Annotated in this window: 40 protein-coding genes and 6 pseudogenes; 8 read left to right on the top strand and 38 right to left on the bottom strand. The window is 35.5% G+C overall.

All coding sequences use genetic code 11. From position 1 onward, the window contains the following. Positions 1 to 190: 190 nt before the first annotated feature. The 3 genes from ABH959_RS28670 to ABH959_RS28660 all read right to left on the bottom strand — a co-directional run bounded on the left by ABH959_RS28670 (position 191) and on the right by ABH959_RS28660 (position 4351). Positions 191 to 403 (bottom strand): hypothetical protein, encoded by a 213-nt coding sequence (locus tag ABH959_RS28670; protein WP_231009705.1) that lies wholly within the window; start codon positions 401 to 403, stop codon positions 191 to 193. Positions 404 to 663: 260 nt separating this feature from the next. Next, a complete protein-coding gene (locus ABH959_RS28665; RefSeq protein WP_404493510.1) occupies positions 664 to 828 on the bottom strand; it encodes an aspartyl-phosphate phosphatase Spo0E family protein in 165 nt (54 codons plus the stop codon). A 568-nt stretch (positions 829 to 1396) separates the two neighbouring features. Beyond that, on the bottom strand, positions 1397 to 4351 hold the full coding sequence (locus ABH959_RS28660) for a Tn3 family transposase (RefSeq protein ID WP_404493508.1): 2955 nt from the start codon (positions 4349 to 4351) through the stop codon (positions 1397 to 1399). A gap of 191 nt (positions 4352 to 4542) precedes the next feature. Between ABH959_RS28660 and ABH959_RS28655 the strand changes: the two genes are divergently transcribed. The 5 genes from ABH959_RS28655 to ABH959_RS28635 all read left to right on the top strand — a co-directional run bounded on the left by ABH959_RS28655 (position 4543) and on the right by ABH959_RS28635 (position 9525). Then, positions 4543 to 4743 (top strand): hypothetical protein, encoded by a 201-nt coding sequence (locus ABH959_RS28655; protein WP_404493506.1) that lies wholly within the window; start codon positions 4543 to 4545, stop codon positions 4741 to 4743. A gap of 608 nt (positions 4744 to 5351) precedes the next feature. Next, positions 5352 to 5927, top strand: coding sequence for a recombinase family protein (locus ABH959_RS28650; protein ID WP_063219808.1), 576 nt, complete (start codon positions 5352 to 5354; stop codon positions 5925 to 5927). A 324-nt stretch (positions 5928 to 6251) separates the two neighbouring features. Further along, on the top strand, positions 6252 to 7052 hold the full coding sequence (locus ABH959_RS28645; RefSeq protein ID WP_404493504.1) for a CPBP family intramembrane glutamic endopeptidase: 801 nt from the start codon (positions 6252 to 6254) through the stop codon (positions 7050 to 7052). An 805-nt stretch (positions 7053 to 7857) separates the two neighbouring features. After that, the gene (locus ABH959_RS28640) at positions 7858 to 8340 is read left to right on the top strand and encodes a thioredoxin family protein (protein ID WP_404493502.1); all 483 of its coding nucleotides are present in this window, start codon (positions 7858 to 7860) and stop codon (positions 8338 to 8340) included. Between the two features lie 39 nt (positions 8341 to 8379). Further along, positions 8380 to 9525 (top strand): DUF418 domain-containing protein, encoded by a 1146-nt coding sequence (locus ABH959_RS28635; RefSeq protein ID WP_404493500.1) that lies wholly within the window; start codon positions 8380 to 8382, stop codon positions 9523 to 9525. A 202-nt stretch (positions 9526 to 9727) separates the two neighbouring features. On the opposite strand, the gene ABH959_RS28630 is transcribed toward ABH959_RS28635, so the two are convergent. Continuing rightward, positions 9728 to 10273, bottom strand: coding sequence for a GNAT family N-acetyltransferase (locus ABH959_RS28630; protein ID WP_404493498.1), 546 nt, complete (start codon positions 10271 to 10273; stop codon positions 9728 to 9730). Between the two features lie 498 nt (positions 10274 to 10771). Next, positions 10772 to 11455, bottom strand: coding sequence for a CPBP family intramembrane glutamic endopeptidase (locus tag ABH959_RS28625; protein ID WP_404493496.1), 684 nt, complete (start codon positions 11453 to 11455; stop codon positions 10772 to 10774). A gap of 149 nt (positions 11456 to 11604) precedes the next feature. On the opposite strand from ABH959_RS28625, the gene ABH959_RS28620 reads away from it, so the two are divergent. Further along, positions 11605 to 11997, top strand: coding sequence for a thiol-disulfide oxidoreductase DCC family protein (locus tag ABH959_RS28620; protein ID WP_404493494.1), 393 nt, complete (start codon positions 11605 to 11607; stop codon positions 11995 to 11997). 968 nt (positions 11998 to 12965) lie between these two features. Here ABH959_RS28620 and ABH959_RS28615 read toward each other — a convergent pair. The 19 genes and pseudogenes from ABH959_RS28615 to ABH959_RS28525 form a co-directional block, all read right to left on the bottom strand. Continuing rightward, positions 12966 to 13685 carry a hypothetical protein gene (locus ABH959_RS28615; protein ID WP_404493492.1) on the bottom strand — a complete coding sequence of 240 codons (720 nt, stop codon included), beginning with the start codon at positions 13683 to 13685 and terminating at the stop codon, positions 12966 to 12968. A 454-nt stretch (positions 13686 to 14139) separates the two neighbouring features. Continuing rightward, positions 14140 to 14439, bottom strand: coding sequence for a DUF2325 domain-containing protein (locus ABH959_RS28610; RefSeq protein WP_002169762.1), 300 nt, complete (start codon positions 14437 to 14439; stop codon positions 14140 to 14142). Next, positions 14436 to 14819: a hypothetical protein gene (locus ABH959_RS28605; RefSeq protein WP_404467918.1), complete on the bottom strand. Its 384-nt coding sequence runs from the start codon at positions 14817 to 14819 to the stop codon at positions 14436 to 14438. Before ABH959_RS28605 ends, ABH959_RS28610 begins: the two co-directional genes overlap by 4 nt. Positions 14820 to 14985: 166 nt before the next feature. Next, positions 14986 to 15561, bottom strand: coding sequence for a hypothetical protein (locus tag ABH959_RS28600; protein ID WP_404493490.1), 576 nt, complete (start codon positions 15559 to 15561; stop codon positions 14986 to 14988). 16 nt (positions 15562 to 15577) lie between these two features. After that, positions 15578 to 16654 (bottom strand): annotated as a pseudogene (locus tag ABH959_RS28595) (NlpC/P60 family protein); the annotation flags it as partial. A gap of 92 nt (positions 16655 to 16746) precedes the next feature. Next, on the bottom strand, positions 16747 to 18543 hold the full coding sequence (gene ltrA, locus ABH959_RS28590; protein ID WP_098344268.1) for a group II intron reverse transcriptase/maturase: 1797 nt from the start codon (positions 18541 to 18543) through the stop codon (positions 16747 to 16749). 790 nt (positions 18544 to 19333) lie between these two features. Continuing rightward, a pseudogene (locus ABH959_RS28585) lies at positions 19334 to 20467 on the bottom strand (lysozyme family protein); the annotation flags it as partial. Beyond that, complete coding sequence (locus ABH959_RS28580; RefSeq protein WP_404493488.1) at positions 20464 to 24498, bottom strand: TrbL/VirB6 family protein; 4035 nt, start codon at positions 24496 to 24498, stop codon at positions 20464 to 20466. The gene ABH959_RS28580 and the pseudogene ABH959_RS28585, both read right to left, overlap by 4 nt. A 30-nt stretch (positions 24499 to 24528) precedes the next feature. After that, on the bottom strand, positions 24529 to 26628 hold the full coding sequence (locus tag ABH959_RS28575; RefSeq protein ID WP_215586299.1) for a VirB4 family type IV secretion system protein: 2100 nt from the start codon (positions 26626 to 26628) through the stop codon (positions 24529 to 24531). Positions 26629 to 26630: 2 nt separating this feature from the next. Then, on the bottom strand, positions 26631 to 27545 hold the full coding sequence (locus ABH959_RS28570; protein WP_098342208.1) for a hypothetical protein: 915 nt from the start codon (positions 27543 to 27545) through the stop codon (positions 26631 to 26633). Next, entirely contained in the window at positions 27546 to 27896 is a 351-nt protein-coding gene (locus ABH959_RS28565) for a PrgI family protein (protein WP_098342207.1), read from the bottom strand. 66 nt (positions 27897 to 27962) lie between these two features. Next, entirely contained in the window at positions 27963 to 28379 is a 417-nt protein-coding gene (locus ABH959_RS28560; protein WP_002169754.1) for a hypothetical protein, read from the bottom strand. A 1356-nt stretch (positions 28380 to 29735) separates the two neighbouring features. After that, positions 29736 to 30362 (bottom strand): annotated as a pseudogene (locus ABH959_RS28555) (S-layer homology domain-containing protein); the annotation flags it as partial. Between the two features lie 323 nt (positions 30363 to 30685). Beyond that, positions 30686 to 31558, bottom strand: coding sequence for an Rpn family recombination-promoting nuclease/putative transposase (locus tag ABH959_RS28550; protein ID WP_340853113.1), 873 nt, complete (start codon positions 31556 to 31558; stop codon positions 30686 to 30688). A 110-nt stretch (positions 31559 to 31668) separates the two neighbouring features. Next, the gene (locus tag ABH959_RS28545) at positions 31669 to 31830 is read right to left on the bottom strand and encodes a hypothetical protein (RefSeq protein WP_340853115.1); all 162 of its coding nucleotides are present in this window, start codon (positions 31828 to 31830) and stop codon (positions 31669 to 31671) included. A 58-nt stretch (positions 31831 to 31888) separates the two neighbouring features. Beyond that, positions 31889 to 33202, bottom strand: coding sequence for a DUF3854 domain-containing protein (locus ABH959_RS28540; protein ID WP_404481547.1), 1314 nt, complete (start codon positions 33200 to 33202; stop codon positions 31889 to 31891). Continuing rightward, positions 33192 to 33374 (bottom strand): annotated as a pseudogene (locus tag ABH959_RS28535) (LPD1 domain-containing protein); the annotation flags it as partial. The gene ABH959_RS28540 and the pseudogene ABH959_RS28535, both read right to left, overlap by 11 nt. Before the next feature lie 123 nt (positions 33375 to 33497). Next, a pseudogene (locus tag ABH959_RS28530) lies at positions 33498 to 34048 on the bottom strand (hypothetical protein). A gap of 615 nt (positions 34049 to 34663) precedes the next feature. Next, positions 34664 to 35830: a DUF4046 domain-containing protein gene (locus ABH959_RS28525; RefSeq protein WP_404493486.1), complete on the bottom strand. Its 1167-nt coding sequence runs from the start codon at positions 35828 to 35830 to the stop codon at positions 34664 to 34666. A 286-nt stretch (positions 35831 to 36116) separates the two neighbouring features. Between ABH959_RS28525 and ABH959_RS28520 the strand changes: the two genes are divergently transcribed. Then, positions 36117 to 36299: a hypothetical protein gene (locus ABH959_RS28520; RefSeq protein WP_340853123.1), complete on the top strand. Its 183-nt coding sequence runs from the start codon at positions 36117 to 36119 to the stop codon at positions 36297 to 36299. Here the strand turns inward: ABH959_RS28520 and ABH959_RS28515 are convergent. The 11 genes from ABH959_RS28515 to cpaB all read right to left on the bottom strand — a co-directional run bounded on the left by ABH959_RS28515 (position 36292) and on the right by cpaB (position 44029). Continuing rightward, on the bottom strand, positions 36292 to 36357 hold the full coding sequence (locus ABH959_RS28515) for a hypothetical protein (protein ID WP_404481608.1): 66 nt from the start codon (positions 36355 to 36357) through the stop codon (positions 36292 to 36294). The two genes, ABH959_RS28520 and ABH959_RS28515, sit on opposite strands and share 8 nt — an antisense overlap. 677 nt (positions 36358 to 37034) lie before the next feature. Further along, positions 37035 to 37658 (bottom strand): hypothetical protein, encoded by a 624-nt coding sequence (locus ABH959_RS28510; RefSeq protein WP_404467932.1) that lies wholly within the window; start codon positions 37656 to 37658, stop codon positions 37035 to 37037. Further along, positions 37655 to 38200 (bottom strand): hypothetical protein, encoded by a 546-nt coding sequence (locus ABH959_RS28505; RefSeq protein ID WP_215561201.1) that lies wholly within the window; start codon positions 38198 to 38200, stop codon positions 37655 to 37657. The genes ABH959_RS28510 and ABH959_RS28505 overlap by 4 nt, the downstream gene beginning before the upstream one ends. An 85-nt stretch (positions 38201 to 38285) precedes the next feature. Then, on the bottom strand, positions 38286 to 38492 hold the full coding sequence (locus tag ABH959_RS28500; protein WP_000879954.1) for a hypothetical protein: 207 nt from the start codon (positions 38490 to 38492) through the stop codon (positions 38286 to 38288). 70 nt (positions 38493 to 38562) lie between these two features. Then, positions 38563 to 38769 carry a hypothetical protein gene (locus ABH959_RS28495; protein WP_215561200.1) on the bottom strand — a complete coding sequence of 69 codons (207 nt, stop codon included), beginning with the start codon at positions 38767 to 38769 and terminating at the stop codon, positions 38563 to 38565. 68 nt (positions 38770 to 38837) lie between these two features. Continuing rightward, complete coding sequence (locus ABH959_RS28490; RefSeq protein WP_215561199.1) at positions 38838 to 39044, bottom strand: hypothetical protein; 207 nt, start codon at positions 39042 to 39044, stop codon at positions 38838 to 38840. Between the two features lie 42 nt (positions 39045 to 39086). Beyond that, a complete protein-coding gene (locus ABH959_RS28485) occupies positions 39087 to 39953 on the bottom strand; it encodes a hypothetical protein (RefSeq protein WP_404493484.1) in 867 nt (288 codons plus the stop codon). Between the two features lies 1 nt (position 39954). Next, entirely contained in the window at positions 39955 to 40887 is a 933-nt protein-coding gene (locus ABH959_RS28480; protein ID WP_098342192.1) for a type II secretion system F family protein, read from the bottom strand. After that, on the bottom strand, positions 40880 to 42313 hold the full coding sequence (locus ABH959_RS28475; protein ID WP_098342191.1) for a TadA family conjugal transfer-associated ATPase: 1434 nt from the start codon (positions 42311 to 42313) through the stop codon (positions 40880 to 40882). Before ABH959_RS28475 ends, ABH959_RS28480 begins: the two co-directional genes overlap by 8 nt. A 17-nt stretch (positions 42314 to 42330) precedes the next feature. Continuing rightward, complete coding sequence (locus ABH959_RS28470; RefSeq protein WP_098342190.1) at positions 42331 to 43152, bottom strand: AAA family ATPase; 822 nt, start codon at positions 43150 to 43152, stop codon at positions 42331 to 42333. A gap of 16 nt (positions 43153 to 43168) precedes the next feature. After that, the gene (cpaB, locus tag ABH959_RS28465) at positions 43169 to 44029 is read right to left on the bottom strand and encodes a Flp pilus assembly protein CpaB (protein ID WP_113937410.1); all 861 of its coding nucleotides are present in this window, start codon (positions 44027 to 44029) and stop codon (positions 43169 to 43171) included. A gap of 375 nt (positions 44030 to 44404) precedes the next feature. Between cpaB and ABH959_RS28460 the strand changes: the two genes are divergently transcribed. Further along, on the top strand, positions 44405 to 44596 hold the full coding sequence (locus ABH959_RS28460) for a hypothetical protein (protein WP_098342189.1): 192 nt from the start codon (positions 44405 to 44407) through the stop codon (positions 44594 to 44596). A 184-nt stretch (positions 44597 to 44780) separates the two neighbouring features. Here ABH959_RS28460 and ABH959_RS28455 read toward each other — a convergent pair whose 3' ends face one another. The 3 genes and pseudogenes from ABH959_RS28455 to ABH959_RS28445 all read right to left on the bottom strand — a co-directional run. Beyond that, entirely contained in the window at positions 44781 to 44942 is a 162-nt protein-coding gene (locus ABH959_RS28455; RefSeq protein ID WP_176535837.1) for a hypothetical protein, read from the bottom strand. A gap of 120 nt (positions 44943 to 45062) precedes the next feature. Then, positions 45063 to 47405 (bottom strand): hypothetical protein, encoded by a 2343-nt coding sequence (locus ABH959_RS28450; RefSeq protein WP_404493480.1) that lies wholly within the window; start codon positions 47403 to 47405, stop codon positions 45063 to 45065. A gap of 139 nt (positions 47406 to 47544) precedes the next feature. Then, positions 47545 to 48135: pseudogene (locus ABH959_RS28445) on the bottom strand (S-layer homology domain-containing protein); the annotation flags it as partial.

Genomic DNA, 48135 nt, shown 5'->3' with positions numbered 1-48135 from the left:
ATTATTATTATATAACAATTAAACAGTTATAGGTAGAAAAAAAGACACCCTAAGGTGCCTTTCTCCGACTTGAACCACTTTAATTTTAATAATATTTGGACTTCCATCCAAATATTATTTTAGGGGTCACTATACATATCCATCAACTTAAGAACCGAAAACATCCTTAAACGATCGTTTTCGGTTCTTATTATACAATCATTGTTACATCGAAACCATAAAAATATAAATATATCCCCCCGATTAAAAGTGCCGCAGCAACGATTAATATTATTACTCCATCCGGACTATTAAGAATTTCTTTTATATGTTTTTTTGATATTTGCTTAGTTTCTCCACTTGAAAAGAGATAAACAATGGAATGGAGAATTAGTAAGAAAAATGCCGTAATTACCTCTAACATGGCTTATGTACCTCCCTAATATATGTGAACCATTAATTAACCAATAATTGCCTTATACATTATATCAGCTAGGGTACACGGAAGTATAACAAATTATTTATATAACTTATTTTATTAATTGATATATTAAAAAAAGACACCGAATAATTCCTTAGCGTACGAAATTCGCGTTATTTTGGAGGGCCCCCTATTTTAGGGGGCATTTCTTTTTATTAGCTTTAAGCGATGTGGTGCTTTCCCTATGTATGTAAACTGTAACTTCATCCACCTTTATTAATATTATTATATATACATTCATTAATTAATATATCGATGTCTTGACTTAAATACAAAACTTGCTTATGGGTAAACCCATACTTCTCTACAAGTTTAATTAGTTCTTGTTTTTTTGATTCAATTAGTTTTTGTAAATCTCTCATCTCCATATCTTTAAAAGCTCCTTTAATACTATTTATCAGTTAAATTATAGTATAAATATAAAAATAAGGAAACTGGTGATTTTGGCAATTTAGATTTAAGGTAGAATTATATATATATGTGATAATCTATATATGCAGAACTACATTTAAAATATTCTATATCTATGTTATACTAAGATTAATCGAGAAGCATCTGATTAATCACTACATTTTCTTAAATAGCATGTCAACGTATAAAAAGACACTTTATAAAGTGTCTTTTTATACGTTTTGACCCCTACTAGGGTAGAACTAACACATAGGGGGTATGTGTAGCAATGGAACAGGATAACGCAACAAGCATTAGCGGACATCATATGGTATAGCGACTCCATCAAGTTAACTTAGGGTAACTGGGTTAACCTAAGTTATAATAAGGGTTTTGTGTGCATTTAGGTTAACTTAAAAAGTCGATGTCATTTGAGCACAACTAGATAAATTTTATACTTAATGTCCTATAAGGGGTCCCGTCAGGAAAATGCGGATTTACAACGCTAAGCCCATTTTCAAGCCGATTCCCCCATTTTTAACAACGTTAAGAAAGTTTCAATGGTCTTAAAGAATCTAACGAGACCATTTTTTCTGAATTAAAATGGTATTCTCCAAGTAAATTAATATGTTCCCAACCTAGAGGTGACATATGGTGCAATAATTCTTCATTAAAACTATCTGACTGTTTTTGATATTCAACTGCTTTTGTTAGATGTAAGGTATTCCAAATACTGATGGCATTGATAATTATGTTTAAAGCACTGGCTCTTTGCAATTCATGCTGTATGGTTCGTTCCCTAAGCTCTCCTTGTTTTCCAAAGAAAATAGCTCTTGCCAGTCCATTCATGGCTTCTCCTTTATTCAATCCTCTTTGTATTTTTCTTCTTAGAGATTCATCCGAAATGTAATTAAGAATAAAGATTGTTTTTTCTATTCGCCCCATTTCACGTAAAGCTGTAGCTAAGCTGTTTTGTCTTGAATAAGAACCTAATTTCCCCATAATAAGGGATGCTGAGACTGTTCCTTCTCTTATTGAATGGGCTAATCGCAAAACATCTTCATAATTTTCTTCAATGACCTTTATATTTATTTGTCCACGTAAAATAGCTTCTAGTTTTGGATATTCACTTGCTTTATCTATTGTAAATAATTTTGAGTCCGATAGATCTCTTATCCTTGGAGCAAATTTAAATCCTAATAAATGGGTTAATCCGAAAATTTGGTCTGTGTAACCTGCTGTGTCTGTATAATGTTCTTCGATGTTTAGATCCGTCTCATGGTGTAATAAACCATCCAAAACATGAATTGCATCCCTTGAATTAGTATGAATAATTTTTGTGTAGTAAGAAGAGAATTGATCACTCGTAAATCGATAGATGGTGGCTCCTTTTCCAGTTCCGTAATGTGGGTTTGCATCTGCATGTAGTGATGAAACACCTAGCTGCATTCTCATTCCGTCTGACGAAGAAGTTGTACCGTCTCCCCAATAGGAAGACAATTGTAATTTGTGATGAAAATTTACTAATACGGCTTGGGCTTTATTCATTGCGTCTTCATACATGCGCCATTGAGACACATTGGCTAGTTGCTTATATGTAAGCCCTGGTGTGGCTTCAGCCATCTTACTCAATCCAATATTCATTCCCATTCCTAAAAGGGTAGCCATGATAATAATTGTTTCTTCTTTATCTGGTTTTCGATTATTAGAAGCATGAGTGAATTGCTCATGAAATCCTGTTATATATGCAACATCCATAAGTAAATCGGTTAATTTTATTCTTGGTAGCATTTGATAAAGACTTGCACTAAATTTCTTTGCTTCTTCTGGAGCATCCTTTTCTAAGCGTGAAATTGACAGTTTTCCTTTTTCAAGAGAAACCCCATCTAATTTATTAAAATTGGCAGACAACCACTTCAGTCTTTCATTAAGGCTGCTGGTTCTCTCTGTCAAATAGTCTTCGTATGATAAACTAACTGATAACCTCGTATTCTCTTTCGTTTGATTCCATGTATCTTCCGAAAACAAATATTCCTCAAAATCTCTATATTGTCTACTTCCCACAATGGATACATCACCAGCACGAACATGTTCCCTTAGTTCTGTTAAAACAGCCATTTCATAATAATGACGATTAATTGTACCGTCATCCCCATGTAAGTGTTTTTTCCAACGCTTCGAGATAAAGTCCACAGGTGATTCATCAGGTACTTTTCGCTTCCCAGATTCATTCATTCTTCGAATAATCTCCACAGCTTGTAAAAGTGGTTCATTTGCCTTTGTAGAATGAAATTCCAATACCCTTAATAGCGTTGGCGTATATTTTCTAAGTGTATAAAATCGTTTTTGTAGTAAGTCTAAATAATCATAGTCGACAGGACGTGCAAGCTCCTGAGCTTCTACCACCGAAGAGACGAAAGAATTCCATTCAATAACGGATTCTAAAACCTCAAAAACGTCTAATTTTTCCTCCTTTGCTTTGATTAAAGCTTGTCCGATGTTCGTAAAGTGTATAACTTTCTCATTCAGCTTTTTACCGTTTTGTTTTTGAATCTCCTCTTGAGCCTTGCGGCCTTTTGATAGGAGACTGAGTATTTGTCTATCATGAATTTCAAAAGCTTTATCCGTTAACTCCTGAGTAAGATGTAATAAATAGATGGTTAATATCGAATAACGTTTATTTTCTTGAAAGTCACGGAATGCATAAGGCTCATATCTTGAACCTAAGCGAGATAGCTGTAACAAGCGATTGCGATGCAAATGACTAATTTGTACCGTTTCTAATCCCATTCCCCGTATATATTCAAGTCGTTCTATTAATTTTAGAAATGTTTCGGGTGAAGGATGACCCGGTGGTTCCTTTAACCACCCCAATATAGTTTTATTAGATTCGGATGGATGAATGATCTCTTCAAGTTTTTCTTTTTGCGTATTTGACAGAGATTGACTAACCGTATTAAATAGCTTCTTTTCAGCCATTGCTCTTGCCTCCCACACCATTCTTTCAAGTGTAGTGATAGCAGGCATTATGATTTTGTTTTTTCTTAGAAAATCTATGCATTCATGTAGTAGATGAATGGCATCACCATTTTCCAAAGCTAATTGATGAAGGTGCTTAAATGTCATTCGATATTCTTTTAGAGTAAAAGTTACATAGTCGTATTCATTACGAATTTCTTTCAAATGATCCCAAAGTGTATTTTCTCTTTGAGGATAAAGACTAAGCGAAGATGGAGTAGAACCGATTTGTTTCGATATATAATGTATGACTGAATCTGGGATGCTTTTGATATGAGTGTACGGCCAACCGGGATACCGAAGAATGGCTAATTGAACGGCGAATCCTAAACGGTTTTCTTCTCTCCTTCGCTTATTTATAATTTCTAAATCTCGTTTGGAAAAAGTGTAGTAGGTTCCTAGCACCCACTCATCTTCAGGAATTTGCATAAAGACTTGTCGCTGTTCCGGTGTAAGCAATTCTCTACCTCTCGCCATTTTCATACAGGGGTAGCACCAACATTTCGCGAATTTCGTACGCTAAGGAATTATTCGGTGTCTTTTTTTAATATATCGATTAATAAAATAAGTTATATAAATAATTTGTTATACTTCCATGTACCCTAGCTGATATAATTTATAAGGCAATTATTGGTTAATTAATAACGCACATATATTAGGGAGGTATATAAGTCATGGAGTTAATAATTTCTTCATTTGTATTAGTGGTAATATTCTTTATTCTTTCGATAGTTTTAAGTGGTAAAGGTCAGCGAATAGCAAAAGAAGTTTTAAAAGAGCTTATTAATGGTCCTGAGGGGAAAATGTTGGTAGGTTTTTTGGGATCTGCAGCAGTTACAGGAGTAATTTTTGTCATTTGGCTTTTATTGAAATAAACATTCCAGTTACTCGGGCTGATATAATTTACAAGGTAATTATTGGTTAATTAATGGTTCACATATATTAGGGAGGCACATAAGCCATGTTAGAGGTAATTACGGCATTTTTCTTACTAATTTTCCATTCTATTGTTTATCTCTTTTCAAGTGGAGAAACTAAGCAAATAGCAAAAAATCATATAAAAGAAATCAATCACGGATTCTGTACGCTAAGGCTACAACTACTGATGTAACAATAATAAGAACCGAAAACGGTCGTTTAAGGAACTCCATTTAGTTCTAATATAACTGAAAGAAATATGGTCAAAACCAGTTCTAAAACTCATTATCAAAAACAAAGTACCATAACAAAAATTAAATGTCGTTTATGGTACTTTGTTAACGTACGATAAAACCAAGTTTTTCAACTTAGAAATTCCATAGCGTACGAAATTCGCGTTTAGTTGGCGAGACCCCATACAGTATCATCTCATTTCTGTAATTATTCAGTTAATTAGTTCAATTATATATCAATAGAGTGTACTCTATTGATACAAGTGTTGCAGACTGATAAAATCATAGTTAAGAGCGTCTCATAAGACTTGTCTCGAAAACGAGGTGATATTTTGCGGAAAATCGGTTATATACGTGTCAGTTCGACTAGCCAGAATCCTTCAAGGCAATTTCAGCAACTCAACGAAATAGGAATGAATATTATTTTTGAGGAAAAAGTTTCTGGAGCAACGAAGAATCGTGAGCAACTTCAAAAAATGTTAGAAGATTTAGGTGAAGGTGACATTATTTATGTTACAGACTTAACTCGGATCACTCGAAGTACGCAGGATTTATTTGAATTGATTGATTTAATACGAAGTAAAAAGGCAAGCTTAAAATCACTCAAGGATTCATGGCTAGATTTATCAGAAGATAATCCATACAGTCAATTCTTAATTACGGTAATGGCTGGTGTTAATCAATTAGAGCGAGATCTTATCCGTATGCGTCAACGTGAAGGGATTGAGCTGGCTAAGAAAGAAGGCAAGTTTAAAGGCCGGTTAAAGAAATATCATAAAAATCACGCAGGAATGAATTATGCAGTAAAGCTATATAAAGAAGGAGGTATGACTGTAAATCAAATTTGTGAAATTACAAATGTGTCTAGGGCTTCATTATATAGAAAGCTATCAGAAGGGAAACAATAATCATTCCTTATTCCGTTAAAGGGCCAGATTGTGGAATAACATTTTTATTTGTTTCGTGAAGATTGAGAAGAGATGTACTTAACGAACAGTCGTTTAGTTTAATAAGTTGGGAAGTAATGAAGTACCGAAAAAATAACTGTACCACGAAATAGTGCGATAATTGGGCTTAGAAACAAGTCGATAAATTAGAATTTGTAATGGAGATTATTTATATTTTGTGCGGAGCGCAACTTTGATAGCAGAAAGCAAACATTAGGTGATAAAAGTCAAAGCGTCAATCCGTTAAAATTTAATGTATACTTTAAAATGTGAGGTGAAGAAATTATGACAGACAAAAAAATCACAGTACAATTTACGATGCTGACATTTTGCATAGCCTATCTTGTGTCAGGTGCTTTGATTGCTCTTGGGCAATTCGGATATTGGGTTCACAATTGGGTTCATTCGTTACAGCAATTCGGGATGAATATCCCTTTTGCAATCTATATTTTGTCGCCCGCTATTGCTTCATATATCGTTCTAAAGAAAAATAACAAAATAGCAGGTTTCAAGGAATGGTTGAGAACTGTTTTTTATGTCAAAAATAGCATATCTCTCTATTTGTTCGTTGTTGCAGGACTTGCACTGTATTTTTTGATACATATTGCAGTTTCAGGCCGCACGGAAATGGTGCTTCCATTTTATACGTTCTTCCTTTCTCTGCTTGGTAATCTTTTTATCGGTGGCTTGGAGGAAGCTGGCTGGATGTACATATTGCAGCCTGAGCTTGACAAAAAATACGGTTTTGTTTTGTCTTCTGTTTTTGTTGGAATCATTTGGATTTTATGGCATATCCCTCTCTTCTTCATTCCGGGGACGAATCACGGAGAGGGACTCATTAACTTTTGGATGTTTGCAGTTCAACTCATTGCGTTTCGGTTTTTCAACGGGGCAATCTACAAAATATCAGGGAAAGGCCGTGTGTTTATGTGCGTATTATTCCACACCATGTTCAATGCGGCATCCCCCATCTTCGGCACCATGACTATGACTTGGGCGGGAACCATTGCCGCAAATGCTGTGATTGTTCTTGTTTCAATTGTAACCGTTGTGATATACAACAAAAAGAACAGGCGAATAGTATAAGCATAATCCGTGTTCGTCAAATTCCAGTTTGTTGAATAGCCGTTTACATAAACGAAACGTCTTTGCAGGAGTGGCCAAGCTACGACTACATGAATAGCCCCCATTATCTAACAGGGGTGCAAATTAACCTATAATTCCCCTTTCTGAAAGAAATGTGATTAACATCAATGTATAAGATTGTGAAATGTTGTACTTAAAGTAACGGGTAGCTTTTGTGGAAAATCTGGCTGCCATTTCGGCGGCTTTTCTTAAAACGGGTGCTATAGTTGAAAAAGAAGTGATTTTAGGATAGAGATCCTATTTTAGTTATTCCATTAAAGGGCGCTTTAATTGAGTAATGAAAAAAGCTTAATTTCTTCGCATTAAATTGAGAAATTAGGCTTTTTAATATTGAAATTTCCTTAACGTTGTAAATTCGCATTTTCCTGACGCTACCCCTATAAGTATTATTAGCGGACATTAAGTCAGTAAAAATAGTTATTTTATGTCCACTAATACTTATTGCGTGATTTGGTTCCATTGCTACACAAAGGCCCATAGTTATAAACTGTATAGAATCCCCTAATGTATGTTGTGTGCTTTTTTTATTATCATTTTGGTACGTGAAATTATAATAATTTCGTTTGTTCTTTTTGTCACTTGCGAAAATTAATATAGCATTCTATACGGATTATATGGTAATATATAAGTAGAAAATTTGTTATCAATTGTTTATACTCTATTGTACGTAGCGTGAAGGACAAACCTTACGCCCAGTTAACTCGGGCGAGGTTTGTCCTTTTTTTATTTTAAGGAGGAATTTACTATGAAAAAAATGTATAAAATCGGAGCAATTGTCACCACATTATGCGTTGCTTGTATCGCGATCTTTACTTTAACTAAGAATGAATCAGTCAAAACAGAAACTGTAACACCAGAAAAAGCAATTGTATCTGCTGCAGATGCAGAAAGAGCACCAAAAAATATAAAAGATATTTCAAAAGAAGAATTGAAGCAAAAAATAGAATCCCATGAAGAGTTTATTGCATATTACTATCAACCAACCTGTCATTATTGTAAAAAGGCTGCACCAGATATCGATAGTATGTCAAAAAAGCATGATAGAACCATCTATCGTATTGATATCTCTACGCCAGAAAATCAAAGTGCCTTTCAAGAGTTCGACATTCCTGGTACTCCAGTTGTTGTAGCTTATAACAGAGGCGAAGAAATGGAACGCCTAGAAGGGGCAGTGTCAGCTGCTACATATGATGGATTCTTTGCGAGACGTAATTCGAGCGCTAGTTAATATAGTGCTCGTTTTTCTTTGTAAGAAAGGAGAATTTACATGCAACAAAACGCCCGTATTTATTCTTTAGACATAATAAGGGGTATGGCCATACTGTGTATCCTATTTGCTAATCTACCTACTATGACGGGACTAGATCCCTTTAATCAAGCGGGTTACTCCGGTACAGATAAAGTAATTCGTTTTTTAATAGATTTGTTTATACAAGCAAAATTCTATACTATTTTTGCGTTCTTATTTGGAGTAGGATTTTATATCTTTATGAAAAATACAGAAGCAAGAGGATATCCTATATATAGGTTATTTAGCCGTAGATTGTGTATCTTACTACTCTTCGGTTTACTCCACTTCATCTTTCTATGGTATGGAGATATTCTACATGCGTATGCTATAGCAGGTTTTGTTCTATTGTTCTTTTATAAGCGGTCTACTAAGCTTATTTTTATAACAGGTTGTAGTTTTTTACTAGCTAGTTATACTCTACATGTTATTTTATTTTTACATGCAAGTCCTTCTATTCCTGAAGAGATACCAAAATACTATCAATATATGTTTACAGGCAACACTACTAATCACACAGTAAATCTATTTTCAAATTATTCACATCAAATAAAGGCTCGTTTGTTCTTTCTTATGACACAGGAATTTCAGCAACTTCTAATAGGGATTCCGGAATATATTGGGTTATTTTTAATAGGTTTATGGGCTGGAAAGAAGAATATTTTTAGACGCGTATTGGAACTCAGAGGGAAAATTCAAATTTTACAGTGGAGTTCGCTATTCCTATCATGTCTGCTCTCCCTCCCTATCATCTATTATTTTATTGAAACAGATGTCTATTACTCTAGCCATATCCAGCTATGGATTCTTTTTGGAGGAAAAACGCTAGCTATATTCTATATTTGTTCTCTACTTTTAATTTGTGAGAAAAAAAGATATATAAAGTGGCTATACCCCCTTATGAACGTAGGTAAATATGCTTTAACAAATTACATAGCCCAAAGCATACTAACACTTATCATTCTTTCTGGATGTTTTCAGGATATCTCACACTTATTTTACTGGCAGCTATGTATCTTTGGACTTCTTATTTGTATCGTACAATGTATATGCAGTACACTATGGAGTAAGTATTTCCGATATGGACCTATCGAATGGCTATGGAGAAAATGGATTTATAAATAAAAAGACATGCTGTTTTATCCTAAGTAGTTCAGATAATGTGGAGAAAATTTAAATTAGCACTACATTTTTCATTCTAAAAAACAATACAAGTAGCATTAGAATTAGCAGTATATTTAACACATAAAAAACGCTTGGAGATTTCCAAGCGTTTTTTATCGTATTATCTTATGTTTTTAAACCCAAGTTTCAGTTACTTAAATATTCATTTCCATTCCGTAGCTAAAAGTCCATAAATAACGTGGTCTACATAATGGTCATATAGCCACTCTGCTTGTCTTATTTTACCTTCTTCTACAAATCCAAATCGTTCAGGAAGTGCTCTGCTTTTTTTATTTTCAACAGCAACACTAATCTCAATTTTATTCAGTTCAAGTTCCTTAAATCCATAATCAATTAAAATCTTCAAAGCCTTTGTCATAATACCTTTACCTTGAAAGTTTTCTCCTAACCAATAACCGACAATACCAATTTTATTAGTCTTATGGATGTCATTAAAACCTATTGTTCCTGCAATTTTCCCTTTATATATAATGGCGAAAGATTTTGGGTATCCACCGTTTTCTGCAAATTCTTTTAGTCTCGTTTTAATATTTTGAGCAGTATCTTCTGCTCTTTCAATATAGTCGAGCCAACCGAGCCATTCCTTTAAATATGATTTTGAATTAATAATTAAGTTGTAGAATTCTTCAGCGTCACTTTCATTAAACATTCGCAATGTAACTTCTTCATCAATTTTATGTATTAACATATCTTTCTCTCTCCTTTTTAGTAAGCTATTTGTTATTAAAGAGATGTATAAGGGCAACTATTCTCAATATTAATTTTATTTTAACATAAATTTAATATTTTCTTTTCAAAAAAATAAGCCGCCTGTTATCAAGCGAACTATCTTAGATATATTATATCTTTTAAATCAAACTCTTTATCTGCATTATTATCCTTAGGCTTGCTGAATTGCAGGACGTTTCGCCCCTCCCAACTGATAGTCTTATTAACATAATAATTAGCTCCTATTTTAGTACCCCTTTTTTCAGGCTACCAACAGATATTGTCACTCTGTTATTTTGTATATGATTTCGAGTGCTATTTCATAGATATGTAAGTTCAAAATGTTGATATATTAATAAAAATTAAAAGCTATATCGATATGTGATTTAGCCTTATAATTCGTATGCTATTTTAATTGTTTCTCCACAAAAACTGAACTATTTAGTTTTATCCAGCATGTCTTTTTATATACTCATATTTAGATTATTTGTAACATCAGTACAATGAAATTCATCGCTGCATGAACAAAATAAGAAACTAATAATTGATTTGAACGTTTATATACGAAGGCTAATACAACCCCAATACAGAAATACCCAAAGATAAATGGAAAATCAAAATGCATAATTGCAAAGAACAATGCACTGATTACGATACTCCCTGTTTCTTTAAACTTCTTTATTAAAATATTCATGGTTGCATATCGAAATACCAGTTCCTCTACTAATGGGGCAAGAATTACAATGGATACAATCGCAATTGGTGATATCACTGCAGCTGCGACTGTACTAGATGTATTTCCTGATTGCGTAGATAACTGGAATAAACTCTTATCTAAAAAGCTACCAATCATCTGTGCAAGAAAAACGAATACGATTCCAGCAAGAATCCACCGCCATGTGGCTTTCGATAATTTAATTGATAGCCTAGGTTCTTTAATCCCTTCTTTCTTATATACAAGAAATATGATTCCTAATGTAAGCAGAAACCCTATTAACTCCCAATGTACAAGGATCTCTTGAATCGCTTGTTGCTGATTCCCCTGAATATCATACCAACCTGTCTTAGCCAGTAATTGTACTCCTATAATTCCGACAAATTGAGTCATAACAAAATAAATAAGAATGACATAACCTGATTTGTATATATTACTATTATTCATATTCTTGGATTCACCCTTTACCTTTTTCTCTAAAATAGCATTTTTATTAAAAACTCTTCGTAATTCAATAATTCACAATGAGTGTATTTATATTCTCTTTTCAGTTAAAATAAAAAGCATTCAAATAAACGTTTTAGAAAGGATTATAAATGACACGAATTATACTTTTTGATGGAGACTGCAACTTATGTAATCAAAGTGTTCAATTTATTATTAAAAGAGATCCTAAAGGATATTTTAAATTTGCATCACGCCAAAGTAAGATAGGTATTCAGTTATTAAATCAATACAACATTAGCGAAACAATAGATAGCGTGGTATTAATTGATAATAATAAGGCTTATACAGAATCAGATGCCATACTGAATATTTGTAGGCACTTAAAAGGAAGTTGCAAATTATTTTTCATCTTTTTAATAATCCCAAAACCTATTCGGAACCTTTATTACAAAAAAATTGCAGAAAATAGATACAACTGGTTTGGCAAACAAAAACAATGTCTTATCCCTACTCCGGATATCAAAAAAAGATTTTTAGAGTAGTTAAAAATACAAATATTCCCATGAATCTCTCTTTGAGAGATTCTAATTTTTATTCAGCAAAATAACGATTTTGTTTAAAAACTGCACATATATTAAAAGCATACATACACTAATTATAGTCACCTTTATATATAAATATTGGGCATAGGGCGCCTTAAAAAGCGCTCTTTTTATTTAAATTAAGATTTCATTAAAATCTTTCACCTTTTATCTAGACAAGCATATGTTATTGTATGGGATTAGCCACCCTTAATCTCTCTTATTTAAGAGCATGCTTATATGTGTGCTCTTTTGTATTTACTATGAAATAACGTATTTTTAAAAATTATCACCTTTGTTTGGTGATATTTATATATATAATGCATATACTTTTACTAACCAGTTACCTCTGTAATATATACTTAGTGCCATTCCTTTTTATCAAGACAGCAAACCCCTCCGTTTGTTGTCTTTTCATTCAAATAACGATTTTATTAAAAACTTGTCACCTTTTAACTGGACAAGCATATGTTATTGTATGGAGACTCTCCGCTCATAGAAATCTACCTTTCTTGTCAAGGAGCATACTTATATGTGTGCTCTTTTTCGCTTGTTATGAAATAAAGATTTTGTTTTAAACTTGCACATACACTCAATACATACATAAGATATATTGCTGTCACGTTATTACATCTCAACATGATATGAGTCTTGGTCAAAGAGCGCTTTCCCGAGTGCTCTTTTTCCGTTTAAATAAGGATTTTATATAAAACTGCACATATATCAAAAATATACATACACTAATCACGGTAAGCTTTTCGATATGAATCTTGGCCAAAGAGCACTTTCCCTGGTGCTCTTTTTTGTTTGAATAAGGATTAAGCATATTTAGTTAAATGTCTCATATACTTTTATAGGTTTTGTTATTGGCGTTATGGAGTGCTCTGGTCAAGCACTCCTATTTTCCGTTTACAAAATAACTATTTTGTTTAAATTTCATGCAATTCGCCTAGATAGGCTGTAACATATCGAATGTGCGCTTCCTTGTTTCTTCTCCCGTTCCAAGTTTCCATTCCTGTAATTCGTATACTCGGAAATCTTTCTTCTAAAAGTTCTACCAATAATTTCTTGTTTGTATCATTGTCAGCAAGATGTGCTTCCCTATCTTCCTCTGTGAAAATAAATCCTTTATCGCGAAGTTGTTGTATTTTATCCGCATCTTCTTCCTTATCCGATACAGGTGTACTACTCAACAACATTGAAAGTCTACCTAATTGAAAACCAAACTTTATATCTAATCCACCCCATTTACTAAAACTCATTTCCGAAATGTAGTTGAACCCTAGTTCGTCCCACCATTCATCAATCTTCCGAGTTAACTCCGCCAATTGCTCTTTTAATCCATCGATCGGTTTCATATCAGCCATTTGTCGTTCCAAGTCGTGAATACGCATATTGGCATTACGAATTTCCGCATAACGTTTTTCTTTTTCTTTCGCTAAATTTGATTCATAGTCCGTTACTTTTGCCACATCTGAAATATGACTTTCTGATAAAGAAATGAGAGTGCCTTTCATTTCTTCGGTTAATGTATCTTGTGATAACCATTCATGCATTTGTTTTGCTGCAAAGAACAAATCCTTTAACCCTTTTAAAGCAACTGCCTTTTGATCTGCATTTAAAACAACTAATTTTTCTTGGTTTTCCATTTTCCATTCCCCTTTTCGAATAATCTTTTTCACATTCCACATACTACCTATAAGCCGACTTCCCACGGCGGCACTCTTTCAAACAGGTGCTCACTCCTTCGGATTGTTTTAGAGCATGGCAGGTAACCTAGTCAATTACCTGCCATTTCCGATTAAAATAACGCTTTTATATGAAAATCGTACACAGTTTTGACACATCAGCCACCGCAATTACTTGAAAATTCGTGATAATATTAATTTGTTGAATTCGCCAATTTTCGACATTATACAACAATATCTCTCCTAAAAAGTCCCTGTCCCCGCAGGGATTTTCTCTTTTATTTATTACTTTTGATTATACTGAATCCCCATCCTGAATGAAATTCAAATTGTATATTATTAAAACCTACCAAAATATAATCTGTATATGAAAATTTTATGATTTATAAACCGAAATATTCTTTTCCTACTAATCTCACGCTGCCTGCAGGTGTTTTAAACCTATTTCTAACGCACCCGTTCCACCAAACCCTTGATTAAATAGAAGCGGGACATCATACTTCTTTGCGTATTCCTTTGCTACATCAATAGAGACATGTCCACATGCACCTTTCTGCACGACAATGACATCACATTTTTTAATGACACTACGAAAAGTCTTCTTTACGCCACCATGATTCTTTCCGTCATGAAAAATCACCTGACAATCTCTTTTTTTCGCTAGTTTTTCTAACGTCCTACCATTTGATCCACCTAATACTAGAATTGTATTCATTCCCACTCACTCTCCTTATTTTTCTTTTTTGTGTATGTACTTGGTGTTGTTAACAATACAAGCGTACAAACTACAATATTCATAATTATTAAACCTACTATTAATACAATTGCGAAAATAGGTAACAACAGCATAAAAATAAAAGCACTTACGACCAAGCATACAAAGATGAACCCATTACTCATGTCTTCATAACCGTCTAACCCTTGCACTATATTTAAGCTATGCATCCAAACCGTGATACTGTCCCAATGTTCTACTAATAGATATCCTCCACCCAAAAACAAAGCCCATCCGAATAATGTCCCTAAAAATCCTGATCCCCTTCCAGAAGAATATCCCGCAAAAAAGTTTGCTGCTGTTCCAAATAACATTCTCATTTTTTCTTTCCTCCATATCTATTTCAAATCAGTTATATATATAGATTTCATTTAGCTATGGTTTTATTATATCAGAAAATTATGAATATTCAATGAATATTTTTAGGGTACTCTTTATTTTTTTAGAAAGGGTTGTGTTTTTTCTTCCACAACCCTCATTTTCCTCTTAATCCACTGGTACTTCTTCTTGCCCGTGCGGAATTTGTTCAATTGGTGTTACAATTTGTGCATATTGATTTACTTGCACTTTAAATTGACGTGGTTCAAGGAAATTCACTTGTTGAATTTGAACTTCAATGTGGTACGTATCTACTTTTTTTCCGCGTTCTATTTTTGTAATACGAGCATTATAGAATTTATCTCCATGCAGGAAATATCGTTGTACAGCTTCTGTAGCAAGCATGCGCTCATTACTTGTCATTTTCATTGGCTCAATACCAAATCCAGCCTTTGTAAACAAATATGGTACATCATAACTGCTGGAAGATATTTTTCGTAGTAAGTCTTCTACTGTTTTTGTTTTCGCGATATATTCCTCTTCTTTTGTATCAAATCCCTTTGGCTTATCTCCAAGTATCTCTATTTCATCTTGATTTACTTGTTCTTCCTCTTGTACTTGTGATTTCATCATGTAACGATGAATGCTATTATAGGTAGCTACACCTAGCACTAAAACTATGACCCCCAATACCACCAAGTACTTACGAGGCATATTGGACAAAATATTGATTACTTTCTTCATCTTCTCTCATCCCTTATCAGTCTATAACATTACGAATTTGAGTCATATGTTGTCCTCTTGCCGTATAGTTTAGACCTGTAATTTGTACACCCTTATCATCACCAATATGAATCATTTTCTGGTTCCCCATGTAAATTGCAACGTGTCCTGGGTTTTCATAGAAGATGAGGTCTCCTGGTTGTGCATGATTGATGTCTGGTACTTGTTTACCTTGTCCAACTTGAGCACCTGTCCAATCTCCAAGTTGCACACCTACACTTGTTCTAAAGACATACTGCGTAAATCCAGAGCAATCTGAAGTGCCACCCGGTGGATTACGATTCCCTAATACATATCTGACTTTTCCTTGCCCAATCCACTTTTTGGCTTCTGCTAGTACCTTTTGTCTTTTGTCATTCGTCATAACAGGAGAACCGCCTGATGATAATCCCGGATCATCATTTTTCTTAAAGAATTTCATTGGATCTGTTGGTTGGTCGTTAATACGAATCTGGAAGTCTAAATGGACAGCGTATCCATTCATATTAAGTAAACCAGTATCTTTATTATAGTTAGAACCGCCCATCTCCCCAATGATTTGTCCTTTTGTTACCATGGTTCCTGGTGCAACTGATATTTTACTCAAGTGTAAGTAGCGAGATACAATGCCATTTCCATGGTCTACATAAACACCTAAACCACCACCATTTACATTTCCTGTTTGGTTCGTTACAATACCAACTTCCATCGACCACACAGGGTCTCCAGCTTTTCCGGCGGTCATGGCCCCAATATCTACAGCGTTATGTTGTTTTCCACCACGAACCGCATCAAACGTATCTGTAATACGCCCTGATTTCGTTGGCCATTTCCAACCTTTATCAGACACCCATTCTCCATCTCCAGACGCTACGCAACCTAAATCTTTGTAAAATTTCAAAACTTTGGTAACGTAGCTGTAATCCCCATAACACGCTCCCACTTTGGTTCGGAAGTTATTAGGATCAGAACAACCACCCGGATTTAAATGTGCCTTACTTCTTGAGAATTCAATGGCAGTTTCCTCTGAATAACCACCTTTTGCTAATGCATAGCTAATAAAACCACTCCCAAATAGTGATAGGTAAGGTTTTGACATCATCTCCACCTTTTCCCCCACTTCACACCGTACGTGAGACTTTCACCTCATACGGCGCTCCATCTAATTCAATTGACCAACTTTTGTATTGAAGAAAAGATAGGATGTCGACGCGCTGATATTCTCAGCTTGTCAAACATCACTTTCTTATCTTCAATAATGTCGTACTTATTTAAGATTGATTTTGCCTTATCTGAATCATCGCTATGAATTGCTAAGTGTATGTCTTCTAGTACAATTACCAGATTCTCATAATTGTCCTGTCCCCCAAATTCCAACGGAATTTTATGATGACAGTGCCAACCTACTAATCCAACTTCTTGTTTCGTAATGGCACATTTTCCATACTGTGCAATAAACTTTGCAATTCTGTTATCGTTGTATTCTACTGTTCGATGCTTCATATAAAAACGCTGTACATGTCGGAGTGTCTCCCTATCTACGGCTTTTAGCGTATCATGTATTTTCTCTCTACCTTCTTTTGTATAATTTGAGATAGACTGAGTAAAATTTCTAGCCGGTTTGTGCTTCTGCGCATGGATAGGTAGTAATACGATGTCTTTGATTTTATACAATTTAGGATTGTATCGTTTATATCTTTTCCTTAATACAGTCGACATGTCACTCTTAGTGGCTTTTTTCCAATCTCGCCTCAGTCGATTATAGAGTGTTCTTATGAGATGGCAACTCATGTGATCTAGATCGTGATTTATATGTGTGGCGGCTGAATAATAATTTTGTATTCCCATTACAGTCGTGTTAAATCGCCATACTGATTCCGGTGTTTGTTCTCTGCTTATATCTTTAACAGCCTTTTTCAGCTTGCTATACGCATGTTTTCTGGATTTCACACACATTCTGCTATGAGCCACATGTTTGTTTCCTTTCTTATTTGCCTTAACTGTAAAGCCTAAAAAGTGACTCGCTTTTTTCCTCAAATTTATAATCTTTGATTTTTCAAGGCTAATATCCAGATGTAGGCGTGTTCTAAGAAAGTCTTTTGTTGCTTCAAACATTTTTAAAGCCGTTACATAATCACGACATAATATTTTTGCATCGTCTGCATATCGAATTAAGAAACATTCCTTTAATTTACTTTTCTTTAGCGCTCGATATTTTTCACTATTTCCCTTATATGGATGTGAGGTCTTTATCGTTTCCCATTGGTTACTTACCCACCAATCTAATTCGTTGAGTACGATATTAGATAGAAGCGGACTTAGTATTCCTCCTTGCGGAGTACCTTTTTGAGGAACACCCTCATTTACAATTTCTGCTTTCAGTAGTCTTGAAATGATAGAAAGTAATTTCTTATCTCGTATACCTATCGTCCACAATTGCTTTAGAAGTTTTCCATGATGCACATTGTCAAAGAAACCTTTAATGTCTATATCCACACAGTAGTGAAATCCGTTTCCTTTTCTATTCACTAAAGATTTCATTCTCGCTAGTGCATGATGTGTACTTCGGTTAGGGCGAAAACCGTAACTATGGTTATGAAATTTCGCTTCACATATTGGTTCCAATATTTGCAATACACATTGCTGAAATAATCTGTCCCATATGGTTGGTATCCCTAAAGGTCTACGGTCTCCATTTGGTTTTGGTATAAATACGCGTCTTACAGATTGTGGTTCATACCAACCAAACATCGTTCTTACTTTTTCTATCACTTCATCCGTTGAAAGCATTTTAATATCATTAATTGTCATTCCATCTGTTCCAGCTGTCAGACTTCCCATATTTCTTTTTATATTTCGATATGCTAAACGTATGTTTTCATCCATCTTCATAAGCTCTATTAATTTATAAAAGTTGTTACCGTTTTGACTTTGCTGATACAAGTCATCTAGTGTAGACTGCATATCATAATATTCAGCGTGTCTAAGCTTTTCAGTTTTCTTTATAAGTCGGATCTCCTTTCAGAGTTTACCTTTTTTAGTCTCACAAGAACCTTATAATTCGACTGCGTAGCTTTTTGAAACGGTTGGTCAATCTTTCATCAGACTAATGGCTATCCCTCTGCAATGTTTCCATTGCTTCACCGGTACTATGCCATCACTCTCACCACCATAAATGAAGGTTATACGTTTGCTAATCTCACAAACACCTTCCCTTCAAACACTTCCTCGAAGATAAGTTCTCCATGTTGGTGGCTTTCCACGTTCCATTATTTCTATCTATGCATAACACTTTTAGGGTTCTCCTTTAAGCCTACTGACTTGATGTCGCCTATAACGACATATGGACTTTCATAACAACTATTTTTACTCATCCACATCAGCACCACGCTCGTGGCACACACATTTCTATGTGTCATCGTTCTAGACCCGTACATTCGAAGATTCGTCAGATTCTGCCTACCCGTTGGTTTTGTTGAATCCATTCTACCCATGAGTGCTTTTTAGACTCCCGGCCTATAGGCTACACCATCCACCGCTGGACAGTTTTCGTAGTATCGAGATACTTTAACGGTAGCTCTCAGCCGACTTCACCGAGCTTCACACAACTACAGGCTTATCTTTTGTATGCTGCATGTCGGAGTATCAGAGGAAGCCCTTCAAGGCGTTACCCTATCATTTGACTTCTCGAAATAATAGTTCTGCTGAATATTGAATCAGCGCCTAACCTTTTCAGTTAGGAACGTGTCGCACAATTATATGACTGTAAGGCGAGAGCGACGTCACCATTCGCTTGTCCTAGCACATCTTTAAATTCCTGTACTCCTGCTTCAATAGAAATATTCGGATCTGTAATACACCCCATTCGAGCATTTCCTTTTACACCTATACAAGATGGACTCAAGTCTCCATAATGTCCCTCTGATGCTTGCATTGGGTCATTTCCTGCTCCAGCTGATTCCTGCATCATTTGAGCTGCCAGAATACCAACATATTGAGCAACACCATGTTTTTCTGCCATCTCTTTAATTTTGGGAAGATAACCTGTTACTTTTTCATTGATATTAACAGGCTCTCCACCAGGACTAACAGAACCTACGCACATGCCCCCGATAAATCCACCAGTTGGGGCTAGATGTCCATACATTCCCTCTAACATCCCTGCAGCTAATATCTCACGCGCACGATCTTTTTGACTCTCACTAAATTTTGCAAGTTCCATCGCTTTCTCTAGCCCATGAGAAGAGGTTGTCACCTTTTTACTACCACTAGCATTAATCTCATCTATTTTTTTCTTAAAATCTGTATCTCCTAAAATCTTTTTTACATCTGGTCCGGAGTAACTCTCAGATTTTGTTTTTTGCATCTCCTTTTTCTTTTTTTCACAAGGACCGTTTGGTCCTGCCTCACATACCTCTTTTTCCGTATATTCTTCATATTGGATATCCAAAAAATATGAAATCGCATCATGTGGATCTTTACCGGTGAGGTCATTATCATAACGCGCCATGTCAAAAGCGACAACCTCTTTCCAATCCACATTTAAAGCCATCGCTACTTCCATATACTTTTTCACTTGTTCTTCTGTTTTACTTTCATCTTTTGTAAACGGTACAAGAGATGCTAAAATGACACACACCACAATAATCAGCGACATAATGATAGCTGCAGGTAATCCAACCGCGGCTAATATTGACCCTACAATTTTAAGCGTTGCCTTTTTTAGCAGTTTGGCAGCAGCTTTCGCTGCCGCCCTTCCTGCTTTTCCTGCCAATTTTGCCATTTTCCCGCCAGCTTGCATCCCTTTTTTCTTGATAAAGTGAGACGCTACATCTTTTAAGGGATTGCTTTTTTTCTGTTCATTTGGATCGTTTGGGTTCTGACTCATAGACTTGTCACACCATACTTTCCATACTCATCATTTCGTCTTTTTCGCTGTGCTAAACGCGGGTTCGGTGCAAATGGAATCAGATTTTGCGGGTCATGTTCTGATAAATTCAGTTGTGTCTCTGCACGTACTACTTCGTCCTGTGTATGTGTAACCAAAATTTCTTCTTTTGGTTTAATACTGCTATCTGTTACTTCACAGATTCTTTCAATTCTTTGGTTTGTTTGTAAACGTGTATCTCCTTTTCCGAATGGTGAGATACGTGAAACTGTACCTTCTGTTGTGGTAGCCACCATATAACTACGGTCTCTTTCTACGACCATTTGTACATTCTTATATCCACCTTGATCTAAGTCAGACATATAGAAGTGGCCATTGTCTACCTTATGACTCACAGTAAGTGGTGGTTCACTTATCACTGGTTTCTGTTGTATTGGTCTTGGATTTTGATTTCCTACCAATTGATTTGGATTAGTATTAATCGAGCGATTTATACTAATTTTCCCACCACTTGAATCTTGTATATATGCTGGGGAGGCTTTCATACCATTTCGATACTGCGTCAGCTGTCCATCTGCAATATTTAAATCTTGATATACCATTTGTCCAGAACGTATACTACTATCTCCACTACCATAACGAGATACAACTTGTGTCATTCCACTGGAATCTTTTGCTTCAATCCATGACTTGTTATTCGTCGTAACTAAACGTACAGCCCCTTTGGCAACAGATTGCGTTCCTGTATGGTCTGTTGTTGTTGGTACCATTCTCTGAATCTCTTGAATTTCTTTTGCTTCAGTTTGAACTGCTTTATTGTACGGGTTATATTTACTTACCGTACGTGCAGCTGCTTGGTAAGCACCTGCGCCACCAATCACACCAGCAGCATAGCTTAATCCTTTTGTGACATTGTAATGGCGTTCCGCTGCGTTACCTCCTAATGAAGTATGAACAGCGGCTGCACTTCCACTTATCGCTTTTTGTACTGCATTTCCACCAGCTTGCTGAACAGTATCTGACGCATTAAAGTATGCTTTTGATACGTTTTCTAATCCCTGTATATGCGCAAGGTGTTTGGCACCTTCCATCATACTTATACCTACCATCTTACTTTGCTGTGTCATACGTCCCACAGCTGAAGTGGGGATAGACATTTTGCCAGCACTTTGTGCAATACTTGCTACACCTGCAGACGCATCTGCATACGAACGTTGAATTTCAGAAACGGAAAGATTTCCTGCACTCGCCATACTCGCTTGCGTTTGTGTAGCTGCATACACAGCTTTATTGATTGCACCACCTGCAGCAACACCGTGTGATCTAACTCCTTGAATAGAACTTGTAATCCCAGAGCTTACTTGTTGGCTCACTGTCCCAAGGGTTGCATGACTCTGTAAACCTTTCGTTAATTGCGAAGCAAAAGCATCCTTATTGATATACGACTGGGCATGTAGACTCTTACCACTCGTATCTTTTGCTTGTACTGGCATCGCTCCAGTTTGTACTGCTGCTTGCTGAGCGACTGTTTTAAATTCATTTCCTTTTTCATTCAAGTGTGCCTGCCACGTTTCTATTTTTTGCTTTGGAGACATAGTTGGAGACAAGTTTTTCATAAAGTTTGCCTTGTTCTCTCCTGCATACCCTTGTTTAAAGGATTCCGTAGAAGCTTGTACCAGGTTCCCAACATTACTTACTTGTTTGGCATTTTGGCTTCCATATCCACTTGTCAAACCATGTGTTTTCACGCCATTGACTGCCTTTTGAATGCCCGCAGTACTGGATACACCCATTGCATTTAAGTTTGGATTTTTTTGTAACTGTTGTGATAACTGAGAAGCGAATGCTTCCTTATTCGCAAATTTTGTTCCATCTTTTTGCTGAACAATACCTGCTTGCTCCGCAGCTCTTTGTGCATGATTTTCGAACCCTTGTACTGTATGGCCTAAATGCTTGTTCCATTCCGCTTCTTTTTCTTGTTGTGGTAAATCCGCAGGCAATTGCTTGATAAAACCAGCCTTATGATCTGCACTATATGCTTTCTTAAACGCAGCGGTTGAAGCACCGACAAGAGCACCAACCTGTCCCATGTTTTGATGGCCACTCTCTAACGTTTCTCCTTTTACATCCTCAACTGCTTTTCCGACTTTTCCTAATGCAAGTTGAGAAGCAAAAGCATCTTTATTCACATAGGACTTATCAAACAAGTTATTTCCTTGCTTATCTTTTGCATCAACTGGCATTGCTCCAGCTTTTGTTGCCGCCTGTTCTGCATGATTTCTAAATCCTTGTACTTTTGAGTCTAAATGGTCACTCCATTTTTGCTCTTTCTCTTCAGCTGGCATACCTTCTGGCAGTTGACTCATAAACGTATCTTTATGGTCTGCCTCATATCCTTTTTGGAATGCATTTGTTGCTGCATTTACTAAATCTTTAGCGTTTCCATATGGTGTAGCGTTTTTCTTCATATTCTGAAAATCTTGTTTACGCTGATTTTTAAAGTGAGACATTTGATCACTATTGGTTTTCGCTACTTTCTTAGCAATTTCTGCATCGGAAGCACCAGGAAATGCTTGTTTTAATCGACTCGTAACTGCTGAATCAGGATTATCTGCTTTCCAAGATTCAAAATCTTTTGTAGCTAAATCCTGTGCAATATCTTCATCGGTTAATTCTGGATAGGATTCTCCATTTAAATTTGAATACGTGTCCGCACCCTTCTTCACACTTGAACCAATATGTTTCCCTAACGCTACAGCTCCTTCGCCTACTGCACCAGCAGTTCTTCCTGCAACCGCACCAGTAATTTCACCCGCTTTACTACCGACCATTGTCCCTATTGCCATTCCTTCTGGTCCAAGCCCTGCTCCTGCGGCCATACCCGCAAGTCCCGTTGCCGCTTTACCAATTGAACTTCCAATTTGCCCTGCTTTTAACATACGAGCTGCACGAGATGTTGTACCAATATCTGTTCCTAAATTCGCTCCCAATGCATTTTTGGGATTGTCAGCATCTTCTTTTGTCTCTTCTTTATTCCCTTTATCATTAGGTTTCGCTTTCGAATTACGGTAGTCATCACGAACACCTTTAACCAGCCCAGCCACACTTGCTAAGGCCCCCATACCCATCATCGTACCCGCTTTATGAATACCACCTGATGCATTGGTACTAAGACCAATAAAACTTTTCACAATCTCACCTATTGGGATAAACATAGCTAGTAACATTAATTTGAGTAACGGACTATTTGCTGCTCCAATTAAAGAAATAATGAGCCATAAAGTAATTGCATGAATCGCTTGTATGAACACTGCCCCCATAAATTCACGTATCCAATATAATGTCTGTTGTTTCTTTTGTGGGAATAGCCACATACCTACCATTAAAGGACCCATTAACATTAAGACATATAGTGACACCGCACGCATTAAATAGTAAAAGTTTGCCCAGACGATGAGACCAGCTTCTATAAACAAACCAAATATAATAAACATATAGTCATCTTCATGACCTTTCAGACTCAGCTCAGTAATTGTAAGTCCAGCCCCACCAAATCCAGGCTGTAGAAATTTAGTACCCTTATCCGGGTCAAAATTCCCACCACTTACTCCATTGATAGCGTCTCTGAACTCTACTATTACCCACGAATTGATATCAAATATAAGAGTATAGAAGTAATCAAAATGCCAAAGACAAATCGAGATAATCATTAAATCTTTCGCATACTCTATTAATGCCGTTCGATTATTCGGATTAATAGCTGTCGCTGAATATTTTGCTGCCGTAACCACTACACTGATGAGGACACAAAAAGCAACAAACTTAAACATGACAGGCATACCTGTGTCTAATACTTTGGTTAGAGAATCTCCAGAAAATAAGAAATCTAAATTTGTCCCTTTTCCTTCTGTCCCATTTCCCCCAAACACTAAGACTGGAAGAGGATCCAAAGTCGCATAAACCGGACCAAGAAAAGCCTTCACTAAAACAATAATTAGGCCACCGACCCACTCTACTATTTTCTCTAGCATAATTTCACCTTCCTTTTCAAAGGTACGCTATTACCCTGCGTACCCTTGTACTTGCTTCATATTATTTAAAAGCTCTTGTAGTACTGCTTCATTCGATTCAATGAACATCATTTCTTTGTCTGATGGATCTGTTTGAATCCAAACCGAACTATCTCCTACACGGAAGATTCCTTCTCCTTTTCCTGGGTTGTTGAGAATAATATCAAGCTCCCCAGCAGTTAAGTTAAAGTTCTCTTGAATCTTTTTCTTATCGATCTTATTTTGTTCTAAGAAGAAATAAGAGAAAGTGGATTGCAAGATACCGCGCGCTTTTACATTTTCTAAAATACGAACAAAGTCCTGACTTGCCCAGCACATACCTGCATTTCTCTTACGAGAGCGGCGTGCTACTTTTTCTAAGAAGTTAACTGTTTGTTCATAGTCGATAAACTGCCACATCTCATCCACATATAAAACTTTTCGTTTGATAGCGTGTTCTGGACTCTTAATCCAATGCTCCCAAATATAGTTCAAAATAACGTGGAAGGCGATTGGTTTTAAAAACCCTTCCTCTAAATGACTAATGTTGAAGTTAACAACACGTGACTCATTTAACTGCGTTTCCACGCCACGTCCAAAATGACTTTGCCCATCAAATAATGGTTTTGAACCATCACGTAGGAATGGACGAATTGCCGCAATTAACTCTTCTGCTTTCACATCTTCTCCATGATGTTCTACTAATACATCGTAGATTTCTTTTAACTCTGGCTCTGGCTTTCTCACTTGAGATTGAATTAATTGTCCATCCACTTTTTTCACTTCATCTGTATATAAAGATGAAGGATGAGAAGTAATACCATGTTTATCAAACACTTCGCGAATCGCATCTTCCAGCATCGTACGTTGGAATACATTTAATCCTGGTTGATCAAAATCTTGTCCGCGAATAATAATGTCAAAGAATCCTAGTATTTCATTAATTTTCTCTAAAATTGGTACGAATCTTACATACTTCACTCCATCACGTTCTATGAGTTCTTTCTTATCATATTGTTCAATTGCTTCTAATTCCTCATCTTTATCTGTAATCTGAAGTTCTGTTACCGCGATTGCACAAGGGTTAATAATGATATTACTTTCTGGTGAAATGTTTAAGTTAATACCGCCTAGACGTTTTGTAATTTTTACGAATTCTCCCTCTGGATCGATAATCATTGCATGTGTATCTGCAAGTGACGTTTCACGAGCTAACTTCATCTTTAAAAGTAAACTTTTCCCGGAACCTGAGATCCCCGTCACACCAATGTTATAATTTGGTGGGCGATACTCTGCATTCCCGAACGAATTTAAAAATTCTATTTGCCCAGTAATTTTGTTCTTTCCTATTGGTATACCACCATTAAATCTTCCGGATCCTGACACAAACGGTGCAAATGTACATAAGGCTCGTCTATCGATATTTCGATATGTATCTTGTAAAGTGTTTGGTGCACCTAGTGGCATAACCGCTTTCAAACCACTTTTCACACGATTCCAAGTACTTGCTATCTTAAAGTGTGATGCTTGCATTTCATCCTCAAGATACTCACATAAAACGTCTAATTCTTTCTTTGATTCTGCATACGCAACAGCCATCGTACTCACCATATAGGAGTCATTCTCATTAAATTGAATTTCATCCATTAAATTGTTTGTATCTTGAATTTTTGCATCTAAGTCTTTTTCTTGGTCAATGTTTCCTCGTGTGCGTTGGAAAGAAAGGTTTGAACGTAACATCGTTAGCTGCATATCTAACGATCGCATCGCTTTCGCTTTTGGCTCTTTATGAATATCAATCATGACATCGACTTCCCCAGCTGAAGTTAACATGTTCAACCAATTGGTTTGCATCATACGAGGGTATCCATCACGTGGAATATAAAACGGACGGAAGAAGGTATTACTTCCTAAAGACTGCTTAATCACCCCATAGTCTTCTGCATCAATTTTCATGCCTTCTGGGGCAATGACATCAAACACGGTTGTTTGATTATCTAATTGAGTGGGTACCTCTTCTTGCTCCTGCTCTTCCTCCTCTAGTTCCAATTCATCCTTCTCTTCTGCTTCTAATTTCTTTTTTTCTTTTTTCTTCTTTCCAAACAACTTCATATTTACGCCACCCCATTATTTGATTTTTCAGCTTTTTCTTCTGCTAGAACTTTCTTTATTAACTCTAGTTTTCTCTCATTTGTTTCACCTGTTGAATACAGAGAGAAGTTTTCATTTTCAATTAAATCTTGGAAACGTGCTTTCACAGCTTTACGACGATTAAACGCTACGTATAAGAGTTCTATCAATTTATCTTTCGTTAACATTTCTACATTAATTTTTGCTTTTGATAATAAATTTCGCGAAGCATTATAACGACGATATAATTCATTAAACGCTTTATCTACAATCTTTTCTTCCAATTCTTCCTCTGTATCAGCTGTAATCGTACTAATATCAACCTTGTATGGGTAAATTAAATAACGCTTTTGCTCATATCGAGGCTGCGAACGTTGCCAGTACTCTAAGTTATCGATAACTTCTTGACCATATAGTACTGTCTCTGGTGTAAGGTCCTTCGCACCTTTCATCGTTTCTGTCATTTTTCGTACAGGATCTGTTAAATCTACAAATTTACTTTGGATATATACTTTTGTATTAAACTCTAATGTTGTTAACCATGATTCAATTTTGATATCAATTGCTTCTTGTTCCATGTTGGAAAGTAAGTAATAGTTTACTGGATGCGCTTCCGCGATTAGGACAAATGTGTCATCATGATACCGAATCATATGATTGTCAATTTCCTTAATGTCTTCTACAAAAGCGCTAAAGAAATCAACATTATCCTCATCAACTTCTGATTCAAGAGGCATATTCTTTTTATTTTTCTTTCCGCCTTTTTCAGCAATGTGTTTCTCTATCCCGCCCTGGTTTTTCCCCTTTTTTTTAGACCCAAACAGCGGTTTCCCGTTCATTTTCCGATAAAAGAAAAATCCTACAATGGCTATCGCCGCAAAATATATCATTTCTAACATTTATAAATTCTCCTTTGCCCATGTAGTTGTCTCGTATCCTTTTCTCCATTTCCCTTTTTCAGAACGGCTACGCATTTTGATAAGTAAAAACTTATCTAGATACATGTGTTGTTTTTCTTTATAAATAAACGCAAACGCTATTACACCTACTACCGTTGGTATTGCTAAAATTAAGCAAATAAAAAATGCTACCACCGCATCAATAGGTGCAAATAGCCGCCAAAAGAATGGTACATATAAATAAAGGGATGCCCCGCCACCTAATAGATAAATCAATTGGCGTTTGCTCAGCACACCTAACAGTGTTTTTTGTTCCGAAGTCATATCAACAGGAACAGTTACTTTTCTCATTCTGTTTCCTCCTTTGTATAAGAGAAGCTCTCCCCAAATAGAGGAGAGCTTGTACAAACTCTTATGTTAGATTGTTGTAACCCAAGAAGCGATGTCGTACGCTTTGATCATGATAAAGCCTCCAATTGCCGCACAAGCCAAACCAAGCATAGCTTGTGTACGGTTTTCCGGGTTTTTCCCTTGTGCACCTGATAGTTTAATACTTGCGAATACAACACAAGCAACTACCCAAATACCACCAAAACCAATCAATGTTTTTACAAGGGTATTCATGCTATTTTGAACGGTTTGGGCATTCGCACCGCTACCTTTTCCAATACCACTCGTAAAACTACTTTTTGCCAGTAAGAAATCTCCTACTGATGTTGTCATAAGTTTTGCAGACAACCAATTCAACATAATTCCTGCACCTCCGGGTGTTTTTGCTCGCAAAACGCAAAAAGACCCCAATACACGCACACGTCCCCTAAGGACATGGCGCATATTGAGGTCTTCTCTTATATGCGAACTGATTAATTTTTATTTTATTGTTAAATCCTATTACGTTTATATTATAGCAATGCGATTTTTAAAAAACAAGACTTTCTTTACATATTTAACAAAAATAAAAGCAAGATAGACATTTCTTCTGCCATCTTGCTTTTATTATGCGACATTACCAAAGTTTAACATTTTAAAATCCACGAATTAATTTGCAGTAACATTGAAATTCACGTTAAAGTCTCTATCACCCCTATATACCACAGGATGATCAGCATTATCATACATAACTACTGTACTTACTATATATTCTCCAGACTGTGCATAGGAGCTTAGCGGAATATTTGCAACCCACTTTTTAGTTTGAGAATCATAATTAGCTGTCTCTCTCTTTTCTTCTCCTCCAGGGCCTTTTATATCTATGAACACATATTTGACACCAGAAACATCATCTTCAGCTTCTACACTTACTTGTACACTTTCCCCTGCTTTGTATGTTTTTTTACCTACTTCTACTTTATTTAATGTAGGTGGTTGTTGGTCCGATCCTAAATCATTTTCAACATTGAAATTCGCGTTAAAATCTCTACCACCCCTATATACCACAGGATGATCAGCATTATCATACATAACTACTGTACTTACTATATATTCTCCAGGCTGTGCATAGGAACTTAGTGAAATATTTGCAACCCATCTTTTAGTTCGAGAGTCATAATTAGCTGACTCGCTCTTTTCTTCTCCTCCAGGGCCTTTTATATCTATGAACACATATTTGACACCAGAAACATCATCTTCAGCTTCTACACTTACTTGTACACTTTCCCCTGCTTTGTATGTTTTTTTACCTACTTCTACTTTATTTAATGTAGGTGGTTGTTGGTCCGATCCTAAATCATTTTCAACATTGAAATTCGCGTTAAAATCTCTACCACCCCTATATACCACAGGATGATCAGCATTATCATACATAACTACTGTACTTACTATATATTCTCCAGGCTGTGCATATGAGCTTAGTGGAATATTTGCAACCCATCTTTTAGTTTGAGAATCATAATTTGCTGTCTCTCTCTTTTCTTCTCCTCCAGGGCCTTTTATATCTATGAACACATATTGGACACCAGAAACGTCATCTTCAGCTTCTACACTTACTTGTACACTTTCTCCCGCTTGGTATGTCTTTTTACCTACTTCTACTTTATTTAATGTAGGTGGTGCTTTATCTTCTTGATTAGTTGTCCCATTATCATTATCATTATCTTTACCAGGATTCTCCGGCTCCGTTGTCGTACCACCGTTATTCTCTTTCTCTGGTTTTTCCGGTTCTGTTGTCGTACCACCATTATTCTCTTTCTCTGGTTCTGTTGTTGGTTTCTCTTTCATATTAATTGCATTGTATAAAAATTGCGCATATTGCTCACGTGTTACAACCTGCTTTGGCTCAAACATATTATTTCCTGTACCAGCAGCAATTTTATTTTCTTGTAATGCACTGATAGCATTCGTAGCCCAATAGTTTTTTTCCACATCTTTAAATGTAGTAGTTGCTGTCGCTTTTAAATTAAAGGCTTTTGTTAACACAGCAGCTAACTGCTCACGTGTTAAGATATTATCAGGTCCAAATTTCCCATCACCATAGCCACTCATAATACCAACTTTAGTAAGAGTTAAGATTTCTTTTTCAAACATATGCCCTTTGACATCAGTAAACGGATTTTTAATATTAGGGTCATCTGCAGGTTTCAAGTATGCATAAATCATTCTAGCTACTTGACCACGAGTTATGTTATCACCAAAACCAAACATACCATTTCCATAACCTGCAATAATATTTTTATTTGCTAAATCTGTAATAGCATTAAAGGACCAATGGCCTTGTGGAACATCATTAAACTTTTTGCCTTCTGCCTGCGCATCTATCATTGGTGTTAATGTTGTTGCTAACATAATACTGCCTGCTAATACCGTCTGTTTAAGTTTCATAAATTATCTCCTTCATTCAAATTACGTTTATATGATTATTTCCCCTCAATATAATACTTGAGTACACTCACTACTTCATCTAAACTAATGTGCTAGACTCATTACAGAAGTTCAATGTAAATCTATATCTTTATATTTTAATTCCATAATTATAACATGCAATATATTCCTTTTTTCTATCTTTTAAATTTTTTTAAAAGATAGATTATAATAAAGGTCTATACGCTAAAATTCTATTCGAAATAATAATTACAATGGAAAAAAATAAAAAAACAGGCAATTGCATGTGAACTGACGCAATTACCTGTTTTTCTCACTTTCACCTATTTATTTTTTAAAATTTCATTAACCTCTTCTACACTTAATTCAGCAGCTTCCGCTACCTTCTCTATAGGTAATCCTACTTTTATCAAGTTTTTAATTAGTTGCTTTTTACCTTTTTCTTCTGCCGTTTCTATTTCAGATATTCGATCTTTTATTGCCTTCTCTCTCGCCTCATATAAGCGTAAAAAATCCTTATCGCTACTTAAACGCTCCCAATCCTCTATCGCCTTTTTCAAAACTGGATCTTTTTCCATTGCTATCGCCTCCAGGATTGTAGTTAAACTCTCATCCTCATGCGCAGGAAATAATAATAACCAACGCGCTAAAGAATCTTCCCATGGATTCATTCGTTCTTCTTGCCATTCTTGAATTACTTTTGGAATTTCAAGAAAATGCAACTGCATATTTTCGGTAATGATACGCTTGGATTTTCTGTTCATCACCGTATTAACATTATGAAATTCCTGCTCTTCTGGAAACAAAATGAAATCCACTATATTAATACAAATTGTTGGTCTTAATTCTGTGTACTTCATCCCTTGAGTCATTTGGGAATAATACATACCTGACCAGTAGAACAAAGAGCGCTCTATCATATCTTTTTTGTCTCGAACTTGAATCTCTATATTAATTTTTATACCACTATTTAGTGTAGCTCGCAAATCTAAAATAGACAATTTATCATCCTTTTGCTCTCTTGGAAGATGCGGATCATCTAAGTGTAAAGAAGTGATTTCTTCATTGATAGATGATTGTAATACCGCATTTAGAAAACCAATTAATATGTCTTCGTTTCCTTCTACCCCAAATAGACGCTTAAAAGCAAAGTCAATTCGTAAATTTACTAGTTTCTTTTTTACATATGCACTCATATTTTCCCTCTATCCTTCTACTTTTAAAAATTTTTATTTAAAGGCATAAAAAAAGATAGAATTACAATTCTATCTTTTTTCCCTTCTATTTACCTCACCAAATATGGCTACTAGCTGTTTAATATATATGAAATATCCTCTTCGCACATATTTGTCGCATTTGCAATCGTCGTAATAGAAACGCCTTCATTATAAAATCTATGAATTAGTTCTATTCTTTCTTGTTCCCTAGCTTTTTTGTCTACGTCCATTAATTGTTGCATAAGATTCATGTACTTAATACACACCTTTCTTTTATATAAAATCCCCTAGCTGAAATTTTACGATTTATTATATTGTGCGGAAAACTGGCTTGAAAAATGCTTGCATAGCATCATCCAAACCTTTTCCTTGTGCTGGATTCCATGCAGCAATCGTCACATTATAGCCCTCTTTCTTTAATTCTGTCGCAAAAGCAATTAAGGCCGCTCTTACTTTCTCGTTCTCTACTAAATCTGCGTCAAATGCTAAATACACATTCTCTACACTCATGTCTTTTAATACAGGCATAGCAATTCGCCATGCATTTACACCTGGAATTGCAAGTACTGTTGTCCCTACTTTAGATATCTCCTCTTTGTTCAGCCTTTGAGGAATTAAATCAGCAACCAAATCAGCTTTCATAGGACCTTCTGTAATCATTACTGATTTTGTTTGATGTAATGTACCCGAATTCCAATGTTTCAAGTGAGAGCTTGGTACCGCTACATGTACAGGAAGTGGATGTTCACTACCACCTGCACCAGTTCCATGATTTTTATTTGCTGATGAGAGCCACAAGTACTTTTGACCTTTATGAATCTTTACAACAATTCTTCCCTCTTGAAATGAAATTTCTACTTTTTTGCTCACTTCTAGTTCGCCTTCAAAGATACAATCACCATTCTTAGTTACCTTTACAACATTAGGTTGTTCAATTAATTCCGCTTGAACTCCAGTAGGTGCAGATTTCACATGAACTGAGTTTTTCACTTCATCCACACGAACCTGCCATCCAACAATTTGATTATACTGGTTTCGAAAAGGAATCAATATACCAGGGGAGCCTGCCATTAAACGAAGCGAAAGTGTACCTTTTTTCATTTCATAAAAGCCTGGCACGCCCTGCCAACAATCTTTCTTCCCAATCTGTTTGAATAACTGCTCCCAAACGGTTGTATACGTATTATCCTCTTCTAACACAATTTGTTGTTTTAAGAAGGAACGATATTGACGTACTTGTATTTGTTCCTCGTTCATTTTTCTATCTCTTAATAAATGTGCATGATGATTATCTTGCAATGGTATAAAATCAATTAACTTACGATTAAACACATCTAATTTCTCATTGCTTTTCTTATCATGAACCTGAACTTCATCCACTTCAGGCAATTGATACTTATCTTTTCCATTTATGTAATGAATGTAGCTTGGATTGCTCGTATTTTTCCCATAGACCCATTTGCTTTCTACACGGGTACATGCTACTTTCTCTTGCGAAACATGCAGCATACAATTGCCTGTATCATGACAAATTGGACAAGGAACACGATAAAACTCCCACCAGCTACCTCTTGGATACGCACTTGTTAAACGAAATTGACCTCTTTGAATGTTATAATTCATGTCTCCCAACTCCTTGTATACTGTTTATTATATATGGAACTATCACTTCCATTAAACTCTTTATACTTCTATTTAGATATTACCCTTGTACTTCTAACGTTTATACAAAAGAATATGTATCGCAAACTAAATAATCGCTTCTATGTTCTTGATCTAACAAAGTCGATTTCACACATCTCAAATCTTAAACTCTCCCCAATAAAATAAAAGGACAGAAATTCATAGTCATTTTTCACTACGGATTTCTGTCATTCCCTCTGTCTGTACACTTTCATATGGTTCTGTAAATCACTCATTACGATACACTAACACCCGTTAAAGAGAATAAGTCCTCTTTTGTCGGATTAAGTGCTTGCAACCAACTATCTACCTGTAGGAAGTTTACTTTTCTTAATTGTTCTCCCTTCTCCGCACGCTTTGCCACTTCTAATCCTCCATGATGATGAACAAGAATTGTAAGATCATCTTTCTTGAAAATACAATCTTCATCTGAAAACTTTACATGATGGCTTCGTAAAATCGGCTTCCACTTCTTAAGTGAATACCCTTCTACATCTAAAAAACCACGGATTGCAGTAAAGCGAAAACTTGTCCCTCTAAAACATCTTTCCAACAAAAAAGGAAATCTCGTACACATCCATTAAAATGAACATGATACAAATAGATTTCCCCTGCTTGTTTTGCTACTTACTGTGACAAGTTTGATGGTTTAATTGAAAACTGATAACAATCCCGTTCCCAAAAAGCTCCTCCTTTTGTAACTCTCAATCGCAATGCTCGTAAACTCGGAATAAAATCATCCGGATGTGCAGAACAAAATATAGATACTTCAAAACTCGTATTCATTATAAATCCCCCTAAATAATAATTTTGCCCACTGTGATAATGGGTTTTACCAATCAAACAGACTTGAAAACAACACAAAAAGGGCTTCTTCAAGTCGATTAATAATGTGCATAGCAAAATAAGCTATATATACACTAATCGGCTCAAAGAAGCCCTTTCAAAATTGAAACAAGACGCAACTTGCTTCTACAACTCAACCACAACACATAAGGTGTGGGAATAAACGGAATCAATTAAACAATAAATATAGTTTTATAATAATAAATTCATACCAGTATTTCAACAATTTTATGCCTCTTTAAATATTCTGATTATTCCTTTTATTTCCATTGAAATAATGTATAATAAAAGTATCCTACGCGAGATATTGAGTCGTATCTCATTCGTCATTCAAAAAAGGCCTGTATATAAAAATAAGGCCTTTTTTATTTATGTAAAAAATATAAATAAAAAGAGCTCAATGTAGCTTTGAAATAAAGTCTTACCGCAGTCAACGAAAGTACGGTCTAGATGCAGAGTACTGATAAAAAGTGAAATAATCAAAAAATTAATAACAGAATTTGTTGTAATTTGACTTGAGTTTCATTTATGTTAAGCTTTCATATTTTTTATAAATTAATTAGGATATAGTTCACTTAACATAGCATGTGGGTTCTTATTCCAAAATCTATCTAATGGGGTTCTTAACCCTTGATTAATTACCCACCTTCTACTATATATCCTTATTAGTTCTTCATTAGTTAATTTTTCTTTTTCCTCTATCGTCCATTTCAATGCTTCTAATGCCTTCTCCTTTGTCCAAAACCCACGAGGGGCCCTATTTAATTCCCATTCTTTAAACTTCCCTGGGTACAACTCGTGTAGCATGGCATATGGACTATTTTTCCAAAATCTATCTAATGGGGTTCTTAGCCCTTGATTAATTATCCATCTTCTACTATAGACTTTTATAAGCTCTTCATTTGTTAACTTTTCTTTTTCCTCTATCGTCCATTTTAATGCCCCCAGTGCCTTTTTCTTTGTCCAGTAGTTTTTAGGTGTCTTCTGGAATTCCCACTCTTTGAAACATCCAGGATATAACTCATCTATCATACTAAATGGACTATCATTCCAATATCTCGCCAATGGGGTCCTTAAGCCTATTTCTGAAAACCAAATTACACTAATTTTTTTTCTTATCTCCTCATTATTCATTTGTTTTCTTTCCTCTATCGTCCATTTCAATGCTTCCAACGCTTTTTTTCTTGTCCATAAACGACTAGGAGTTTTTTTAAAATCCCATTCCTTAAAATGGTCTGGATATAATTCATTTATCATTATGTAAGGACTATTTCCCCAAAAAATTTGGCAAGGTGAACTCAAATTACGCTTAGTTAACCACTGAATATTATAAACCTCCAATAATTTATTATCTGTTAACCTTTCTTTTTCTTCTATCGTCCATTTTAATGCTTCCAATGCCTTTTCCTTTGTCCAATAGTTTCTAGGTGTCATTTGAAATTCCCATTCTTTAAAACAATTCGGATAAACATCATTTATCATGGCATATGGGCTATCATGATATTTAACGCTAAGTACACCACCTAATTTATATTTAATAATTAATTGGGATTTCCAACTCTTAAGAATTGTTTTTTTATCCCTCTTTAAAACTTTTTCTATAAAATACTTAATTACACGTTTTGCTAGATTATTATCATAATCATCACTCCATGTACTTTTAGGAAATTGCTTTCTTTTACCTTCTAAAATTTCTTGATATATTTGTTCAATGCTATACATATTATTTACTCCTTTTGTTGTGCAAATAAAAAATCCATAAAATCATATACATTGTTATTAGATTCTTTAATCAGTTTCTATGATGATTTCCAAAAAGTACAAATAGAACCTATCATCCTTATTCCTGAGGAATAAATTTATATTATGGCGGATTCATCAGCTGTTAAACGTATAATTGAAAATTTAATTACCAATGCAATCAAGCATTCAAGTGAAGAGGTTACCATTCAACTTAATATAATGAATCCTGCTAAACAATTAAAAAAAGAAGAATTTCCTTTTCTTTTTGATCGCTTCTATAAAGTCGATCAAGCAAGGAAAAAAAGGTACAGATTTAGGTTTGCTTATTGCGAAAAGTCTAATGACAAAGATGGATGGTAATTTATCAGCAGAATTAATTGGTGATCAATTAAAGATGAAGTATGAATGGAAAAAAGGAACAATAATTACAAAAATCCCATCTATATAGATGTGTTTTCTCCTGGTGCATTTTTTGTAAATTCGTATAAGGCACATGCACCTAAAATAACGAATATACCTTCAGGAGCATCTATTTGGTATAGTTTTCCATGCGTCTGAAATTACTAGTTCATTACCTATATAAGACGTAAAATATGCCTCAATATTACAGATTTCGCGATGTGGGAAAGCCCATATCGCACTTTAGTCCACCTTTAGGCATGGGATGAAAGGATCGCTTTTTCATAGAAAAACAGTTGTTTATTGGTTATACTGAAACGATAGACAAGTACAAGTCTTTAAAACGACATTGTGTTCCTTGAAAACAAGATATCATATGGAGTTCGGTAGCCGAATTCATGCTATCGGTAAAATGATATATGTCGTCAAGAACAAGACGCTAAAACATATGAACACGAACCTATACGGTCTGTCGTGAGAGTGGTGATGGCACACCGCAATCTTGCACGTCAGCGATACCAGAAATGGACTTCGCCTTTGGTAGCAAGAATCCCACTGACGTTTGTCAGCTTGCCCCTTTAGGGGTGGGATTGTCAATTATAGTAAATTGCACAACATATAAAATATCTCTTCTAATTAGATAAAAATATAAACTTTATTATCTTCTTTCTAATTTAAAACATTATATCTAAATATACAATTTTATTATAACTAAATTCTAAGTGAAGTGAATATGCAAAAATGCATATTCACTTCACTTAGATTATACCTTTGTTTATCTACATTATTTTAAGGATATCCATTCATAGCTAGACCATTCTTTAGGCTGCTTGTCATACTTGATACGACCAGTGGTACAAAAAGAGGCAAGCATCCATTGAATAAGATTCATCTTTGCATAGGGATCAATACAATCCTCTATTTTTTTCAATTGATAGCCAGTACTATTTTTCTGCCAAATCGTATATAGACGAAAATGGGTAGTAGTAATGAGTCTAGCCCTTGTTGTAACCTGCCATTTTGCAATTTTCGTTAAATCTTCTTTTACCTTTCTTTCGTACTCTTGTTTTACTACCTTGTAACTCTTCTCTTTATTGATTAATCCATTAGAAAATTCAAAAGGCATTTGATGCACCTCATAAACTATGCCTTCTTCCCCCCCTAAAATATTCGATTCCACTAGAAATATATTTTTTAGCTTTAACTGTTCCGTTAATTCTTTTCCTCTTTGATAAAATGGCTTTTTCATCTTCTGCAACAAGACCACCTGTACAATTAATCCGATAAGTAACGGATACGCTAGTACAAACACCATATTAATAAACATGTTTACAAGAAGTACTCCTACTATTGCAAATATCGTAAAGTAAATATACGTTTCTCTTTGATGAATGATTCTACTGTTCAAGCCAAGATACCTCCGTTTTGATATATAGTGAAAGCAACATAAACAAGTGCTCCTAATAAAATAGAACAAGCCCCTGGAAAGCTCTGTATTAGCTGTATTTCTTTCTTTGGCAGTTTCGCACCAAATATAGAGGCAGTATGCTCTAATTGGTCTTTAATAGCTCCCATAAACCCTAAAATCTTAATTAATCGATACACACTAGCAATCCAAAAGAATAGTAAATGGAAAGCTGTTAATGTAATAGCGGTAAGCATAGCCGATTCTTCTACTACGTTGCTAACATATAAAGCTACCACCACAAGCATTTTCGTATCACCGGGTGAAGAAAATTTAAACGTCTCTAGCAATAAACCACATGCTAAGGCCATAACTAGTACAATCGCAATCTCCTTGCCTGTTCGTATTCCAGCAAAATAGGTGATTCCTATACCCATAATTAAGAATAGTAGATGCCACATATTTTTTGTTTTTCTATATTTCAAATCAGTAAATACATTCAGGAACATGTAGCTTAGTAATAATCCTATAATATACAAAGGCATTCTCTTCTCTCCTTTTCTGAATCCATATACAATTGCTGTCTAAAAAAGGGAACCACTTCTAGAGTAGCCCCCTTGATTTTTACATTTATTTTTTGTTCCAAGAATCCACATCTGCATTGCTTGATGCTTTTGTGAATCGAGCTAGAATTGTATCATACCCACCTTGAATTGCTTTCCATACAAATGGCCCAATGACTAGCACAATAATTACCGCTAAAGCGATTAACATACCGTTTTCTGATGATAACTGTGAATCTTCGTTTTTTAACCAATTTTTCATTTTTGCTAACATATTATTTTCTTAACATTTATATATAAATGTTAAGAATCTACTAATACAAAAAATCAACTATTAAAAGCCTTTATTTCTTGTTCCAAGAATCTACATCTGCATTGCTTGATGCTTTTGTGAATCGAGCTAGAATTGTTTCATATCCACCCTGGATTGCCTTCCATACAAATGGCCCAATAACAAGTACAATAATTACCGCTAAAGCGATTAACATACCGTTTTCTGATGACAACTGTGAATCCTCATTTTTTAACCAATTTTTCATTTTCGTTAACATTTTATTTTGCTCCTTTATATATCAATTTTAGGAATCTATTAAGATAAGAATTTACCTATTTACAGCTTTTATTTCTTGTTCCAAGAATCTACATCTGCATTGCTTGATGCTTTTGTGAATCGAGCCAGGATCGTATCATATCCACCTTGAATTGCTTTCCATACAAACGGTCCAATGACTAATACGATAATAACCGCCAAGGCGATTAACATACCGTTTTCTGATGATAATTGTGAGTCTTCATTTCTTAACCAATTCTTCATTTTTGTTAACATGTATTTTGCTCCTTTACCTATTCAATTTGGGATAATATCTTTTTATATACTTGCAAATCCTTGTGCTAAGGATTGAATAACAATGACCATTGGATATATAACGATACAACCAATAACCGCAACGTTAAATTTATTCATTTCCATTGGTTTATCTTGAACCAGACGGTTGTAGTTCTCATGTTTTAATTCACGCATCATTTTGATTTGCGAATCCATAATACGAAGACTTTGTACCTTGTCCGTTTTTTGCGCTTGTTGTAACGCAATCGTAAAGGTGTTTACTTCTGGACTATTTAAAGCTGTTGCGAAGTTCCTAAACGGTTGATCCGAACCCGCATACATTTCTAATTCCGCTGTAAGAGTAGATACATAAGGACTAAGATGCCTCCCTGCATATATCTGTGCCTTTTTTACTGCTTCTAATGTTGTATGTGTCTTTAACAACTGCAGCAACGGAATTAAATACTCCGGTAACTCAAACTTTCTTGCCTCTACAGCCTGTTTAATCTTTCTTTTTAATAGATAATCTGGATAGAAGTAAAGCAGTGGTGAAACCAGAACGCCTACTTTAAATAAGTAGTAATCATGGAATACGGTACAAATTAAGAAAACAGATGTGAAAATGACGGGATACGCAACCTTCATTTTCAAATATTCTTCTGGTTTCGTATCCAAGCCAGCTTCCTCTAATTTTTTCTGAATCTGCTCTTTCTTTTCTTCTGTCAGATACTTATGTGATAACGATTGAAAAGGAGCAAGCATCATTTGATTCAAATTCTTCTTTTCAATACGCTTCGCATTTTCTACATAATGAGTAAGTACACTCTCACTGTCTTTTTTACTTTGTAGAAAGGTGGAGAATACCCAGTACATGACAACAAATATGACTAAACCTAAAAACGCAGCCATCTTATTCCCCCCTTTCTGTCGGGTTATAATTTGCAATTTTTTCTACACGTGTTGCTAGGAAAAATACAATAAACATATTTACTGTTAATGCAATTTTCCCCATCATAGAACCTGCCAAAAATCCATATGCCTCTTTTGACATCAACATAATGACAATCGGCATTGCGATGACTATTAAGCAGTTCTGTACAAAAGCACGTTGTGCTTGTGACAAACTAGAACGTAATCTTGCCAGGTATAGCTTTTGTTTTTCAAAATCTTCTGCAATATCTAGTAAGACTTGCACTGAATTCGCTCCACCTTCTCGGCTACATACTTCCAACATTTCGTGGAAGAAAACCAATTCTCTAAAATTAAAGGTTTCATTAAACCCTCTAAATGCACGGTGCATCGTTGTTCCCCCTTCTAATAAAAGAGAAACTTTTTCTATTTCTTCTTGAATACTGTCATGCATCATCGGTTTCACCTGAAGTAACACGCGTTTTGCGTTATTACTAATTTGAAGTGCATTTGCTACAGCCTTCATATAGATAGAAAGACGATCTATGACAACTAAGTAATAACGTTTTTTTCTACGATAGAGAAGAAACCTCGGCACTAAAAACCCACATAAAGCGGAAATCAGTGTAAAAGGATCTCTTCCAAAAGAGAAGTAGAATACTGCCGCAATACTCATCCCTGAAAGTACCGTATATACCCAATACATACTTTTCGTCAGTTTCCACTCGTACTTTTGGGCTTCCTGGATAACGGATTGTGGAAGATACATCCGTATTCCTTTGATATTCCGTAATTCTAAGCGTCTTTCTTCTTTCTCATTTTCTTGTACAAATTGGGAAAGGGCAGAACCCTTAGATTTTGTGAAAAGTAAAACTAACAATAGTACACTCATGAATATGAGGAAGATACATCCATAAGCTAACAAACTATGCATACTGCACCTCCTGTTGTGAAAGGAATGGTGCATAAAGAGCTGGATTTACAGTAGAAGAACGGAACTTCCTTTCCATATCAGCCGACATTGTCGCTGTAGTGATATGATCTCCATGAATCTTTCCTACTCTCTCATTCATTTCATCGTGTTCCTCATATGTCGGGATAAACTGAGAAAGCTGATTGAACTGTATATCATCTTGATAATCCAATAGTTCAATCATCTCTGTAATATAACGATTTCCATCATCTTTCTTCTCTAAAAAGACAATCACATCAAATGTCTGCGAAATTAATTCATATAAATACTGGGCGTCAATATTTGCACCACTTTGCAGACACATGAGCATTAAACGTCTAACTGCTTCTTTTGCACTTCTTGCATGGACAGAAGTAAAACCAGGGTGTCCTGTTTGGAAGAAGTTCAGCATTTTCAATGCTTCTTTCCCCCTTGATTCCCCTACTATTAATCGCTTTGGTCCTTGTCGTAACGCATTTGTTAGCAATCTATCAAAGTCAATTGCATTCTCTTCTACTTCCGATGCCCTACACTGCATCGGAACAAAATGATGTTCTGGAAAAATACGATGCAAATATAATTCAGGGTTATCTTCTACTACGAGAGTACGTTCTTTCTTTTTCCCTTTCGGAATATGAGAAGCAAGATATTTCATAAACTCTGACTTCCCTGTACCTGTTGCTCCCGCCACTAAAATATTCATTTTGGCTTTCACGGCTGCGGCCAAAAAGTCCAACATCTCTCTCGATGCTTGATTTGTAGATAACATACGCTCTTCAGAGGCACGAAGATGATCCGCATTCTTACGAATCGTTATCGTTGTACCCAGTCCACCCAGTTCATCTAATGCAATATTGATACGTATATAGGGAAATACGCAGTCTACATAGGGTTTAGCTGTATTTAAGGATTCTGAAGTACTGTTTACCATCTTATAGGCTAAAGCTTTCACTTCTTCTTCCGTTTCAAACCGGTAAGGAAATGTACATTCTCCCTCGCCAATCTTTTCGTAAATAATCTCTTTTGTGCCATTTATATAAATATCGGTTACATCTGTATCCTCTTTCAAAGGCTCTATAATACCAAATCCAACAATATCGTCACACACCATATTCAGTAATTGTTCAGAAGGTACATCTGAAATGACGACTTGATTACTTAATAAAAAGCTTTTGATGATTTGCTCTACAGCTGCTCTCTTCTCTTTATTCATAAAAGATTCGCTTAAGATATCACGATGTTCTTTTATTAAAAATGCACGAATTTCATCGGTTATATCTTTAATTTGTTGAGCTGTAGTTGTTCCTAACCTTTTAGCCGATTTGGAACGAATCATATAACCGAAGTGATATAAATCAACTCGATTTCGCTTTAAGGCGACTTGTTTTTCCTGTAAATAGCCCCACATACTACTTGCCTCCCCTTTTAACTTCGTAAACCAAAGAAACCCTTTTTCATAGAGGATGTATGCTGGAATGGAATATCAAATCCAGCTGCTTCCATAATGTGATGGACCTTTTCATTAATTTGTGGAGAACCAAATTGCATCCCCCATTCATAACTCGTACGATCTCTATCATACGAAATTGCCACCGCAATTTTTTGAGAAGAAAGCTTTTCAATATCCTCTACATAATTCTCATCCGCCATATTTAATACATGAATCATGCGAGGTAATGTTAGCTTAGCTTCTTCTATCAGCTTTAATTCCTGCTTGATTGCTAACGCACCACGAGGGTTTCCATTTAGCACATGAACAACAAGATCTGATTGGTATAAGATTGGGTAACTCAGCACCTCGGATAATTCAGTTGGCACCGATAGAATGATGTAATCGTATTCTGTCTCTACAAGTGATTCGATAAATGTTGTTACAAACAATTCTTTGTTTTGAATCTCAGGGAATTGAGCCATGTTATAACCTGATGGAAATACTAGAAAATCCATCTTATCGTGCAATTTTTGTATCAGCTTTGGATTCAATTTTTTCTCTAGTAAATCTTGCTTTGTGCAAATGTACTGCAAGAGATTGTATTCATTTTCTTTCCTTACAAGCTCTAATATATTTTTGCTGTCATGGCTAAGACCTGTTCCAACTGCAAAGCTTGGTCTCACTTGGTCTGCTTCTACATACAGCACCTTTTTCCCTAAATGAGCTAACTCATTCGCCATCGCAATACTTAACGTGCTTTTCCCTACGTTTTCGTTTGTCGCATAAAAGGCAACCATTCTTACTTGCCGCTCCATCTTAATACCCCCTTTCTTATTTGGATTCGTTCAGATACTGTGCAACATATTCTTTTACATTTTTAGAAATTGGATTGGTTGAATGTTTCTCTACATAGTCTAAAATGTTCTTCTGATCAGATATTTGTGAGAACCCTTCTGCTGGTTGTAATTCTTTCCCTGTTTGTTCAACCTTTTGTCCAACTGCAACGGGAATCACATCTCCAAGCATTTTCGCACGATTCAAGTATTGGAGTTGTTCTGGCGAAACAGCCAATGTATATAAACGAGTTACCTTCGGTTTTTGTTTCCCCTCTTGTTCCTCTTTTGATTCTTTCTTTTCTAACACGAATGCATCTTCTGTATTACTATCTTTTGCTGCCGTAACACGTACACGTTGGAAAAGACCACCGAATACAACCTTCTCATTGTCTCCTTCTTTCACAACCTGTTTGAAATACAAGTCCACGTATGTGTTAGGAATAATACTATTCCCGGAACTTGTTTCAAGATCAACGAGTAATGGGAAAGCAACTTCTTCATCTTTCAGGTTTAATATTGCAGAGTCTGGTAACTCTTCTTTCTTTACCACTTTATTTTTGAAGAGATAGCTATTTTCTGTAATGGGTTGCCCATCATTTGTCCATTTTCCTACGACCTCTTTCTTACTCACGCGTAATGCATTGGGCGGAATGGAATCACCAGGTAATGTGCGTTCAACTAGCATATCCTCTTTAATCTCTGTATGAGCGGGTATATCCTTTGCGGCTACGACAATCTTTGTTGGTTTTACTGCATTCTCCACTGCAAAATGATTGTATCCATAGATACCAGCGACTGTTGCAGCGGCAAGACCAACCGCAGCAATCTGCTTCTTTTGAAACTTAGATGGCTTCAATGTTTGTGTTCCTCCTTATGTAGCCTTTAAACGCAAAAAAAGGACACACCTATGGCATAAAGCGCCTTAGGTGTGTCCTTTTAGCTAATCTAAAGTCTATATGAAAATGTTGGATTTGTTTTCTTTAATATTACAATTTCAATATTATGATATATACGGTTTTATGTCAATCATTTCTAAAAAAAAATCTATTTTTTCTATTCCAACGCACGAATTACAAAAAACAAAAAACCTTTAAAAACGTTGTCATATCAAGGTTTTCAAGCTATTAACTACCCATTAAATACGATATAATAGATGTAACGTAACTGAATATTTCAGGGTGGTCGGTTGCTATCCTTTCTCTTTCATTTTATGGGGAAAGGAGGTGACCAAATGGACATTCTTTTCACTATAGCAATTGAAATTTTGAAAGTTATTGCTAGAGAAGTCGCTGTATTTTTTGCAAAACGAGTAGGCAAATTCCTATCAACGTCTTGGAAGAAAATACAAAAAAAGCGACAAAAAACGAAAAGAACCACCCTCAATGCCAGCAAGCGTCTGAAGGGCGGTTCTAAGAAAAAATAAACTTTTTTTAGCAACCATCCACCTTGCGGTAGCAGTTACATTAGGCGAGATGTTAGAGCATCTCGTCTTTATTAGTTTATGCAAAAACTATCTTTGTAATACTTCTACACATATTATAACATCAACTATGGTCCATGTCATGTCTCTGCATCCACTATAGTGGATGAAATAAATAAAATTATTTCTAAAACGAAATCAATTTTGTCCCTGTTTCAAAATACTTTGCAGGAGCATAGCTTTTCCCATTCCGATCCTGAAATTCACTTCCAATGCACAGAGATACAATCATTACGACAACCCCGATGAAAATTGCACGTCTCACACGTTGTTTTTTCTTTTTATCCACTTTAAATTCCCCTTTCTACGAAAAAAGGCACATCCCAATTAAGGGATGTGCCTTTGGTTTATCCATTCAGCTACTAGTTTAAGATGAATTACTATTGTCGTTTCATCTTATTATACAATATTACTTTCTATTTTTCATATAATACCAGTCTGACAAATCAGTGATAATATGTTCTTTTCCAACCCAATTCCAGCCTGGCGTTTGTACAGGGAATGGAAGATCAGCAAGTACTCTTCTCTTTTTGAAGTCATCGTAAGCAACGCCTTTAATTTCTATCTCATTCGTCATACATAAGCTCATTTCGTTGATACCTGCTGGGTTTGTTTCAACATTAAACGGATATTTTCCATCTTTCGTTTTCAATGGTGCGTACCATTTGCGTCCCCCATCAATAATCTTTTCCTGTCCATCCCAATATAGGGACTTTGTCGGTCTTTTACTATCAAATACAAGACCTGTTATTTCAGACAAATACATATTTTTAGGTAGGAATTTCGATGTCAATCCAGTATTAGAAACACGCTCCAAATCTTGTGTAGTTTTTAATCCTTCATCGGCAAAAGGATATTGTGCCGTTGCTTCTGTAAATACACCAGGGTAATTTGCATTCCAATCATTTTTGTATTTCCCATTTACTTCATAAGTGAATCCATATCCACTATGAAGCTTAGAAGGTACTAGATTATCAATACCTCCACTTAACGTTTCATAATACATTTCTCCAACTGTATCATCTTTAGAAACACGCTCACTGACTGTTTCTACCACACCTTTTACGCTAGTTACACCACACATCCCTTTTTCATGTGATGGTGCATAGATACCTGTTTTAATAGGATTATTTTTGTATGTGGTTTCTTCTACATCTATACGATTACCAGCAGGGTTAATTTCCGCTTGAATTGTTCCTTTCCCTTTATGCTGCCAGTCAAGGTTCAATGTTTTCTTTTCTCCCTCTGTTAGTCTTACCTTTTGTGAAGCCACCTGTTGCCCGTTATGTTTTAGCACGACTACTGTTTCAGGATTCACATATTTTTCTTCTAATCCATCTAACTTCTTAATTTTTTTCTTCTCTTTATCTAGCTTCTCCCTTGCCTTATCTAACCTACCCGCAGCGTTGTCTAATCTATTCTCTTCCCATGAGCAGTCCCTATCATAATAGTGGTGATTTCCTTCCGCATCTATTTCATGAATAGGATCACGACGGCAATAACTTAGACTTGATTGAGCGCTATCTCTATCTGATTCAGTGCTATTTACTTCCTGCTGGGACTTATTAATATTATTATTTACCTTCGCTCTATATTGATCACGGTCTGGCTTAAAGTTATCACGTGATACATCTACCCTTGTTTTAATATTTTTTCCTTCTCTTGCTGTTTCACCTTCAATTCGGTCAGCCGAAAAATCAATTTTATATTTATACTCTTCTTCATCACCTGGATCTGGGTTAGGTGTCACTTCTGTACCACAATTACCATCTACATTAAAGTTGACTGTTTTCTCATTTGAATCCCTTTGAACAGCGTCTGTTACTTTAATTTTCGCAGTATAGCGCCCGCACATTTGCGGCTGCCAGCTTACATCTTCTTTAGTAAATTGTCCTGCATCGCCTTCATTTGGTTTCTGATTATCTGTTTGTGGGTTTGAACGTAAGTAATTCTCCTGATGATGCACTGTTTCGCCATCTTTTGTAATATCTAGCATCCATTTCACACGATTTCTTTCCCCGGCAGCTGCTTGATATGGATTTACTGTTGTTCCATTTGGATCTCTATCGTTGTATCCCTTATTTTTACTTACATATTCGAAACCGTTAAATGTAAATTTAACAGGGACATCCTTTTTGCCACTAGACGCTTTAAACTCTTTTATTTCTGGTTTACTTGTACGTACATACCACAAGTTATAATCATTAACCCCACTTACTCCACCAGATCCAGCATATCCACCAGAAAGATATGCAATATCACGAATCCAATAGAATAACCCATATCTTGAACCTTTTGTATTTACAATTTGATGTGATTTTAAATTCTCTAAAACAAACTCTGAATTCCCCCAATACTTATTAGAGATAACCGCAGAATCAATCCGTTCTTTCTCAGTTATCATCCTATCCCCAACAGTAATCGATGGATTGATATAACCTTCATTAGAAATTCGTACATACGGTTCACTTGAATCGACATTTTGAACTAAATTTTCCCATGGATTCTCCCAATTAAAAGCCCCATTATATACAGCTGGATAATGCAAATCAGATAAATACATTAAGCGCTCAGCTTCATATCCCTTTCCTGGACGAACGTATTTCCCCTCCATTTGCAATTGTCCAGATAAAAGATAAGTATCCTCATTCCCATTGAAGAAGGGAATTTCATTATTCTTAGCATCTACTGAAATAGGAAGTGTCAACAGTAGTGATGTACAAGCAAATAGTATTTTCTTTTTAATTTTCATGAATATTCCTCCTGAATACAAAAAAGGACACACCCGTACCATTGGCTGGTACGTAAGGTGTGTCCTTTACGTGATTTTAAAATCCGTATATTAAACTATATATTGATTCTAGCAAATTTTATTTCTCTTTACAATTACTTTATTTACTTTGTACTTGAATATACATCATTTTATCAGCAGTTGAATGTCCAATACGAACTTTATGATTTTGAGTAGTGTAATTATTAATCACTTGAGCATCTACTGTCTCTTGGATTTCTTTATCTAAATTTAATTCAGGGTTTATGAAAGTAACCCATTTCTTAGTTAATTCTACTGTTGCTTTATTATTATATAAGAAGGCGATTTCAAAGTTATTTTTATCTGTTGCATCAACATAGAATTGTGCTCCAATTGAACCTGCTGGTAAATACATATCTTTATCAATGAGTTTTACATATACTCCAACATCGCTATACTTTAAATTAGTATTATATTTTTTGTTGATAGAGCTAACAATATCTTGCCCCTCTTTGGTTACTAGTTTTTGAACAGTAACGTTATTGTTAAAAGCTTCTTGATTAAATTCCATATCTTTAGTTGCTAAATTTTCATTTAACCCTACTGGCAATTTAATTTCAGGCTTTGTTTCTGGCTTTTCTTCTGGTTTTGTTTCAGGTTTCGGGTCTGGCTTCACTTCTGGTTTTTCTTCTGGTTTCGTTTCAGGTTTTGGATCTGGCTTCACTTCTGG

This window comes from Bacillus sp. RC51, from assembly GCF_044908115.1.
Lineage (GTDB): Bacteria > Bacillota > Bacilli > Bacillales > Bacillaceae_G > Bacillus_A > Bacillus_A mycoides.
This window is presented reverse-complemented; position numbering and strand designations above follow the sequence as displayed.

Bases quoted from the DNA above. Each gene is read 5' to 3' on its own strand.
- ABH959_RS28560 (WP_002169754.1), bottom strand. From the start codon at position 28,379: ATGCGCCATGTCCTTAGGGGACGTGTGCGTGTATTGGGGTCTTTTTGC.
- ABH959_RS28500 (WP_000879954.1), bottom strand. From the start codon at position 38,492: ATGTTAGCAAAAATGAAAAATTGGTTAAAAAACGAAGATTCACAGTTA.
- ABH959_RS28475 (WP_098342191.1), bottom strand. From the start codon at position 42,313: ATGTGGGGCTATTTACAGGAAAAACAAGTCGCCTTAAAGCGAAATCGA.
- ABH959_RS28660 (WP_404493508.1), bottom strand. From the start codon at position 4,351: ATGAAAATGGCGAGAGGTAGAGAATTGCTTACACCGGAACAGCGACAA.
- ABH959_RS28630 (WP_404493498.1), bottom strand. From the start codon at position 10,273: ATGTTAATACATAAAATTGATGAAGAAGTTACATTGCGAATGTTTAAT.
- ABH959_RS28665 (WP_404493510.1), bottom strand. From the start codon at position 828: ATGGAGATGAGAGATTTACAAAAACTAATTGAATCAAAAAAACAAGAA.
- ABH959_RS28550 (WP_340853113.1), bottom strand. From the start codon at position 31,558: ATGAGTGCATATGTAAAAAAGAAACTAGTAAATTTACGAATTGACTTT.
- ABH959_RS28485 (WP_404493484.1), bottom strand. From the start codon at position 39,953: ATGGCTGCGTTTTTAGGTTTAGTCATATTTGTTGTCATGTACTGGGTA.
- ABH959_RS28490 (WP_215561199.1), bottom strand. From the start codon at position 39,044: ATGTTAACAAAAATGAAGAATTGGTTAAGAAATGAAGACTCACAATTA.
- ABH959_RS28575 (WP_215586299.1), bottom strand. From the start codon at position 26,628: ATGAAGTTGTTTGGAAAGAAGAAAAAAGAAAAAAAGAAATTAGAAGCA.
- ABH959_RS28525 (WP_404493486.1), bottom strand. From the start codon at position 35,830: ATGTATAGCATTGAACAAATATATCAAGAAATTTTAGAAGGTAAAAGA.
- ABH959_RS28565 (WP_098342207.1), bottom strand. From the start codon at position 27,896: ATGAGAAAAGTAACTGTTCCTGTTGATATGACTTCGGAACAAAAAACA.
- ABH959_RS28610 (WP_002169762.1), bottom strand. From the start codon at position 14,439: ATGAATACAATTCTAGTATTAGGTGGATCAAATGGTAGGACGTTAGAA.
- ABH959_RS28640 (WP_404493502.1), top strand. From the start codon at position 7,858: ATGAAAAAAATGTATAAAATCGGAGCAATTGTCACCACATTATGCGTT.
- ABH959_RS28570 (WP_098342208.1), bottom strand. From the start codon at position 27,545: ATGTTAGAAATGATATATTTTGCGGCGATAGCCATTGTAGGATTTTTC.
- ABH959_RS28470 (WP_098342190.1), bottom strand. From the start codon at position 43,152: ATGGAGCGGCAAGTAAGAATGGTTGCCTTTTATGCGACAAACGAAAAC.
- ABH959_RS28655 (WP_404493506.1), top strand. From the start codon at position 4,543: ATGGAGTTAATAATTTCTTCATTTGTATTAGTGGTAATATTCTTTATT.
- ABH959_RS28505 (WP_215561201.1), bottom strand. From the start codon at position 38,200: ATGCCTTTGTATATTATAGGATTATTACTAAGCTACATGTTCCTGAAT.
- ABH959_RS28495 (WP_215561200.1), bottom strand. From the start codon at position 38,769: ATGTTAACGAAAATGAAAAATTGGTTAAAAAATGAGGATTCACAGTTG.
- ABH959_RS28545 (WP_340853115.1), bottom strand. From the start codon at position 31,830: ATGAATCTTATGCAACAATTAATGGACGTAGACAAAAAAGCTAGGGAA.
- ABH959_RS28600 (WP_404493490.1), bottom strand. From the start codon at position 15,561: ATGAAGAAAGTAATCAATATTTTGTCCAATATGCCTCGTAAGTACTTG.
- ABH959_RS28480 (WP_098342192.1), bottom strand. From the start codon at position 40,887: ATGCATAGTTTGTTAGCTTATGGATGTATCTTCCTCATATTCATGAGT.
- ABH959_RS28580 (WP_404493488.1), bottom strand. From the start codon at position 24,498: ATGCTAGAGAAAATAGTAGAGTGGGTCGGTGGCCTAATTATTGTTTTA.
- ABH959_RS28460 (WP_098342189.1), top strand. From the start codon at position 44,405: ATGGACATTCTTTTCACTATAGCAATTGAAATTTTGAAAGTTATTGCT.
- ABH959_RS28625 (WP_404493496.1), bottom strand. From the start codon at position 11,455: ATGAATAATAGTAATATATACAAATCAGGTTATGTCATTCTTATTTAT.
- ABH959_RS28670 (WP_231009705.1), bottom strand. From the start codon at position 403: ATGTTAGAGGTAATTACGGCATTTTTCTTACTAATTCTCCATTCCATT.
- ABH959_RS28605 (WP_404467918.1), bottom strand. From the start codon at position 14,819: ATGAGAATGTTATTTGGAACAGCAGCAAACTTTTTTGCGGGATATTCT.
- ABH959_RS28450 (WP_404493480.1), bottom strand. From the start codon at position 47,405: ATGAAAATTAAAAAGAAAATACTATTTGCTTGTACATCACTACTGTTG.
- ABH959_RS28540 (WP_404481547.1), bottom strand. From the start codon at position 33,202: ATGAATTATAACATTCAAAGAGGTCAATTTCGTTTAACAAGTGCGTAT.
- ABH959_RS28620 (WP_404493494.1), top strand. From the start codon at position 11,605: ATGACACGAATTATACTTTTTGATGGAGACTGCAACTTATGTAATCAA.
- ABH959_RS28645 (WP_404493504.1), top strand. From the start codon at position 6,252: ATGACAGACAAAAAAATCACAGTACAATTTACGATGCTGACATTTTGC.
- ABH959_RS28615 (WP_404493492.1), bottom strand. From the start codon at position 13,685: ATGGAAAACCAAGAAAAATTAGTTGTTTTAAATGCAGATCAAAAGGCA.
- ltrA (WP_098344268.1), bottom strand. From the start codon at position 18,543: ATGCAGTCTACACTAGATGACTTGTATCAGCAAAGTCAAAACGGTAAC.
- ABH959_RS28635 (WP_404493500.1), top strand. From the start codon at position 8,380: ATGCAACAAAACGCCCGTATTTATTCTTTAGACATAATAAGGGGTATG.